At 34.5% G+C, this 57,671-nt stretch carries 59 protein-coding genes and 1 pseudogene; 11 read left to right on the plus strand and 49 right to left on the minus strand.

The annotated features are described in order from the left end of the window. The 5 genes from SLH48_RS17270 to SLH48_RS17290 all read right to left on the minus strand — a co-directional run. The coding region (locus SLH48_RS17270; RefSeq protein WP_320259168.1) for a copper ion binding protein at window positions 1–357 on the minus strand (357 nt) is incomplete at its 3' end. A gap of 68 nt (window positions 358–425) precedes the next feature. Beyond that, window positions 426–716: a glutaredoxin family protein gene (locus SLH48_RS17275; RefSeq protein WP_320259169.1), complete on the minus strand. Its 291-nt coding sequence runs from the start codon at window positions 714–716 to the stop codon at window positions 426–428. Between the two features lie 17 nt (window positions 717–733). Beyond that, on the minus strand, window positions 734–2,053 hold the full coding sequence (locus SLH48_RS17280; RefSeq protein WP_320259170.1) for an MFS transporter: 1,320 nt from the start codon (window positions 2,051–2,053) through the stop codon (window positions 734–736). Window positions 2,054–2,744: 691 nt separating this feature from the next. Further along, the gene (locus tag SLH48_RS17285) at window positions 2,745–4,505 is read right to left on the minus strand and encodes a HAMP domain-containing sensor histidine kinase (protein ID WP_320259171.1); all 1,761 of its coding nucleotides are present in this window, start codon (window positions 4,503–4,505) and stop codon (window positions 2,745–2,747) included. Beyond that, complete coding sequence (locus SLH48_RS17290) at window positions 4,502–5,215, minus strand: response regulator transcription factor (protein ID WP_320259259.1); 714 nt, start codon at window positions 5,213–5,215, stop codon at window positions 4,502–4,504. The genes SLH48_RS17285 and SLH48_RS17290 overlap by 4 nt, the downstream gene beginning before the upstream one ends. Before the next feature lie 155 nt (window positions 5,216–5,370). On the opposite strand from SLH48_RS17290, the gene SLH48_RS17295 reads away from it, so the two are divergent. Continuing rightward, on the plus strand, window positions 5,371–6,552 hold the full coding sequence (locus SLH48_RS17295) for a DUF418 domain-containing protein (protein ID WP_320259172.1): 1,182 nt from the start codon (window positions 5,371–5,373) through the stop codon (window positions 6,550–6,552). A 209-nt stretch (window positions 6,553–6,761) separates the two neighbouring features. On the opposite strand, the gene SLH48_RS17300 is transcribed toward SLH48_RS17295, so the two are convergent. Then, the gene (locus SLH48_RS17300) at window positions 6,762–7,976 is read right to left on the minus strand and encodes an MFS transporter (protein WP_320259173.1); all 1,215 of its coding nucleotides are present in this window, start codon (window positions 7,974–7,976) and stop codon (window positions 6,762–6,764) included. Between the two features lie 89 nt (window positions 7,977–8,065). Continuing rightward, window positions 8,066–9,292 carry an MFS transporter gene (locus SLH48_RS17305; protein WP_320259174.1) on the minus strand — a complete coding sequence of 409 codons (1,227 nt, stop codon included), beginning with the start codon at window positions 9,290–9,292 and terminating at the stop codon, window positions 8,066–8,068. Between the two features lie 345 nt (window positions 9,293–9,637). On the opposite strand from SLH48_RS17305, the gene SLH48_RS17310 reads away from it, so the two are divergent. After that, window positions 9,638–10,102 (plus strand): SAM-dependent methyltransferase, encoded by a 465-nt coding sequence (locus SLH48_RS17310; protein WP_320259175.1) that lies wholly within the window; start codon window positions 9,638–9,640, stop codon window positions 10,100–10,102. Window positions 10,103–10,210: 108 nt separating this feature from the next. On the opposite strand, the gene SLH48_RS17315 is transcribed toward SLH48_RS17310, so the two are convergent. The 3 genes from SLH48_RS17315 to SLH48_RS17325 all read right to left on the minus strand — a co-directional run bounded on the left by SLH48_RS17315 (window position 10,211) and on the right by SLH48_RS17325 (window position 12,763). Next, on the minus strand, window positions 10,211–10,540 hold the full coding sequence (locus SLH48_RS17315; protein WP_320259176.1) for a group-specific protein: 330 nt from the start codon (window positions 10,538–10,540) through the stop codon (window positions 10,211–10,213). A 187-nt stretch (window positions 10,541–10,727) separates the two neighbouring features. Then, complete coding sequence (locus tag SLH48_RS17320) at window positions 10,728–12,188, minus strand: aspartate aminotransferase family protein (protein WP_320259177.1); 1,461 nt, start codon at window positions 12,186–12,188, stop codon at window positions 10,728–10,730. Window positions 12,189–12,202: 14 nt separating this feature from the next. Further along, window positions 12,203–12,763 (minus strand): TetR/AcrR family transcriptional regulator, encoded by a 561-nt coding sequence (locus tag SLH48_RS17325; RefSeq protein ID WP_214484163.1) that lies wholly within the window; start codon window positions 12,761–12,763, stop codon window positions 12,203–12,205. Window positions 12,764–13,416: 653 nt separating this feature from the next. Between SLH48_RS17325 and SLH48_RS17330 the strand changes: the two genes are divergently transcribed. From SLH48_RS17330 to SLH48_RS17340, 3 genes are all read left to right on the plus strand, one after another. Then, entirely contained in the window at window positions 13,417–14,946 is a 1,530-nt protein-coding gene (locus SLH48_RS17330) for a xylulokinase (protein WP_214484164.1), read from the plus strand. Between the two features lie 108 nt (window positions 14,947–15,054). Then, window positions 15,055–16,287, plus strand: a complete 1,233-nt coding sequence (locus SLH48_RS17335; protein ID WP_320259178.1) for an MFS transporter — start codon at window positions 15,055–15,057, stop codon at window positions 16,285–16,287. Then, window positions 16,287–16,940: a class II aldolase/adducin family protein gene (locus tag SLH48_RS17340; RefSeq protein WP_320259179.1), complete on the plus strand. Its 654-nt coding sequence runs from the start codon at window positions 16,287–16,289 to the stop codon at window positions 16,938–16,940. The genes SLH48_RS17335 and SLH48_RS17340 overlap by 1 nt, the downstream gene beginning before the upstream one ends. Before the next feature lie 99 nt (window positions 16,941–17,039). Here the strand turns inward: SLH48_RS17340 and SLH48_RS17345 are convergent, their stop codons facing one another. Continuing rightward, the gene (locus SLH48_RS17345; protein WP_320259180.1) at window positions 17,040–18,092 is read right to left on the minus strand and encodes an acyltransferase family protein; all 1,053 of its coding nucleotides are present in this window, start codon (window positions 18,090–18,092) and stop codon (window positions 17,040–17,042) included. Between the two features lie 364 nt (window positions 18,093–18,456). Here SLH48_RS17345 and SLH48_RS17350 point away from each other — a divergent pair, with 364 nt between their 5' ends. Further along, window positions 18,457–19,512: a beta-propeller fold lactonase family protein gene (locus SLH48_RS17350; protein ID WP_320259181.1), complete on the plus strand. Its 1,056-nt coding sequence runs from the start codon at window positions 18,457–18,459 to the stop codon at window positions 19,510–19,512. 211 nt (window positions 19,513–19,723) lie between these two features. On the opposite strand, the gene SLH48_RS17355 is transcribed toward SLH48_RS17350, so the two are convergent. The 3 genes from SLH48_RS17355 to SLH48_RS17365 all read right to left on the minus strand — a co-directional run bounded on the left by SLH48_RS17355 (window position 19,724) and on the right by SLH48_RS17365 (window position 21,920). Further along, window positions 19,724–20,422, minus strand: coding sequence for an aspartate/glutamate racemase family protein (locus SLH48_RS17355; RefSeq protein WP_320259182.1), 699 nt, complete (start codon window positions 20,420–20,422; stop codon window positions 19,724–19,726). A 267-nt stretch (window positions 20,423–20,689) separates the two neighbouring features. Continuing rightward, window positions 20,690–21,124, minus strand: a complete 435-nt coding sequence (locus SLH48_RS17360) for a GNAT family N-acetyltransferase (RefSeq protein WP_320259183.1) — start codon at window positions 21,122–21,124, stop codon at window positions 20,690–20,692. A gap of 175 nt (window positions 21,125–21,299) precedes the next feature. Further along, complete coding sequence (locus tag SLH48_RS17365; RefSeq protein WP_320259184.1) at window positions 21,300–21,920, minus strand: DJ-1/PfpI family protein; 621 nt, start codon at window positions 21,918–21,920, stop codon at window positions 21,300–21,302. Window positions 21,921–22,233: 313 nt separating this feature from the next. On the opposite strand from SLH48_RS17365, the gene SLH48_RS17370 reads away from it, so the two are divergent. After that, window positions 22,234–22,383, plus strand: coding sequence for a hypothetical protein (locus SLH48_RS17370; protein ID WP_320259185.1), 150 nt, complete (start codon window positions 22,234–22,236; stop codon window positions 22,381–22,383). Window positions 22,384–22,737: 354 nt separating this feature from the next. Here SLH48_RS17370 and SLH48_RS17375 read toward each other — a convergent pair whose 3' ends face one another. From SLH48_RS17375 to iadA, 8 genes are all read right to left on the minus strand, one after another. Then, window positions 22,738–23,454 (minus strand): hypothetical protein, encoded by a 717-nt coding sequence (locus SLH48_RS17375; RefSeq protein WP_320259186.1) that lies wholly within the window; start codon window positions 23,452–23,454, stop codon window positions 22,738–22,740. A gap of 125 nt (window positions 23,455–23,579) precedes the next feature. Further along, window positions 23,580–24,389, minus strand: coding sequence for a membrane protein insertase YidC (gene yidC, locus SLH48_RS17380; RefSeq protein ID WP_320259187.1), 810 nt, complete (start codon window positions 24,387–24,389; stop codon window positions 23,580–23,582). Further along, window positions 24,338–24,703, minus strand: coding sequence for a hypothetical protein (locus tag SLH48_RS17385; RefSeq protein WP_214484174.1), 366 nt, complete (start codon window positions 24,701–24,703; stop codon window positions 24,338–24,340). The genes yidC and SLH48_RS17385 overlap by 52 nt, the downstream gene beginning before the upstream one ends. A gap of 216 nt (window positions 24,704–24,919) precedes the next feature. After that, entirely contained in the window at window positions 24,920–25,486 is a 567-nt protein-coding gene (locus tag SLH48_RS17390; RefSeq protein ID WP_320259188.1) for a hypothetical protein, read from the minus strand. Window positions 25,487–25,500: 14 nt separating this feature from the next. Next, complete coding sequence (locus SLH48_RS17395) at window positions 25,501–26,640, minus strand: FAD/NAD(P)-binding oxidoreductase (protein WP_320259189.1); 1,140 nt, start codon at window positions 26,638–26,640, stop codon at window positions 25,501–25,503. A gap of 38 nt (window positions 26,641–26,678) precedes the next feature. Beyond that, window positions 26,679–26,918, minus strand: a complete 240-nt coding sequence (locus tag SLH48_RS17400; protein WP_320259190.1) for a sulfurtransferase TusA family protein — start codon at window positions 26,916–26,918, stop codon at window positions 26,679–26,681. A 28-nt stretch (window positions 26,919–26,946) separates the two neighbouring features. After that, window positions 26,947–27,348 (minus strand): DsrE/DsrF/DrsH-like family protein, encoded by a 402-nt coding sequence (locus tag SLH48_RS17405; protein ID WP_214484177.1) that lies wholly within the window; start codon window positions 27,346–27,348, stop codon window positions 26,947–26,949. A 277-nt stretch (window positions 27,349–27,625) separates the two neighbouring features. Continuing rightward, window positions 27,626–28,795 (minus strand): beta-aspartyl-peptidase, encoded by a 1,170-nt coding sequence (gene iadA, locus SLH48_RS17410; protein WP_320259191.1) that lies wholly within the window; start codon window positions 28,793–28,795, stop codon window positions 27,626–27,628. A 192-nt stretch (window positions 28,796–28,987) separates the two neighbouring features. On the opposite strand from iadA, the gene SLH48_RS17415 reads away from it, so the two are divergent. Further along, on the plus strand, window positions 28,988–29,914 hold the full coding sequence (locus SLH48_RS17415) for a manganese-dependent inorganic pyrophosphatase (protein ID WP_320259192.1): 927 nt from the start codon (window positions 28,988–28,990) through the stop codon (window positions 29,912–29,914). Window positions 29,915–30,324: 410 nt separating this feature from the next. Here SLH48_RS17415 and SLH48_RS17420 read toward each other — a convergent pair whose 3' ends face one another. The 11 genes from SLH48_RS17420 to SLH48_RS17470 form a co-directional block, all read right to left on the minus strand. Next, entirely contained in the window at window positions 30,325–31,539 is a 1,215-nt protein-coding gene (locus SLH48_RS17420; RefSeq protein WP_320259193.1) for an FAD-dependent oxidoreductase, read from the minus strand. Between the two features lie 242 nt (window positions 31,540–31,781). Next, window positions 31,782–32,810: a spore photoproduct lyase gene (gene splB, locus SLH48_RS17425; protein ID WP_214484182.1), complete on the minus strand. Its 1,029-nt coding sequence runs from the start codon at window positions 32,808–32,810 to the stop codon at window positions 31,782–31,784. Window positions 32,811–32,921: 111 nt separating this feature from the next. Continuing rightward, complete coding sequence (locus tag SLH48_RS17430) at window positions 32,922–33,161, minus strand: transcriptional regulator SplA domain-containing protein (RefSeq protein WP_214484183.1); 240 nt, start codon at window positions 33,159–33,161, stop codon at window positions 32,922–32,924. Window positions 33,162–33,501: 340 nt separating this feature from the next. Then, entirely contained in the window at window positions 33,502–34,068 is a 567-nt protein-coding gene (locus SLH48_RS17435) for a DUF4825 domain-containing protein (RefSeq protein ID WP_320259194.1), read from the minus strand. 1 nt (window position 34,069) lies between these two features. Further along, window positions 34,070–34,741: a hypothetical protein gene (locus SLH48_RS17440; RefSeq protein WP_320259195.1), complete on the minus strand. Its 672-nt coding sequence runs from the start codon at window positions 34,739–34,741 to the stop codon at window positions 34,070–34,072. Window positions 34,742–34,755: 14 nt separating this feature from the next. Beyond that, window positions 34,756–35,088 (minus strand): PadR family transcriptional regulator, encoded by a 333-nt coding sequence (locus SLH48_RS17445; protein WP_320259196.1) that lies wholly within the window; start codon window positions 35,086–35,088, stop codon window positions 34,756–34,758. Window positions 35,089–35,371: 283 nt separating this feature from the next. Continuing rightward, on the minus strand, window positions 35,372–36,238 hold the full coding sequence (locus SLH48_RS17450) for a permease (RefSeq protein ID WP_214484187.1): 867 nt from the start codon (window positions 36,236–36,238) through the stop codon (window positions 35,372–35,374). Between the two features lie 93 nt (window positions 36,239–36,331). Further along, window positions 36,332–36,595 carry an ArsR/SmtB family transcription factor gene (locus SLH48_RS17455; RefSeq protein ID WP_250886799.1) on the minus strand — a complete coding sequence of 88 codons (264 nt, stop codon included), beginning with the start codon at window positions 36,593–36,595 and terminating at the stop codon, window positions 36,332–36,334. Between the two features lie 418 nt (window positions 36,596–37,013). Beyond that, complete coding sequence (locus SLH48_RS17460) at window positions 37,014–37,643, minus strand: NUDIX hydrolase (RefSeq protein ID WP_320259197.1); 630 nt, start codon at window positions 37,641–37,643, stop codon at window positions 37,014–37,016. 132 nt (window positions 37,644–37,775) lie between these two features. After that, window positions 37,776–38,294, minus strand: coding sequence for an NUDIX domain-containing protein (locus SLH48_RS17465; RefSeq protein WP_320259198.1), 519 nt, complete (start codon window positions 38,292–38,294; stop codon window positions 37,776–37,778). Between the two features lie 325 nt (window positions 38,295–38,619). Beyond that, window positions 38,620–39,027, minus strand: coding sequence for a VOC family protein (locus SLH48_RS17470; RefSeq protein WP_320259199.1), 408 nt, complete (start codon window positions 39,025–39,027; stop codon window positions 38,620–38,622). A 206-nt stretch (window positions 39,028–39,233) separates the two neighbouring features. Here SLH48_RS17470 and SLH48_RS17475 point away from each other — a divergent pair, with 206 nt between their 5' ends. Further along, complete coding sequence (locus SLH48_RS17475) at window positions 39,234–39,662, plus strand: VOC family protein (RefSeq protein ID WP_320259200.1); 429 nt, start codon at window positions 39,234–39,236, stop codon at window positions 39,660–39,662. A 35-nt stretch (window positions 39,663–39,697) separates the two neighbouring features. Here the strand turns inward: SLH48_RS17475 and SLH48_RS17480 are convergent, their stop codons facing one another. The 16 genes and pseudogenes from SLH48_RS17480 to SLH48_RS17555 all read right to left on the minus strand — a co-directional run bounded on the left by SLH48_RS17480 (window position 39,698) and on the right by SLH48_RS17555 (window position 55,207). Next, the gene (locus SLH48_RS17480) at window positions 39,698–40,414 is read right to left on the minus strand and encodes a YebC/PmpR family DNA-binding transcriptional regulator (RefSeq protein WP_214484193.1); all 717 of its coding nucleotides are present in this window, start codon (window positions 40,412–40,414) and stop codon (window positions 39,698–39,700) included. A gap of 295 nt (window positions 40,415–40,709) precedes the next feature. Continuing rightward, window positions 40,710–41,324 carry an HAD family hydrolase gene (locus SLH48_RS17485; protein ID WP_320259201.1) on the minus strand — a complete coding sequence of 205 codons (615 nt, stop codon included), beginning with the start codon at window positions 41,322–41,324 and terminating at the stop codon, window positions 40,710–40,712. 343 nt (window positions 41,325–41,667) lie between these two features. After that, window positions 41,668–41,844: a hypothetical protein gene (locus SLH48_RS17490; RefSeq protein WP_320259202.1), complete on the minus strand. Its 177-nt coding sequence runs from the start codon at window positions 41,842–41,844 to the stop codon at window positions 41,668–41,670. 424 nt (window positions 41,845–42,268) lie between these two features. After that, the gene (locus tag SLH48_RS17495) at window positions 42,269–42,733 is read right to left on the minus strand and encodes an NUDIX hydrolase (RefSeq protein WP_320259203.1); all 465 of its coding nucleotides are present in this window, start codon (window positions 42,731–42,733) and stop codon (window positions 42,269–42,271) included. Window positions 42,734–42,797: 64 nt separating this feature from the next. After that, window positions 42,798–43,265 (minus strand): NUDIX hydrolase, encoded by a 468-nt coding sequence (locus SLH48_RS17500; RefSeq protein ID WP_320259204.1) that lies wholly within the window; start codon window positions 43,263–43,265, stop codon window positions 42,798–42,800. A 281-nt stretch (window positions 43,266–43,546) separates the two neighbouring features. Further along, entirely contained in the window at window positions 43,547–44,437 is an 891-nt protein-coding gene (locus tag SLH48_RS17505) for a 5'-3' exonuclease (RefSeq protein WP_214484197.1), read from the minus strand. A 232-nt stretch (window positions 44,438–44,669) separates the two neighbouring features. After that, window positions 44,670–45,239, minus strand: coding sequence for a TetR/AcrR family transcriptional regulator (locus tag SLH48_RS17510; protein ID WP_320259205.1), 570 nt, complete (start codon window positions 45,237–45,239; stop codon window positions 44,670–44,672). A gap of 24 nt (window positions 45,240–45,263) precedes the next feature. After that, window positions 45,264–45,971 (minus strand): MBL fold metallo-hydrolase, encoded by a 708-nt coding sequence (locus SLH48_RS17515; protein WP_320259206.1) that lies wholly within the window; start codon window positions 45,969–45,971, stop codon window positions 45,264–45,266. Window positions 45,972–46,317: 346 nt separating this feature from the next. Then, window positions 46,318–46,983: an HAD family hydrolase gene (locus SLH48_RS17520; protein ID WP_320259207.1), complete on the minus strand. Its 666-nt coding sequence runs from the start codon at window positions 46,981–46,983 to the stop codon at window positions 46,318–46,320. A gap of 47 nt (window positions 46,984–47,030) precedes the next feature. After that, window positions 47,031–47,855 carry an MBL fold metallo-hydrolase gene (locus tag SLH48_RS17525; protein WP_320259208.1) on the minus strand — a complete coding sequence of 275 codons (825 nt, stop codon included), beginning with the start codon at window positions 47,853–47,855 and terminating at the stop codon, window positions 47,031–47,033. Between the two features lie 347 nt (window positions 47,856–48,202). Then, window positions 48,203–49,179, minus strand: a pseudogene (locus SLH48_RS17530) (quinone oxidoreductase family protein). 355 nt (window positions 49,180–49,534) lie between these two features. After that, window positions 49,535–50,500, minus strand: a complete 966-nt coding sequence (locus SLH48_RS17535; protein WP_320259209.1) for a Gfo/Idh/MocA family oxidoreductase — start codon at window positions 50,498–50,500, stop codon at window positions 49,535–49,537. A gap of 343 nt (window positions 50,501–50,843) precedes the next feature. Beyond that, on the minus strand, window positions 50,844–51,497 hold the full coding sequence (locus SLH48_RS17540) for a FusB/FusC family EF-G-binding protein (RefSeq protein WP_320259210.1): 654 nt from the start codon (window positions 51,495–51,497) through the stop codon (window positions 50,844–50,846). 899 nt (window positions 51,498–52,396) lie between these two features. Beyond that, window positions 52,397–52,909 carry a GNAT family N-acetyltransferase gene (locus SLH48_RS17545; protein ID WP_320259211.1) on the minus strand — a complete coding sequence of 171 codons (513 nt, stop codon included), beginning with the start codon at window positions 52,907–52,909 and terminating at the stop codon, window positions 52,397–52,399. Then, on the minus strand, window positions 52,899–53,396 hold the full coding sequence (locus tag SLH48_RS17550; protein WP_320259212.1) for a GNAT family N-acetyltransferase: 498 nt from the start codon (window positions 53,394–53,396) through the stop codon (window positions 52,899–52,901). The genes SLH48_RS17545 and SLH48_RS17550 overlap by 11 nt, the downstream gene beginning before the upstream one ends. A 50-nt stretch (window positions 53,397–53,446) precedes the next feature. After that, window positions 53,447–55,207 (minus strand): ABC transporter substrate-binding protein, encoded by a 1,761-nt coding sequence (locus SLH48_RS17555; protein ID WP_320259213.1) that lies wholly within the window; start codon window positions 55,205–55,207, stop codon window positions 53,447–53,449. Between the two features lie 166 nt (window positions 55,208–55,373). On the opposite strand from SLH48_RS17555, the gene SLH48_RS17560 reads away from it, so the two are divergent. Continuing rightward, complete coding sequence (locus SLH48_RS17560; RefSeq protein ID WP_320259214.1) at window positions 55,374–56,603, plus strand: MFS transporter; 1,230 nt, start codon at window positions 55,374–55,376, stop codon at window positions 56,601–56,603. Between the two features lie 207 nt (window positions 56,604–56,810). After that, complete coding sequence (locus SLH48_RS17565) at window positions 56,811–57,614, plus strand: EcsC family protein (protein WP_320259215.1); 804 nt, start codon at window positions 56,811–56,813, stop codon at window positions 57,612–57,614. Window positions 57,615–57,671 lie beyond the last annotated feature (57 nt).

A 57,671-nucleotide genomic window follows, 5' to 3' on the forward strand; every position in this document is an offset into this window, starting at 1 on the left:
TTCAGTTGTCAAATTAACCGTTGCAGCTTCAATACCGTCCATTTTATTTACCACTTTTTCAATTCGCGTGGAGCAGGCAGCACATGTCATGCCGTATATATCAAGATCTACCTTCTCAGTCTGTACACCGTAGCCAAGTTTGTTAATTTTTGACACTATATCTTCCGGCTTCACTGTATCAGCATTATACTTAATTGTTGCAGATTCCATTGCTAAATTAACATTCGCCTCTACACCGTCCATTTTGTTTAACATTTTTTCAATTCGTGTAGAACATGATGCACATGTCATCCCTGTTATTCCTAATTGTATTTGTTCTTGAGCAGGATTTGCTATTAATTCTGTTAATCCACTCATATTGATCATCTCCATTTAATGATTTATATATTACAAACTACGAAACTACACTAACACTATAAAATTTTTTATTGTACAACTGGTACATTTAACAGCTCCATAATCTCCTGTTTATTTGGTTCAAAACCAATAATATTTTTGTGAATTTTTTTCTTACCCCACATATTTTTATTATAAAAGACGAAGGAAGGAACAATTCTTGTACCAGAAATAGTCTTCAAATCATCTTCTAGTTTCAAATCTTTACTAACATCTTTATCAACATACGGGATCTGATGTAACGCTAGAAATTCCTTCGCTTGTTGGCAGTCTGAGCATGTAGGCCTTGTATAAAGTTCAAGTATTAATTTATCAGTCATAAATATCTACCTTTCTATTATTTTTTAAAAATTGCGAATATGATTAATGAAATGATGGAAACACTAGCTAAAAAGATACTAATATAAGCAAAACCATCTGCAGAAGAAGCAATCATTATTCCTGCTATTGTTGGACCGACAGTTGATCCAAGAGATCTGAATAAACTAAGAAATCCTACTGATGTACCAGCCTCAGATATAGGTGTCTCTTGTATAATCAAAATATTTAAAGGAGCACCGATAATAATTCCAATTCCAAAGCCAATAATCGCAGAAACTACTAAAACATAGCTATAATTTATAGGGTTTATTAACAGTAGTGTTCCAATGGTTGTCAGAAGAAAGCCAATAAACAATACTTTCTTTGCGCCAATTTTTGTAACCATTTGACCTCCAACTACTGAGGCAATCATTGATGTAATAGCTAATGGCGCAACACCTAAAGCTGCACTTGCTTTGGAAATCATCATCTCAGTTTCTATAAATATAGGTAATAAATTAATTGTAGAGGCCATAATTACCCCTGATACCGCTGAGTAAAATAAAATAATAAGAGTATTCTTTTGTTTAAAGAAATGTATTTTAATAATTGGATCTGGTGCAGTTTTTTCTACGAATATCATTATCGGTATTAATATGACACCTATAATTAGGACATATATATTTACTGTTGTAATCCCAAGCATGATTGACAGAATGATAGCTGTCAGAAGCATAATACCTTTATAATCAATTGGATTTTTTATTATTTGTTGTTGTATCTTCACAAAACTCATGAGTACTACCACTAGAATTGCAATTGGAACATTGATTAAAAATATCCACTGCCAATCAAAGTTTTGAATGATATATCCTCCTACCATTGGGCCGAGAATGCTTCCGAATCCAAAAATGAGCCCTATCATACCCATAGCCTTTGCACGAGTTTCTTCTGGATAACTTACCGCTATAAATGCTGCAGTTATTGGAAATATTCCACCTGTTCCAATAGCTTGAATACTTCGCCCTATTAAAAACAGAACAAAGTTAGGTGCTAATGCAGCAAACAATGATCCAATGCCAAATAGTCCAATACCAACAATAAAGATTAACTTTCTCCCGAATCGATCAGAGAATTTACCCATGAGGGGTATACTTACTGCAAATAGTAATGTATATATCGTAAAGCTCCAGACTCCCCACGAGGTATCAATATTATAAGTGAAGACAATTGAGCTTAGAGCAGGACCAACGATACCGTGGTCAAGTGCTCCCATGAATATCCCTATTAAAAACAGAGTCATTGCTATTTTTCTTTCATTCTTACTTACTATTGGCTTTTTTAAAGTGGCTTCCATGTTATTTACCTCCAAATGCGACCTCATTTTTATTCATATTATTAAGCTCTTTTCGTAAACTTTGTTGCTATTCTTAGAGATTGATCAACATTAGTGAAGGTAGAAAAGAGCCACGAATACTAGATGTATACCCGCTTATACTTAGAACAAAAAGCAACAATTCATGTGAAAACAGCCTTTTATTAACAGTGAAGATAAATATCCTTCCCCATCATCGCTTGACAATCATTATCCATTTCAATCACCTCTTTAACTATATACTATACCCCTGTATGGTATAAGTCAATACAAAGTTTTCAATTTTTCACATTTAAATTCCCAATTTCATCTTAATTTACTTTACATTAAGTTTTCTAGATTATTAACTTACTTGTCATCTTTAAAAGGCTACCTAGAATTGTTACGGTTGATTATATCTTTTTTCAGAATGTTTAAAAATGTAAAAAATCGATGCTACTTGGATCATTTCGACTACCCATATCGTAAATATAGATATTTAACACGATGTTTTTATATGCTTTCAACTAAAAGTTGTCCCTCAAAAGGTAAGTTTTCGTGGAAGACGGAGATATAACAGTAGCCTCTGGACCTTAATCCTGAGGCTAGAAGATATAATGACTATGGAGGTTTTAATTTACTGATCATAAGCTCATTCAGCGTATGTTATAAATCTTACTTGCAATTAGTACTTTTACTCATTAGGGTATATAGGGAAAATTAACGTAATTTTAGTTCCTACCTCAACTGTTGATTCAACCTTAATCTCACCGTGATGAGAGTTTACAATTTCTTTTGCAATACTCATTCCTAACCCAACTCCTTCTATCTGTTCGTCTGTATTCGTCCCTCTGTAATACCTTTCAAACAAGTTTTGCTTCGTTTCTTCATCCATACCTTGTCCATTATCAATAATTTGAACAAATGTTTCATTCAGTTTTTTTTCAACTTTCACTACAATTGAAATACCAGGTGGGTTGTGTTTGATCGCATTATATATTAAGTTATCTAGCATCCTTAGAAGCCATTTTCGATCACCTAAAATTTCTATATTGAGCTGACTGTACTCACCATTTATAATATTTTGACCAAGGGTCACATCTTTACTGAATTTTTTTAAAGTATGTTCAATAATTTCAACAATATTTATTGGTTCTAACGTTAACGGAAGTGTGTCATTTTTGAGCTGAAACACTAACGAAAAATCTTGGATGAGGTTTAACATATAGTCACCCTTTTCTCTTACCATGGCACCAACTTCTTGAAGCTCATTTGAACTCCATTCGTATTCTCCACTTTCAAGTATGTGACCGTACCCTTGAATCGTTGATAATGGGGTTCTTAAATCATGCGAAATACCTGTCATCCATTCCTCTCTTACTTTTTCAAGTCGTTTTCGTTCTCTCACAGATTCTGATAGCTTTTCAGTGACATCATAAAAGGCTTGAATCACTTCTTGGTATAATCTGTATCGGTAACGAACCTTTCCTTTTTTATTAAATATCTTTTGTCTTTCCTTATCTGTAAATACCTGATTGTATTCATCATGACCCATTCTTTCTAACCAGCTTATAAAAATGTGAAGTGGTTGACCATAGCGAAACGCATGCCATCCAGTTAAGGCTATAGCTAAAAATAGTAGCACACCACCCATAATGACTAGTGTCAAAATAGCCTTTTTTATGAAAATTAATTGAATGTCTTCATCATCCTTTTTATTCAAATGCAACATCCAAGTCGTATCCCACTTATTGTCATGGTAAATGACTGCATCAGTTTCGTAGTTTCCGGGCTGTAATTTTCTACCTAAGACGTCTAAAGGCTTGTATGATTGAGCATCTTCCTTCTGACCAATTGATTGTACAATTTCACCATCATTATTTAATATCTGGAGATAGCCATCAATTTCTGCTAACACTTTTTCTAGATGAAATTTTGCTTCTTTTGCTAGTGCTTCATTGGAAGAAAATTGATTCACCCATGACTCCAACAGCTCCAAGTTTTTATCTTCATATCCTAATAAAAACAAATACGGATCATCAAAGAAAGTAGCGTCGTATTTATAATAAACTTTATATGTTTCATATTGATTAGCCTCTACTATTTGGACAAGATCATTAATCGTATATTTATCATTTACATGTGACGGCGTATTAATTGCATACATGACTTCACCATCAAGATTAACAATTTGCAACCACATATTCTTCTTAGCTAACTCTCGATGCCAATCGGTTGAAAATTCTACTTTACCGTCAGCAATACTAGTTTCTGTATGTATCGAGTCAAGAACACCTATTGGATAATTACTACGAATTTCTGATAAGGCCATAAAACGATAAAATATTAAGAGGAAAATAACTAATACAACAAATATAAACAACACAAGCGTAATATATTGAAATGTGAATTGAAACGCAAATCTTCGTTTTATCGACTTTGATTTCAACTTCATTTCTTTTGCTCCTTCATAAGCTTATATCCTAATCCACGAACAGTTACTAGAAAGCGAGGATTACTAGGATCAGGCTCGATTCTCTCCCTTAGTCTCCTAATATGAACCATAACAGTATTATCATCAACCATCGTATCAAGACCCCACACCTTTTCAAATAACTCTTCTTTTGAAAACACACGATTAGGATTCTCACATAAGAATTGGAGTAAACGATAGATTTGTGGAGGACATGACACAACCTCTCCATTTACATTGAGCTCTTTTGTCATCTCATCTAACACAAAAAAACCAAAATCATATAAATTTTCACGCTCTGAACTACTTGTTGATAGTTGATTTCCACTCCTTCTATTGGCTGCTTTTATTCTAGCAACAATCTCTAACGGATTAAATGGTTTTGTAACGTAATCGTCACCACCAATCGCAAAGCCTGTTAATACATCTAAATCAGATGTCCTTGCAGTTAAAAATAATATATGTGCATTTGTCATTGTTTTTATTTTTGGCAATGCTTCAAACCCTGATTGATCTGGAAGCATTACGTCTAGCACAATATAATCTACTTGTTCTTGCTCTAAAATAACCATTGCTTCATTAATAGTATGAGCTTTAAAGATTAGATTAAATCCTTCCTTCATCAACACCATTTCTAGCATTTTTACGATAGATTTCTCATCATCAACAATTAACACCCTCGAATTTTCCACCATGATTATCCACCTCATCTTAATATTACCATGTTAACCTTACGAGAATCTTAACGAGATACCTAATAATTAAGATAAAAATAAGGTGCTGTTTCATATGCAGTAAGGAATATCATTTATGCTATATTTAGAAAACTGATCAAGGGGGAATTACAATGGCGGTAAACAATCGAGTAAATATGATCGATGGTATAAGGGGCTTTAGTCTATTTGGAATATTAATGGCGAACCTACTAATCTTTCAATATGGTTTATTTGGAAAAGATGAAATATCACTTCTTTCGTTATCAGCAACAGATTTATTTGCATATAAGTTGATAAAAATATTCATCGAGGGCAGTTTTATGCCCATTTTCACATTTTTATTTGGATATGGGATGATTAAAATGAAAGAAAGCTTAGAGCGAAAGGAACTCAAAGTGAAAAGACATTTCGTGCGTCGTTTTATATTCTTGGGAGCTATTGGCCTAGTGCACAGTACATTGTTATGGGAAGGTGACATTTTACTCTTATATGGAATGATGGGGTTTTTTCTCTTATTGTTTATGAATCGAAAGAGTAAGACTGTCCTAGTATGGGGAATAATTTTACTGTTACTTACCTCACTCTTCGGGTATGGAAATGAATCTGGAACTATTGAAGACAAAGCTATTTTAGAACAATACGTAAAAGATACATTTGAGATTTATGGTAGTGGTACTTATAATGAAATAACATATCATAGAAACAACGTTGACCCGCTTAATTTACCTGATTATATGTACCTTGTTTTATTATTATTAGCGCCTATTGCTTCGGCACCTTTATTCTTGCTCGGGATGTACGCCGCAAAGAAACAACGCTTCACAGATCCAGCAAAAGAACATGATTTATATATTAAATACGCACTATTTTTTGTACCAATCGGTCTATTACTAAAAAGCTTAGTTTACATTATTCCAAATCAATCTTGGGTCGGTATTGGTTCATTACTCGGGGCAAATATGTTATCACTAGGCTATATCTATTTAATGGCACTCGGATATAAGCAAGGTACTTTACTATTTAAGTCATTTGAAGCTGTTGGCAAGTTATCAATGACAAATTACTTACTACAAACTGTTATCTGTACAACTATCTTTTATGGTTATGGTTTAGGCTTATTTGGAAAACTAGGAATAGTTAATGCGTTTTTCCTCGGCATAATCATTTACTCCTTACAGGTTTCCCTTAGCTACCTATACTTAAAGAGATTCAGATCTGGACCTTTCGAAAAAATGATACGTATTTGGACATATTTCACTCTATCAGGTAAACCGAGAATTAAAGCAGCAATAGAAAATAAACGAATTGCATAAGAATATCCTGTGAAAATAAAAAGAAGGTCTTTACAAATTCGGAGTGGTTTATTCCAATATGTGTAATCGCAGGCATGATTTCAACTTTCATAATTAAGTATTTAATTTCAATCTTTTTTCATATGAATTTTTCAATAATAAAAAAAGCTGTTGCTATGGTGTACATGCCCATAGCAACAGCTTTAAACTTTCATGACAGATTAATATAATTAAGCTACCTTCTTCATCTCTAAGGAATTTTTATTTTTCAGCGCATATATTGCTGACATAACCAATAATATACCTGCTAAAATAAAAACAACCCTTATATTGTAATGCTCTGAAATATAACCAAAAAATAGTGTTGATAAACCAAATGTTATCGCAGTTAACGCACTTTGAGCTGCGTATACCTTTGGTAACATATCTGCTGAGGTACTTTGTTGTATGCCTGTTTGTAAGCTGATTCCCTTTATTTGTTCAAATAATCCAAACATAGCTGATATAATAAGAGCCATCCAAGCATTTGAATTAACCCCAAAAAGAAATGGCATGACACTTACTACAAATGATGTCATAATAATTGTCTTTGTCATATGTTTTTCGATCATAGTAGAGAATTTCATTCCAACTACACCACCAATGAAAAGACCGACAAAGAAACTTACATTAATATAGCCCCACCATTTTTCAGATTCTTGTAAGACTTCATAGACGAACACGTAAAGAATAGCAGCAATCCATACTACATGAGCAATTGATTCTATAAACAACATAACATGAATATTTCTAAGAGAAGGATTCCTCCAAATGATTGCCCATCCTTCTTTTAGCACATACCAAAAGGCTTTCTCTTTATCCTTACTTATTTCATGCTGAGTTTCATCAATAATACCAAACATCATCAATGTCGATACGAAATATAACAACAAAGTCAGCCATATCACATATGAGCCACTTATTGCTGCTACCAAAATGCCTCCGAAAGCCCAGCCACCTAACTGTATAATCTGATCTACACTTGCAAGAAAGCTATTTGCTCTAACCAGTTCTTTAGAACTTACAAGCCTCGGTAACATAGCATCCCGAGCCGGATTAGCCCATCCATCAAAGAAAGAAATGGTAAAAGCAAATGTGATAACAATAAATGGAGACATCGCTTCAATTTGCATATACACATAAAGCGACAATAATAATAACAACACTGTTTTAATTACTTGAGAGCTTACTAGTAATGATTTTAAATTTAAACGATTTATTAATATTGGTGCAAAAATTCCACTTATAAACCTGGCAAAAGTAATTGCAAAAGGTAAGAAGGCTAAATAGAATGGCGAGCCAGTGGAACTGTATAGTAAAGATATTAGCGCAACAATATAAAGGACATCGCCAATATCTGCAAATGATTGACCTATCCATAAATACTTAAATGATTTACTTTTCATTTTTACTACCCCTTTGTATTTCAAATTTTATTAGTTTAGGGTAGTCACCTACATTCATTTCACTCCGTTCCTTATTAATAAAATATGTATTATATCAATTCATTACTCGCTTCAAAGGCAGAAACGGGTTTGTTTAAGCTCCTCTGGTTATACGCTATGAGGCCATTCATAACTAAGATCATTGAACAGATTACAAGTCCTAAATTTGCGTTAACAAATTGCGCGACTCCACCAGCAAACAGATTAGCTACAATTGCTACTAAACTTGAAATAAATAATCCAGCGCTACTTACCCTTGCCAAATAAGCTGTTGGAGTAACTTTTTGTCTACCTGCACCATTAATAACGAATGCCATTGACAATGCACCATCGAAGATGAACATCCCAATAAATGCAGGAACAAAACTGGTTGATAATACAATTAATAAAACTCCTATTCCAGATGTAAGTATAAGGCTTCCATAAAGCATATTCCAATTAACTAATTTCACTTTGCGCATGAGAATAACACCAAATATATTCCCTAAACCAGCTGCTGAGAGCAACAGACCCGTTTGTACATCATTTAAGTGTAAAACCTGTGAAGCATATACAATGACCAATAAAACGACCGCATAGGATGAAAAGTTTAGGACAGTATGGTTAAGTGTTATAAACCTGTGAAGACGATTTCCAAATAAAAACCTAACACCTTGTAGCCCCTCATTGACCTTCTGTTTTCCACTCACGTTACGAGCGGCCTTTTCAACTGGCTCTTTTACAACGAGAAAAAATATTGCAATGAAAGATAGTAAAAATGAAAAAGCATCAATGCTTAGCGTCCATGCTCCACCAATGACTGTTAAAGCAATACCAGCCAGAGCAGGACCTACTAAAGTACTTACCGCATCTGCACCTTCCAAATAATTATGTGCATCAACTAAATTTTGACGTTGTACTACACGTGGTAGCATCGCATTAAATGAAATTCGAAAGAATACTCCTGCTAAACCAGTCATAAGCAGGATACCAGATACAAACCATAAATTAAACGTTCCGAAAAAGATGGTGGCAACTAACATAAACATCGTCAATGCTCGAATAAGCTCACTTACTAACGCAACTGTTTTCTTTGATCTTTGCTCAATCCAAACACCTGCTGGTATAGAAAATAATAGCGGTGCAATGTGAGTACTTACCGCAACAACTCCAGCCTTCAACGGTGAGTCTGTCACATGTAAAATAATTAATGGTATGACAAGCTCACTAAAACGATTTCCAAATATCGAAACGAGTTGACCTGACCATAACAGTAGAAAATTTCTATTTTTGAACATCCTAACACCTCTAACAAACTTCTATTCAATTTTTATATTAGAAATAAACTTCCTCTCACATTGAACTTAGCTCCTGTAATGTATTATTGTTAGGTCACAATCATATTTCATAATTATTAAAATTTTTATATAATTACTAATATAACACAATTATTCATTTATATGACATAACATCTTAGCACCATTGCCCAAACCATCATTTAAACAAACGTTTGATTAAACTCTTACTGTCGTACTAATAACTAAGCGAAAAGCATGAACTAAAACTACGCGTTGCAATTACATATATATCAATAACTATCTAAGAGTAATCCATTAAAACTATGAAGTAAGAAAGGAGAATATATGTATTCATTAAAGCCGATCGCTTACGTTAAAAATAATAGAGAAGAAATAGCAGATGACAATTGGGGAGATGTATTATCATTAATAGAACTAACAGAAGATTTTTCAGAAGAGAGCTTATTAGGAATTGAAGAATTTTCTCACGTTGACGTCATTTTTTTATTCGACAAGGTGGCTGATAGTGACACCCACTTCTCAGCAAGACATCCCCGCAATAATCAGAACTATCCAAAGGTCGGCATCTTTGCTCAGCGTGGTAAAAACCGCCCGAACAAACTCGGCTTAACTACTGTAAAGTTAGTAAAACGAGAAGGCAAGACACTGTTTGTAACAGGTCTAGATGCAATTCATAACACACCAGTCATAGACATCAAACCTGTTATGGAAGAGTTTTTACCTAAAGGAACAATTAAACAGCCGAGGTGGTCAATAGATTTAATGACTAATTATTGGAAAGAACAATAACTAGAGGAAATGAAGGCTTTTAATTATGTAGAGACATGGTCATTCGACAACAGCTCTAGGAAAAGGTGAGATCACTTACCCTTATGTGTAAATACGAAAAACAACAACCTACGCTGAAACCAACCTTATTAAATCATCTAAAGTACCTATACATTTCTCTATGCCATTTAAGTGATAAAAGGTAGTTGTAGTTTCAAAGTCATTTATATCTTCACTTTCTGAATAAAGATAAACCTTTTTCCCTCTGCCAAGTGCGATACCTAATTCAACATGACTACCTTTACCTGCTGGGAATAAAACTACTAAAAAATCAGCTTCACATACTGCATCTTTCTCTTTTTGACCAATATGCCTAAGCTGATCAATAGTCAATGTCCTGTTATTTTTAGTCCAATCATACGTTTGAGTATAGCCTTTAGCTATTAGTTTTTCACTCACATACTTCACAAAACCATGCGTGTTTGGCGATAACCTACTAAAACTACAGTAATATCTTCAATAAACATTACGATAACGCTAGTTATTCATAAGAGCAGATTATTAAGGGTGTACATACAAAAAAGGTGTCTCTTAACATTAATTATAAGACACCCCTCATCTTCATCTTATTTCATCCAATCAACAGTTAAACATGCGCACCTTCAATTTTTTGAAAAACTCGCTCAAAACGATTAAGTGCATCATCAATCACTTCATCAGTATCTGCCAAGCTAGTATATAGTCTACTTCCTGCCAGCGAAACGATTCCTTCCGCCATATAAGCAGCACCCATCTCCTCCATCATGTGCTTCCGTTTTTTAATTTCGCCGAGTGCACTTAAAATATTGATTCCTAATTTGACAAACATCGCTGCCGCAGTTTCTAGATGACATATAGATCCTTGGTTAAAGGCGACAAAAGGTAGATTATATTTATTAATAAGTTCATTAAGCCCCTTCGTTAAACGATCCCCTGCCCTTCCTGCAACTTCACATGCGTTTGTTTTTTCAATTTCTAGTATTGTATAGTAGCCAGCAAGGGCACTTAACGGATTTGCAGCTAATGTTCCGCCAACATATGCTCTTTTTTTACCACTTTCCAAACCTGCAGCTAGTCGTTCAATTAAATCCTTTCGACCTCCAACACCACCCGCAGCTGGATACCCACCAGCAATTACTTTTCCAAACACCGTCAAATCTGGTTTTACATCAAAATAGCCTTGAGCTCCTCCTAAACCTATGCGAAAACCAGTTACAACCTCATCGAATATGAGTAGAGCACCAAACTCATCACAAAGTTTGCGAACTTCATGATTGTAATCTTTGTATATCGGTCTCGTACCGCTCTCTGGACCAACTGGTTCAACTATTACACAAGCTGTACCACCCTTTAGCTTATTAAGCTGTAGCTGCCTTCTTAATGCACCTAAGTTATTTGGCTTTACTTCTTGCGTATGCCTAGTACTTGCTCGAGGTATACCGTGTGCTTCAAATCTACCTGTACCTGGTATCTTTAATCCATAAACCATTTGGTCACTCCAGCCATGATACGCACCGCCAATTTTGACAACCTTTTTCTTCCCAGTTGCAAGTCTAGCAATTCTGATTGAAGCCATCACGGCTTCTGTACCACTTCCTAGCATACGAAACATTTCTACTGCAGGCATGTGTTTATTAATTAACTTTGCAATCTTAAATTCATATTCGTGGAATAGTCCAGTAACAGGTCCACAATCATTTAATAATTCAATTACTTTTTCTCTAACTGGTTTATAATTACTCCCCAAAATAATGGGCCCACCTGATTGTAGAAAATCAATATATTTATTGCCATCAATATCCCACAAATAAGCTCCTTCTGCTTTGTTTACGACAATAGGGTATGGATAATTAAACGCTAAATTATGCTGCACACCACCAGGAATATATTTTTTTGCCTCTGTAATCATTTCTTTAGATTTACTACATTTAGTTTCATAGTAATCTAGATATTCTTTCATCGCTTCACGTTTAATCGGCCTTATCGGCTGTTGCATTAAATGATCAAGTTTGTTGTAAATTTCCGCTGTATCGTGCCATGTTGAGATTGCGTATCCTTTCTTTTCCATAGAAAGACACCCCTTTATTCTTCGGTAATTCCTTTAAAAATCATATCTAAAATGTGATCTAATTCCGAAGTTGCACCTACTTTAGAATCTTCTTCAAGCCACCTGAATAAGAGCCCATAATAACTACCCATAATTAACGTAACGATCTCACTTTGTGAAAAAGTTGCTTTGATCTCACCTTTTTCCTGACTTTCTCTAATTAAGTTTTCTAATATTCTTCTAATTTGCAAGTAAGGAGTTTCCTTATCACTTTTATTAATAATTGATGAGAAAACTACACGCCCTGTAAGCTGTAAATAGGGTAAAGAATCTTCTAGAAGTCTAAGCATAATGGTTCTAATCTTTTCAATTGTTTGCGAGGATTTATAAAGTGGGTCGTCCATTAAATCTAATAGATCAGCTACTTCTTCTTCTGCAATTCCAATCAACAAACTTTCTTTATTCGGAAAATGCTTAAAAAAAGTACTCTTTGCGATATCTGACATTTCTGTAATGTCTTCTATTGATGTTTTCTCATAGCCTTTATCTCGGAATAAATAACGTGCTGACTTGAGAATATTTGTTGTGGTTTTCATTTTCTTACGCTCTCGCCTGGATAGGTTATACGAACTATGATTGTTAATGTTTTTTCCTCCTAGTTACGCTTTTTCCTAGGCTCTTTTCGTATACATTGAAGCTATTACTAATTTCTTAAGTGTTCAATGGGTTTGTATAGGATAATCATTGTATTTAAGATGAGGATACGTGTTTATTCCTTCATACGAAAACAGCCTTTTCCTAATAACGGTATTATATATCAGTCTATTTTTATTGTAAAGTCTGAATATAAAATATATTCTAATTATATACTTGATTATTAAATCGTACTAAGGTATACTTTTCTCAGAAAAAACTATTTCCATATTTGGAATAGCATATATAATATAGTTAGAGGCTTTTCTATTATGTGTATTTTTCTGAATTTTCAGTACTGTTTATACCACCTTCATCTACCATGACTCCATATTAAAAGTAAAATATGCATCACCACTGCGCTTACAACTACAGGAATCTATTATTTTCCAAACTCTTTATCATGAACTTTGTAGCATTAATTACTTATTGTCATTACAAGACCGAAAAATTATCAGTAGAAGAAAAGATGCTGTAATTTAATTGGCTACGGTGTATTTCTTAGTAACACAAATCAATACGAATGTAGCCTTTAATCTATTAGTGGAGGTTTTGTATGGGGGGGAAATACTTAATTTCTCATGATGTAGGTACGAGTTCCAATAAAACAGTTCTTGTAAATACAAACGGAAAAATCATTGCTAGTGCTACTGCTTCCTATCCTTTACTCACACCACACCCAAATTGGGTAGAGCAACAACCTGAAGACTATTGGAACGCAATCATTAAAACGACAAAACAAGTGTTAGAATTAGCAAGCGTATCACCACAAGAAGTATTAGGAATCATTTTCACGACTCAAGCAATGGGTATAATACCCATTAATAGCGATGGTCAAGTATTACGACCTAATATATCGTGGGTAGATGGTCGAGCTGAACTGCAAGCAAAAAGAATTATGAGGAAATTTCTAGGGGAACAGCTTTTTAAAGCGGTTGTTGGCGTAAAATTAATGGGCAAAGATGTGATCCCAAAACTTCTATGGATCAAAGAAAAGGAACCTACGGTATATCATGAAACGAAGTATTTTTTAGACGTAAATGGCTTTCTTAAATTTAAATCAACCGGCAATCCAGTCATTGAATGGTCTGGTGCATCATCCTATGGGTTTGACTTAAAGAAAAAAGATTGGTTAAAGTTCTTCTTTCAACTTTGCGGTATTGATACGAATAAACTTCCACCTCTTGTGCGCTCAATAGATAATGTTGGTGGCCTTACTAAAGAGGCTGCTGATGCAATGGGATTGCTTCAAGGGACCCCTGTCTTCGGTGGTTGTGATGACGTGCAAAGTGCTGCAGTTGGTGCCAATGCAGTTGGTGAAGGGGAAGCCCATATTTACCTCGGGACTTCTGCATGGGTATGTGTTTCAACTTCAAAAAACTTAAAGCATAAAAATGGTGCTGCTGTTATTCAAAGTGCCGATCCCAACATGGCTCATGTTGTGGGTATTACTGAAGCTGCTGGATCTTGTATCCAATGGATTGCTGATCAATTCTACTCTCACGAACAGCAAGATCCGAATGTTGATAATATATTTGATCTTATGGATGAAGATGTAAAGAAAATCCCTCCTGGTTCTGACTATTTAGTTTGTACTCCTTGGATGCTAGGAGAAAGATGTCCAGTGAGTACTACTACCACTAGGGCCACATTATTTAATATAAGCCTAGAACATACAAGGGAACATATGATGAGAGCTGTCTATGAAGGTGTCTCTTACAACTTAAGTTGGATTTTAGAAAACTTCAAACGTGATTACGGGTTTGATGTTTCAACATTAAAGTTAATTGGAGGAGGCTCCCTTGACAACCAATGGATGCAAATATTATCAGATGTAACACAAAAGCCTGTCACCACAGTGTTACAACCACAAATGGCCGGTGCCGTTGGTGGAGCAATTTGTGCAGCGATTGGACTTGGTATCTATGATGATTTTAACTGTGTTAATGATTTAATAAAAACGGATAAACATTATGAACCCAATGTACAAAATGCTCAAATCTATAGTCAGTTATTATCCTCCTATAAATCAATCTACTACTCTTTAAAACAATCTTATGCCGATTTAAATTCGGCTCGATTCTAACAGAAGACTCTTTTCCGTTTACATCGTTTGCTATTTCCACAATACTACTCAAGTTATAGAAAAGATAACTAGAAAATCTACCTAATAAAAAATGATATGGAGGTTGGTATGGAAAAACCTAAAATCTACCGTTACAGATGGGTTATTCTTGTTTCAATGATTCCAATTCTTGCTACAACCAATTTATTTTGGTTAACTTTCGCTCCAATAACTCGTATCGCAGAAGATTATTACAACGTTTCTAGTCTTAGCATCGCATTTTTATCAATATGTTTTATGGTTGTGTATATCATAATGACCTTACCAGCTTCTTGGCTCGTTGATACGTATGGTTTTCGCATCGCTGTTGCAGTTGGCGCTATTATTACTGCCGTATTTGGCCTATCAAGAGGGTTTATGTCGTCAAGCTTTACTATAGTAGTTATTTCACAAATCGGTGTTGCTATCGGTCAGCCATTTCTAACGAATTCCATAACAAAGGCTGCTGCACGTTGGTTTCCTGTTGATGAAAGGGCTACCGCTACAGGAATTGCATCTATGGCTACTTATATCGGGATGATCATAGCCTTAGTGTTAACCCCAATTCTTACTGACCAGTACGGCTTAGAAAGTATGTTGAGCATATATGGTATTGTTGCGCTCATCTCTGCTTGCATATTTTTAATTTTATCCAAAGAGCATCCGCCGACATCTCCAAGTATCGATAAAGAGACTGAACAAACCTTTTCATTTAAAGGGTTACAGCAAATGTTATACAAAAGAGATTTTATCGTGTTAATGGCGTGTGTTTTTATCGTAATGGGTGTATTCAATGCAGTGATGACATGGATTGAAAATATCCTTAGTCCTAGAGGTGTCACCCCTTCTCAAGCAGGTATCGCTGGCGGTGTATTAGTTATATTAGGCCTCGTTGGAGCTGTTATCCTCCCAATTATTTCAGATCGTCTTCATCAACGCCGTTTACTTTTAATCATTCCATTAATCGCATCTATACCTGGTTTTATTGGGCTTACTTTTTTTCACCAATATAGCTTAATCCTTCTGTCTTGTGCATTTCTAGGATTTTTCATGATGGGAGTTGGTCCAATCGCTTTTCAATATGGCGCAGAGATCGCTAATCCAATCCCAGAAGGCACATCCTATGGCATGCTTATGCTAATGGGGCAAATTTCAGGTGTGATATTCACTTATAGTATGGATGCATTTAGAGTTAGTTCAACTGGATCACTAACGCCTGCCATGATCATACTTATAGGTTTAATGTTAATTGGGTTATTTCTGACGTCTAAATTAAATGAATCAACGATGATTTTATCAAGTGAACATAAGGAGGAAATGTAATGGAAGTTACTGAAGTGAAGAAGATGGTTTGTGACGCAGGAAAGAGACTACTTTCCAGCGGACTTGTAGAAGGAACTTGGGGAAATATTAGTGCAAGAGTTAATGAGAACACAATGGTTATCACACCAAGTGGTAAAAATTATGCAGATCAAACACCTGATGATATGGTCGTTGTCAATTTGGAGGATTTAACATATGAAGGTGAGCTAAAACCTTCCACAGAATGTGGCTTACATGCGGAAATATATAAGGAAAGAAAAAATGTAAATTCCGTTATTCATACTCATTCCCTTCACGGGTGTACAGTTGCCGCTGCTCGTAAAGAAATCCCTCCAATATTAGATGATATGGTACAAATTGTAGGGCCGAGTATTAGAGTGGCTGACTACGCAATATCAGGCACAAAAAAACTCACAAAAAACGTTATTAAAGCACTTAAAGGCAGAAATGGTGCTCTATTAGCTAATCACGGTACAATTTGTGTAGGCAGATCGATTGACGAAGCATTCGTTACGTGTCAAGTACTTGAAAAAGCATGTCGGATATTTATTGATGTACAAAGTATCGGTGGTGCGGCTCAAATAAATAAAGTAGAAGCCATTGCAATGCACCAATATTATTTAAAAAAATATTCTAAAAGACAGTCAATATAACACTTTAATAACAAAGAGGCTGATACATGTAAGTGATTGTATCAGCCCCTTTCATTGCTATAATAAGAACGTATATTTCCACACTTTCGTTCAGCATTTTTAAGCTGCTTTGTTAACGGAATCATATGGCTTCCTAACATTCATTGTTTCAAATTTGCATTCAATGGCCGATCTTGTCAAGAACAAGACTGGCCTAGAACTCAATCCAAATGTGATGATTATCGTTAACAACGGAATAATAATAATATGCCATACACTTCCAGTAGCGTACCAATCTAGTGTTTTAATGAATTTAATAAAAAAGAAATGCAAAATAAATACATACGAAGTTCTAAGACCTAAAGGCGTAAAAAACATCTGTTTTTTTGGAACCCAAGGTAAAAAAGAAATAATACCACAAAGCATAACTACATAAATCATCATGCGAAAGAATGACCCATACAAAGCAGAATGTCCAATTGTATCAAAAGAATATTTACCTAATAGGTACATTCTCATTGTAGATGGATCCAAAACTAGAAATATAGCCAAACAAAAAATAAATAATGTAATAGATACGATCTTTCCATAACTTTGTTTTACCCAATGGAAATATGCTGGTTTCATATAATAGCCAATAAGGAAAAACGGAAAGAACACAAAAGTTCTTGAAATACTAAAGTATGATTCTGCACTATCTACATAACCAATTCCAATTCCAAATAGAAAAGCAAATACGAGTGAATATGGAATTTTCGTAAATATAAACAACATTAAATTCCAACAAAACATACTCAACAAAAACCACATACCCATCGTTGGCATAAATAATGACAGTTGAAATGTATCGTAATCGTATAAAACATAATTGTAATAAGAATAAATGATTTCGAATAAAACATATGGAAATAGCGTCTTTTTAATAACCTTATTTATGAATCCCTTTTTATAAAAGCTTTTAGAAAAATATCCTGCAATCAATATTAGAGCAGGCATTCTAAAAGCAGCCAAGAAATTGAGCATTACATTTAGAAATTCATTTTGCGTCCTAAACATACTGCTTAAATGACCAAATACAACCAACAAAACTAGAATAAATTTTGCATTATCAAAAAAAGGGTCTCTACTCTTCTTTTGTGTAATATCTTTGCTGATAGCAAAACACCCCATCATTAATTATCAATAATCTAACTAACAAAATATTAGTTTCAATACATTTACTACTGTTAGACGTCCTTAAACCCTAAATCGTTACAATATATATGTTGTTATTTACTACCAATAAAACAACTAGGAAAAAATCAAGTATGGAATCATTCTATTTAATTGTTTTAACCGACATCTCGCCTTTAAAAAAGTTGACTCTCTACCATAACAGAGAATCAACTTTTTTTCATCTATTTAACAGGTTTCTGCAACAGCTACTTCCTTCTGAAGCGCTATGCTCGCCCCCTACAAAAAAATCTAGGAACTGGAAAAAACCAAGTTATAGCTTCATATGATTGTATTATCCATACTTTTGAAGAGGTGATTCATATTGACCATTGCTGTCATTGATGTGAAAACACATAGCTTGATAACCACAATCCCTGTAGGTACTGGTCTTTTTGATACTTATGGGATGGCTATTACTCCCGATGGAAAACTAGTTTATGTAACAACTTTACCTGACTCAATATCTGTTATTGATGTGAAAACTCATTCAATCATTGCTACGGTTGCAGTTGATGATTTGGCAGATGACTTCCCAGTTGATATTGCATTTACACCCGACGGTAAATTAGCTTACGTGACTAACCCTTTCAGCAAGAAAATTTCCATAATAGATGTAAAAACTCATTCAGTTATTTCTTCAATTCAAGTAAGTAGAAATCCTTTCATCGTAGATATTTCTCCAAATGGCAAACTTGCTTATGTCACAAATAAAGATATTCAAATTGTAGAGCCGAACACAATATCTGTTATTGACGTAAAAACTCATTCATTGATTAACACAATAGAATTTGCAGTTACTGATAACTTATTGGATATTGCATTCAACCCTGATGGTAGCATCGTTTATGTTGTTGGAAACTCACCTAACTCAACTGTTTTTGCGATTGATACAGACACACACTCAGTCATTGCTACAATTGTAGTTGGTGATTCTCCATTTAGCCTTAAATTTACCCCCGATGGCAAACTTGCTTATGTCGTTAACAGAGGAGGTGCATCAGTATCAGTTATCGATGTGAAAACTCATACAGTCATAGCAACTGTACCTGTGAATGCCTTATCAGGTAATATTGATTTTAGTCCTGATGGTAAATTGGCTTATGTAACCAGTGAGACCTCTGATAATTTTTTAACTGCCATCAATGTGAAAACCCATTCAGTTATTGCGAATATCATGATTCCCTTCGGACAATCCGATGTTACATTCACCCCTGACGGAAGACTAGCTTATGTGACTCATCAAAATGATGAGTTTGTCTCAGTGGTTGATGTTAAGACCCATACGGTGATTGCTACAGTTCAAATTAATTTTCGGCCTAGCACTGTTATATTCACACCAGATGGTAAGCTAGCTTATGTGACTCAAATTCTTATCTAATAGCATTATCGTAGATTCACAAGCCACTATGACCTTTAAGTAAATATGTGATAGCATGACAAGGTTTAACTTTCATCCAACTTCTTTTTTAACATTATAAAAAGACGTCCTTCTACACAATAAAGACGTCACGCTATACAATCATTTGTAATATTATATTACTCAAATATTCTTAGATGAATTTTTCTAAAACCCCTCCTACCTATTGCTCTTATTCCTCATTCATAGCATAATCAGCTGCTTTAATAGCATGGATCTTTGTCGTATCAAAGACAGGAACTGATATGTCTTGCTCCTTTATAAGCATCGTTATTTCTGTACAACCGAGTATAATACCTTCAGCTCCTTGCTCAATTAACTTATCGATGATCTCTACATATTGACGCTTGGATTCATCCCTTACTTTGCCTAAACAAAGCTCATTATAGATAACATCATGAATAATGTTGCGCTCTCGTTCATTAGGTACAATCACTTCTATATTATCATTCGATTGTAATCGCCCTTTATAAAATTCCTGCTCCATCGTAAACTTCGTTGCTAATAGTCCAATTTTTGTTATCCCACATTGCTTTATTGCTTCTCCCGTCATATCTGCAATATGAAGCACTGGCATTGTAATTGCTGTTTGGATATCCTCAGCCATTTTATGCATCGTATTTGTACAAATAAGTAAAAAATCTGCGCCACCTTTTTCTATACACTTTGCTGCATTGATAAGTTCGACGGTCGCTTCATCCCATTTCCCAGCAAATTGAAGGTCTTTGATATGTTGAAAATCTACAGAGTACATTAAACTTTTCGCTGAATGATGTTTTCCTAGTTTTTCTTTTACTCTTTCATTAATTAATTTGTAATATATAGAGGATGATTCCCAGCTCATTCCACCAAGCAGCCCGATTGTTTTCATTATATTTCTTCCCCCCTCATCAGCATAATCATTTGAACATTCAGATAATTAAAGTTTATTTTAACACCTTATGAGATAAATCATAGTGGATTAACTAATTACTTTCAAAATAATCTAATTGTAACAAAGGTTATATATTTTAGCTTCTATTTTTAAATCTATCGTTCCTAATATAGAGGATAAAAACGTCTTTTACTCAACAGTCATTGTTGTACAAAAGAAATATGCCTTAAACCTAGTTGTATACTTGTTACGAAAACAACCTTATTAAAAAACCTTATACATTAACTTATGAGGGCCAATTGGATAAATTTCAAATATATCACCTTGTGGTAAAAGGCCTAATTTTTCGTAGTAATCACATACAGATACACGCGCATTGCACCACCAAGAGTCCACATTTTTTTCATTCATCAATGCTTCTGCATAATTAATCAAACTACTACCTGCATTATTATTTCTATATTTCTTCAAAGTCGCCATCCCTCTTAGCCTATATTGTACATGACCGTCAATCAACGGGTGACACTCGTTATAGAACGAGGCTACACTTACTATGCTGTTATTTACAAAAGCTCCCAAATGAAATGATTGATGATGATCATGCTCGTACTTACATGCCTCTATTGTTTGATGAGGGCGCAATACTTCATTACGTATTTCATAAGTGTCTTCAGGGTTTATCTGTTTTACAGCTATCATGATTAAGCCCCTTTCTACATAAATTTACACTCAATTATTGTCGAGAAGAATGTAACTTGATAAGTAACATATACTACACAAGATTAATTCGTATTGGTTAGGTGTACTTCTAATTCCCTTCAAACTTATTAAAATACGGACAAAACAAAACTTATGCTAAAACAAAGATGATAGTCTAATTGCTATCAGTCGTACTCGTTCTCCACACCGTTCCTCTTCTCTCATACTCTAATCTTTTTTCCACTGCATAGGCTACATCCGATCCAACAAACCGTTCTATTAACCATAAAGCCAAATCAACACCTGACGTGACTCCTCTTGCAGTAAGTAACTTATTATCATCTACTATTCTTGCACCGATCACTTCACAACCTAGGGCGGCCATTTCTTTTGATGCTAGGTGATGCATTGTAGTTGTACGACCTTTTGTTATCCCACAAACCGCCATTAACATTCCACCTGTACATACACCACCAATAATCGTACCTTGTTCGTATAATTGTTTGATTATCTGAGGTAAAACACCCCGTTCCGCTTCTTTTCTAGCACCCTGCTCCCCTTTATGGTTCCATCCACCCCCCGGAACTATTAACATATCTGGACGTTTTTCAACGGAGATTGTAGCATCTACATTTACCTTCAAACCATAAAAGCCTTTTACTTCCTTTTGCTCATCTAACGTGACAAGACTTACTTGAAAATAATCTTTTATTTCATTTGAACGCTTTAAAACTTCATAAGGAGCAATTGCATCTAATTCATCAAAACCGTTAAATAGTATAATTTGTATAACCATTTATACACCTCAAATCACGATGAATGTTATTCTAGTTATATCTTACTCTCGATTTTAACATAAGAAAATTCTTAAATTTTTATATGTAAACATAAGAAAAACTTATCTTACCCACCTTTACAAACTACAAACTATATTCCTACTCTATACAAGTAGACCTATGCTCCAAGACACATACTTTTTTTGTAAATTATACATTTTGTCCAACCTCTTAAATGATCAGTTCATATACTAAAGTAGTTTTATATAAGGAGGTGTATGAAAACTGGCGTTTTGTGTCCGACTTAGAGAGCCTATAAATGCAGAAGTTGGGGTGCAAGAATTTATTCAAGTGTGTACCTTCTCTACTACTGATGCAGATATAGACACAAAAGTATTAATAGCACTAGGAGATCACGATCAAGCTAATGATATAGAATTTGTATTTAGTGATGGGACTCCAAAAGAGAGTTTAATGAAGTAGGTGTTCATATCTTTGACCCTGTTATACTAAACACATGTGCCAACATTATTGGTACGTTCAACAAACCTGGAGAATATCTATTTAATGTTGCATTACTAGAACAAACAACTAACGAACTCTTAGATTTTGAAGCGTCTACTGTCAAAATGTTTGATTAAATACTAGCACTCTTTCTATATTTATTACCGTAAAAAAACTACACCTCCTGTTATTACTAATGAGTAACATTGGAGGTGTAGTTTGATGTTCATAGGCTGTGATAGCAGCTATAATTAAATCCGAAATGAACAGCTAGCAATCGTTTCATCTGTCCTTATTTAGCCATTATATTAACAAAGCTTTCAAGAAGTGCCTTTATTTTTTAATGATAGATGAAGCGTCTCTTATCTTTCTTTCAAACAATATCTTTTTCGGTTTGACAAATCCATCTCGAAAATAATATTCTCTTTCATCACTATTTCCATCAAAGGCTGCTTTAATTTGTTGAGCTACATACTTTCGAAATGGAAAACTATTATATTTTTTAGGATTATAACTAAGCTTTAATTCAGGATAGTCATAGATTTTTCCTTCATAGACTAAATCTAGTTTGTTAGCGCTCCGGAAATCATTTGGTGAGACTAGTGAACTAGGCTTATTAAAAAGCTTTATACCACTACGTCTCAAAATCTCTGCAACAAACTGCGAACAAAAATAGGATGAAGGAACTTCAATTGGATGGTTAATAGGTACACCAAACAATCCTATAAAATTGTAATAGTACCATTTCCTATTTTTTTTAAAAGCTGCAATAAGTCGCAGCATTTTATTATAAATACGTTCATTTACTTCTAATTTATAAATAGCACACGTTGTTTCAGGGTACCAACTAAAAGTACCTTTCACAAAGTCCTCTTGTACAAATCCACCGTATAGAGGGTTAATTGGTTGCTTACGTCCAAAGCTAAACACTTCATTCAACTCTTTATCTAATGCTATTGAAGCATGATTATATGGGGCATGTGTGACAAGTTTAATTGTTCTATTAAGTGTTGTACCGGTATCCGTTAATAAAATATAAACTTCCTTCATAAATCTCCCCCCTCTATTCTCCTAATAAGATTACGATAATTATAAATGAGAATGTTAAGATTATAAACCCTGTATACAACAGTATTATTTGGCAAGAGAGGAGATAAAAATCTGACTATCATTAATTATTCTACAACATTGCCATTTGGCATTAGCCTCTTGTTAAAAAGAACGTGCGCAATGACAGTTTGAAAAATCATAAATACTCCACCGACTGTCCAGTACAGAGGTAAAACTGCTGGAGCGGTTAACGAAAATAAGCCAATTAAAATTGGTGACACATAACCTATAAACGCAAATTGTTGTTGCTGTTGTGAGTTCATGCCCATTTGCGATACTTTATACTGAATCAAATAAACGAATGCTGCTATGAGCGCCATAATTATATCCGGTTGCCCGAGGTTAAACCATAGAAATGAATGGGTAGCGATTTCAGGTGTGCGCTGAATCGCATAGTAGAAGCCAATTAAAATTGGGAATTGTATGATCATTGGTAGACAGCCAATCGATAAAGGATTAATCCCATGCTGTTGATAAAGTTCTAACATCTCTTGTTGCAGCTTTCTTTGTTCATCAGGCTTCATAGCTTTGTCTTTAAGCTTTTGTTGTATTTCCTTCATTTCAGGCTGGATCATATTCATCTTCTCTTTCATGTTCAATTGGTTACGGAATTGTTTAATCATCATAGGCATTAAAATTAGCCTAATGATGATTGTTATCACAATGATAGATAATCCATAACTACCTTTAAACAGGGCTGCAATATATTGAATTAAATAAGAAAATGTATACACAAAATAATGATTAAACCATCCAGATGTATTGGCATCTATTGGCTCTGCCGTTGCTTGGCAGCCACTTAACAAGACCAATCCAATGATAACTAATAAACTACTCTTTTTCTTAAGAATTGTGAATACAGACTGACGTACCACAGTTTTCCTCCTCGTCTCATTTGTAATTTTGTTCTTAATGAGACCGGAAAACAATCTGAATCGTCATCAGGAGCTTCTTTCCGTTTTACTTTTGAATTGATCCAATGTTGTATAAGCTTAACCTCTCCTGATTTTTGTTGATCAAGTAAAGGAGATAGCTGAATGGATTGTAAGTATTCTTTATTTGAAAATTGATGTTTATTTACATATTGCTTAGAAATATAAAGGACTGCTGACACTACAAGTGCAGTAGTAATAAGTAAACTAAGTGAAAATATATAAGGGAAGATATTATTTATCAATTCAACGAACATCTGTATTCACCTCCTGCTTGAATATATCTTTGTATACGGACTACAACCTAAAAGGTTTCATTTTATATTACGGCTGTTTATATTTACTTTGTTGTTAGGATCACTATAAAGGATTGCTTTCAAAAGATACCACGTAGATTAGTTATATATGTATTTATTTTTTTGTACTAATAAAATAAGCAACATACTGGATATGTTGCCTTAAGGATTTTGAGACTATTTCAGTTCTGTAGAAAGGGACTTCAAAAAAAACAACAGTAAACTCAAACCTTCTCTTGTCTCTCTATCAAACATTGATCTTGACAATTGCATTGCTGTTAATGGGTCTTTTCCTTTACGATCTAATTGTGCTTTGTTAAAAGCGTTAACTACACCTTCAGCCATATTAATTGAACCATTCTGTAACATCACATCAGCTACTTCGATCATTTTTATTGATTTTTCAAACATATCACTAACCATAGAACTAGTCATAGCTTGTTTCATACCATTTATCAGCTCAGCCAATTGAGCTAAAGTTGTTAATACGCCATTTTCTTCTAGCTGCTTAATTTCAACTAACGTCTGTTGTAAACTTTTACTTACTTCAACGAGAGTTGTCAATAATTCTATCGTTTCAGGCTGAATTATTTGATCAGCTACTTCAGTAATCTTTACCGTTTTATGAGCTAGCTCTGAAACCATTTCTCCAGTTGTTGCTTGACTAACAGCATCCAATAATTGCTTTATTTTATCACTCGTTTGATCAACCACTAAGTGTTCTCCTTGCTCACTATTACTCAATATGAACACCTTCTTTACAAAATTCCTCTTGCGTTTAGCCAATATAACTCACCATAGACTAGCTTGAACCAATGAAGAAAATCAGAAGTGGCAACTGGTTTAGGTGGTGTATGATAGTCGAATGTAATCATACTTGCGTCCTCCAAACTGTTTTCTAAAAAACACGCGACTTTACCATTATATCTATGAGTTTCAGGTAAACCTTTAACACGATTCACAATATTAGGTACTAACACTTCTGTCTGATAATGTGCTGTGGAGCCAGCTTTGCTAATTGGTAAGTTAGTGGCGTCTCCTATCACATAAATATTATCTGATCCTGCCATTTTTAATTTATAACGATCTGTCGGAATGAAGCCGATCTCATCACCTAGTCCTGAATTTACAATCACTGGTGCCCCTTCATGAGATGGAATAGAAATGAGTAGATCATAAGAATGCTCCTCACCATCCATCGTCATTACAACCTTGCGTTGTGGATCAACTGATTCTACGTTGAAAAATGACTCGAATTCTATTTTGCGTTTCTCAAATTCCGGTTCTGCCCAAGCTGACACTGGTTGCAAGGAATGAATTCTACCTATTGGATATGTGTATTTAATCGTAATATCGTCTTTTATACCCCTCTTGCTAAAATAATCTTCTAACATTAGGGCTAATTCTAGAGGAGCTGCAGGACATTTATGAGGAACGTCAATCGTAATAAGAATTTTACCTTTTTTCATATCTACTAGCTTATCTCGTAATTTAATAGCCCCTTCAAGTGTATAGAAATTATCTGCTCCCTTTTGTAAACCAGGGATACTATTAAAATTAGGGTGAGAGCCAGTAGCAATAACTAAAAAATCATAGGAATATTGAGTTGTCTTTGACTTTATCATATTTTTTTCAGGGATAATTTCTTCAATATCATCAAATTGTAAATGAACATTTCTATGGACGAGTGTGTCTTGCTGACGGATAAAATGTTCAGGGGCTTTTTCATTAAATACAACATATAAATAACCAGGCTGATAAATATGCTGTTCTGTATTAGAAATTAATTGAATCTCAACTTTATCTTCTGTTATTTCATCATTTAACTGCCGTGCTAATTTATTCGCTACCATCATGCCACCACTACCTGCACCGATGATAACAATCCTTTTTTTCATGGAGAAAAACACCTCTCCTTCCTTCAAATTACATAAAATTATCTCATTTTTCTGACCGCTATTTTGTAATTTTCTTCTATTCTTTTTAAATAAACTATTTCGTGACCCATTTTTTTGGCCCATTCGGGAATGTCAACAGCCGATCCTTTGTCGGATGAAAGAACTTCAATAATGTCACCTACCTTACTTGTTTTAATCGTTTTAATAAGCTCCATTAATGGACCTGGACAATATGAGCCACGAGCATCAATAGACCTTGTGATCATAACATCTGCCATAGGAATAACACCTCCAATAAATATTTTCTTACATAGTTATGACTTGTGAACCTTGTGTCATTGTTAAAAATTTGGTGACCCCTATAATATCATCGAAAACGTTAATCATATCATCTTGCTGCCAGCCCATAATATCCATTGCTAACGCACAGCCGTAAATATGCAAGTCCCCTACATCTTTTCCTTCTTTTAATAAATGATCAAATAAAGGAATATCTTTTAATAGCAGTTCTTTACCAACAACTCCTGTTTTGAATTCTTGCTTCTTGAATTGGTCAATACGAAACGACGTCAACGCATTCATTGTTACAAAAACATTTACCTTCATTCCTGACATCGATGCTACTGATCCGACTAATGCACCTGCATGTAATTTTTCAAGCTCGTCACTCATTAGAATAATGCCTATAGATGGTTGCTGCGCACTCACTTTTTATTCCTCCTTACTTAAAAATTTTATTTACAACTATATTATATAATACCTATACCCGTATAGGTGTTACAACTTCATGAACAGTATACTTCTTATCTTTTTTCTTCCAACAACTGTAACTAAAGTTGCTGGAAGTAAAAAACTTAAACGTCATTTATGTATAACTCGCCATTAACAGAGCTGTCTTCAACTCTTATTTCATTCACCTTTATACAAAAACAGCGAAAAAGGCACTAAACAATATTATGCTTAGTACCTTTTTACATAGATCTAATTATTCAAATGTTCCTTTCACAATTACTTGCCTATCCTTGACCATCTGTTGTCCCTTTGCAAATACATGTTCAATATTAAGAGTTTGTTCATTTAGAATAACAATGTCTGCATCACTACCTTCTTTTAACAAACCCTTCTGTGGATACGCACCAATTGCTTTAGCAACATTAGAGGTTACGATTTTTAAAGCATCAGCAAGGTCGATATTTTTCTTCGTAACTAAATGCTTAAAAACAGTGTATAGAGTATCCACTTTACCTACATCTAACCCAATGATGTTGCTGTTTTCATTATAAACAGGTAAGCTTCCATTTCCATCAGAGCTTATCGTAATGTTTTCTACCGGAACTTTATGATTAAAACATTCTACTACGGCATCACTCGGTGTGATTTCGTCATTGTTATAAACCTCTGCGTATGTTGATATATCAATACGACCACCAACTTGTGCAAACTGAATAGCTTGTTCTAGTAGCGCCTTCGTTCTTGAAACATGTGTAGGCATGAATTGAGTAATAGGAATGTCAGTTTCTTCTACAATTCGTAATAACTGATCAAGTCGAGCGCCTCCACTTCCTACATGGATATGCACCATACCACTTTTGCCACTTAACATACCTGCTACTCTTGCTTCAGAAGCTAAACGAATTATTTCTTGATCAGCCATTTGTGAAGACCGATGATCTGCAAGCGCAACCTTCACACCAATTACTTTATCAATAAACATAATATCCTTCTTCACACTACCTGTAATTGTGACACTCGGTATTGTATATGAACCTGTATGGATAAATGTCGTTATTCCTTCATGTTCTAAACCATGAGCCTTTGCGAGGAGGGATTCAATATGCCTTGTTTCACCATCTGTTCCGAGCAATCCAACGACGGTAGTGATTCCATTTTGCACAAGATCAGATAACACTACCTCAGGTGTTCTACTATAAAAACCAAGTTCGCCACCACCACCTATTAAGTGAACATGTTGATCAATAAACCCTGGAACGACGACCTTGCCCATTGCATCAATGACTTCAACATCAAATAGATCATGTTCTACAGAAATATCCTCAGCTATCTTCACGATTTTATCGTTAATCATTAATATGTCTGCTTTTCCGTGATAGTTAGGATTGTATATTTTACCATTTTTAATTAATATGTATGACATCTCTACTCTCCTATCTAATTTTCACCAATCATAACATAATTTACAAAACAGTCTACATCTCGTTATCGATATAAATCTTTATTGTAAGTATTCATATATGATAAAATATGTTGTTAGTATATATATCTCATATTTTAATAAAGGATTTCCACTGGAATTCTATTAATAATGAATAAGTGAAGGAGAATATGAATGGAAAAAACACTCATTTTCGGACACAAAAATCCAGATACAGATACAATCTGTTCTGCAATAGCTTATGCGGAATTAAAAACACAAATTGGAATGAACGTTGAGCCTGTACGCCTTGGTGAAGTAAATGGAGAAACACAATTTGCTTTAGACCATTTCCATATAGATGCCCCACGTTTAGTTGAAACAGTTTCAAATGAAGTAAACAGTGTCATTTTAGTTGACCACAACGAGCGTCAGCAAAGTGTGGATGATATCAATAGCGTTCGTGTACTCGAAGTTATTGACCATCACCGTATTGCTAATTTTGAAACGAGTGACCCTTTGTATTATCGTGCTGAACCAGTTGGTTGTACAGCTACGATCTTAAACAAGTTATATAAAGAGCACGGTGTTTCAATTAAAAAAGAAATTGCTGGATTAATGTTATCTGCAATCATTTCTGATTCATTATTATTCAAATCACCGACATGCACGGAAGAAGACGTAGCTGCTGCTCGTGAATTAGCAGAAATTGCAGAGGTGAATCTCGAAGAATACGGCTTAAACATGCTGAAGGCTGGTGCAGATTTGAGTGATAAATCTCCTAGTGAGATGATATCCCTTGATGCAAAAGAATTCCAAATGGGTACTGCTAAAGTTGAAATTGCACAAGTAAACACAGTAGATACAGCTGATGTTCTTACTCGTAAAAACAACTTAGAAACAGCGATGTCAAATGTTATTAATGATAAAGATTTAGACTTGTTTTTATTCGTTGTAACTGACATTTTAACGAATGATTCAACTGCTATTGCACTAGGTGAATCTGCTAATGCTGTAGAAAAAGCATTCAATGTATCATTACAAGACAATACTGCTATTCTCAAAGGTGTTGTTTCACGTAAAAAGCAAGTTGTTCCTCAATTAACTGAAGCATTATCTTAAGAAATACCTAAGTAACATGCTGAAGGAATCTCACTTACGAAAAATGTAAAGTGTAAGCACGGTCCAATACGTTTATACTTTTAAACCTATAAAAAGCTGTTTTTTGCACGTCACTTGTTGGCATGCTTAAAACAGCTTTTTTTCAATCTAACACTTACACAATATAGATTAAACTTCTACAACTTTTGCTCTTATGAGTAGTTTAGTTACTCTAATTAAATAAGTTTCCCTACGTAGTTCATCTTCTCAACGTCAACTGAATCAAATGATCCATCTAGTATCTTTCTAACATCACTTAACGTATCCTGAAGACTTACCGTCATTCCTTTCTGTCCACTATAAGACTCAGCAACATAGAATGGTTGAGTTAAATACGCCTAAAGAAAACTTATGCCCTCATTTACAACAGTCTACATAGATGAAGCTCGATGTTTTCCATACAGCTCCATCGCTGGATGTGAGCCCTTTGTTATGACATCTCTTAATATGTTTGCTAGCACTCCGCTATAAACCATTCCGTTATCACCATATGCATATATAAAATAACAGCTTGGGAATTCTTCATATTGTCCAATCATAGGTAGCCCATCATGGGTGCCACCATAAAAAGCACCTAAATAATAATCTGGATTAACTGCTATGTTTGGGAACAATTTATTGAATTCCTCTACTAATTTCTTCTTTTTATGAATAATTTTCGAATCACGATCATTAGCATAGTGGGTATTCTCGTCCAAGCCTCCAATAATTATTCGACCGTCAGGTGTTGTCCGCATATAAATGTAAGGGCGAGCAGTTTCCCAAATCAATGTTTTGTTATACCAGCCTGAAAAGTCATCTACAGGATTAGTTACGATAGCATAGGAACTAGTTAAGTACCCATTTTTTTCTTTTTTAAATTCTAATCCTTCATAGCCAGCAGCAATGATCACATGTTTAGCCTTAATAGCATGCTTATTTGCTGTAAAAAAAGTTGTTGAACCGTTCTCAAATTTATGACCGTTAATTCTAGTTCGCTCAAATATTTGAACTCCTCTCTGTTGAGATTCCATTAGCAGACCATGTGTATATTTATAAGGATTAATTTCCCCATCATCATAAATATGCAAAGCTAACTTCTTAGCAAAAGGATACCGCTCACTAATCTGTCTTTCAGTTAATAGATCTACATGAAAGTGATGTTTATGAAGAAAGTGATATTCTTTGTTTAACTTTTCTACTCCCTCTTCATCACTAGCATAATAAAGGCTATCTCTACGGTTGAATTCCGGGTCTATTTTCATTTGCATTGCAGCTTTTTCGATGTCATTCATTGCTTCTTCACATAATTTTGTATGTAAAATAGCCGATTGTTCACCAAAACTATTGACTAGTTCGAATAACATTTTATCTCCCAAATATTGTATTAAAGCAGTGTTTACAGCTGTACTGCCTTGTCCAATTTGTCTTCTATCGACAACAGCCACCTTTAAATCAGTTTCACTGAGTAAATAAGCACATTGTGCACCAGAACTCCCTCCACCTATAATAAGAACATCACAATTGATGTCTTCTTCTAACACAGGATATGATGGAGGATTGTTATAAGTTGTCGGCCAATAAAATTTACCACTTTGCAAGTCCATAAAATAGCTCCTCATATATATTTTCTTAGGCTCTTTTCGTAGGCTTCTTTACTACAATTGTCAGTTTTAAAAGAGAGAAGGTACCAGAAATGCTACGGAAAAAGCAAGACTTTATCAAACTTTTTAAGAAAAGGCCCAGGGCATAAAAGTAATATTGCAAGCTAGATCAACACCGAAGACTTATTGTAACTCTCATGTTTTATTGCTAGTTAAGGTTCTACATTTATCCATCAGAAAACAGCTTAAGTAAAATACTCAATTTTTGCTTCTGGAAAAAATTGATCTACATAACTTTCCAATGTATCTTTAAGTTCTGCCTCTTCATCTTTTTGATAGATATATTTTCCGATTCCATACCTCCCCCATTTATACCTTCTATCTTCTTCCTCCATTTTGAGCTTTGATTTTGGATAGTTTTTTTCGATCACACGTTTAGCTGGCTTCGTAAATCTATGTTGAATCATCTCAAAGGTAATATCATCTCTTTGTGTTTTTGGTAGCTGTTCATCTAGTTTGATGAATAAATTTCGATATCCCTCTTTCCACCCTTCATGCAAGTAAATAGGGGCTACAATAAAACCTAATGGATACCCTGCATCTACAACTTTTTTAGCTGCATCAATTCGATCTGATAATGGCGACGTACCTGGTTCAAAATTTTTTATGACATAATCTGCATTGATACTAAAGCGAAAGCGAGTTTTTCCGTTATGGTTAGCAGTTAACAAATGATCTACGTGGGAGAATTTTGTGACGAACCGTAATTTACCTAAATCACTTTGTCCAAAATACTCTATTGTTCGTTTTAAAGTATGTGTTAAGTGATCGATCCCTACAATATCTGAAGTACAAGAGGCTTCAAATCTTGTCTCCTCTGGTGAACGCTCAACCATATATTGATGAGCTTGATCAAGAATTTCTTCTACATTGACATACGTTCTAATATAAGGTTTGCTTCCCATTGTCGTTTGTAAATAACAATAATGACAATGTCCCATACATCCAGTCGCCAAAGGAAGTGCATATTCAGCCGAAGGCTTTGATGAATCAAATTTTAACGTTTTTCTAACACCTATCACTAACGTTGATTTAGCGTTACGATATTGTTGCAAATGACCTTCACCTGGTATATTCCTTACTTGATTATGAGAGGTCGTTTTTCTTATTTCGACGCCTAAGTCGTTAAATTTATCTAAAAGCTCTTCACCAAGCTTGTAAGTTATAGCATTAGGTTCATAGTAGACAAGCTGTGGCATAAAGGGCTTTACCATATATTTCACTTCCTTATCGTAATGTCCGAATTGTAACTTCATAAAATATAAGTCTCAGTCCCATGAATAATTAATGTTATAACCTACCGTAAATCCAATAGTCATGTTAGTTTAGTCTTGTTCGTAATCAAATATATTATTGAACGCTTTTTCTGCTTCTTCATACGTAGGATAAACTGCATCATCCTCGTCAATTAAATGAAAAGATTCATGAAGAAAAAGTGCAACATCATTGTTATTTTCTGGATGTGCTACTATTTCAGCTTGCTCAATATTTGCTACATTTGGGGTATGAGGGTTGCGATATATCACATACACCTGATCTCCTGCTTTAACTTGTTTGTTGTCCATACAGTTAACCTCCTTTTAAACAATATCGTTTCCTTCCATGCTGAATCTATGTATTATCCTTTAAACAAGGTGTTATCACTTGTTGTAGGCAATACCACCATCAGAAAGTTACAAAATTGCTTTGCTTATTGTCTTGCAATGAAAACTATGAAGCAGTTTGTATTCCATTCATATGAATCAATAATAATTATGAGAGAAAGATCATTATTACCAAATTATGAAGTAGTAATTAATGATAAAACAAAACAAGTCGATTCCTTCACTAATGGAATCGACTTGCTTTTTCTGTTAAAGCTTACTATTCGGCTTTAATCAACACTTCTCATGAGTATAAGAACAATCAATATGTTTCTCTTTCAAATACCGTTGTTATTCCTTCTTTAATATTATTATTATGAACTAACCTGTTTTGGATTTTTTCTTCCCATATACTTTTATGCGTTAAACTTCTCAAATCTACCCCATACCATCGCTCAAGACTTGTACGTGAAACTTTATACCTTTCATCATCAAGTGAAAAATATAAACCTTCTAAGTTATCAATGAGCGCAAAAGCAGCTGTCGCATTGTAAATAAAAGCTCTATCAACATTTTCTTTGTTACTATTTAATATTTTTTCCTGATAGATAATTTCAAAAGTAAGTAACTCTGGGTACGATTGATAAGTTCTTTGAATATCGTTTAATGGTAAGTGATCAAAAAGCATACCCAGATTCGCAGCATTTCCCATGTATTGATTTTTATAACTTAGAATACGGTCAAAGTCATGTGTTAGTGGGTCTTGTTGTTCTATGGCATATTGTTTTTCATTTGCATTTATTTTTGGCAATACGATCACATTAACAACTCCATACAGCCCTAACCCTGTTATTAATAACAATATAATTAATTTGCTTCTAAAATTCATTTCATCCACCTACTTCATATTTTTGAATAAGCTTTACGGCTTTACTGAAAAGTAAAGGGATAATAATTGAAACGACCGGTAATACAAGGCTGATAACTAAAATCATAAATTGGTATGGTCCATTAATATCAGTAGATCTCCCAAACCAAATATCACTTCCAAACTGCATGCCAATTGTACTTATTGAGCAAACAACTATAAATAATATCCATATATTCCAAACAATTTTTTTATATAAAAATGCTGATTTTAAATTGAATCTTGATACTTTATTAATGTAAGCCTCATCTTTCATACTACTGAATAGTAAAAACAATATCCCGATGATGAACAAGGAAATGAGCAAAAAAGTCGACAGTAGCTTACCCATTCCAACAATACTCATAGGTATCGTGACGATCCAAGAGATAATGACATACAACAAACCGTACTGGAGCATTTCAGTTTTATATTGATTTGTAAAAATATCCTTGTGATCTCCAATTAACATTTGGATACTGTCAATATTTTGTGTCGCAAGTTTAACTGCTTGATGATAAGCTATACCATCGTTAGTAAGATCTGTTACTTTCGCTTCTAGATTACTTAATATTTCATCCTTCAATTCTCTAATTTGTGCACTTTCCACATACCCTTTAAATAAGCGGTTTACATGCTTTTCTAAATCATTCACCTTGACGCCTCCTTTCACTCAATTAATTGATCAATTAGCGTTTTTGCAGTTTTCCAAGCGCTAAGGTTCTTTCGATAAGTTTCTGTTCCCAATGAGGTTATCTTATAATACTTCCTTCTCCCCCCGTGGCTTTCATTTCCCCAATAAGATTGAATTAGCTTCTGTGATTCCAGTCTTTTCAAACTTGTATATAATGAAGTTTCCTTCAATTCGTATGTTCCATTACTTTTCTTTGCAATTGCTTTTATTATTTCGTAACCATAATTATCGTGTTCCAACAGTACGCAAAGAATAATCGTATCAATATTTCCACGAATCAACTCTCGACTAATGCTTATCTCACTCATTGCACTCACCTCGCAATTACAACATATTACTATGTATGACGTAGTACTTTATTATAAGTAATAATAATACAATTTCTATAAATTGTAAATGGATTCCAATAAAAAAATACCACACGTTTATGTATGGTATGTCATATTACTTAGCTTGCTGTATTTTGTTGTCACTAGCTTCTTTAATCTTTACAGTACAGCAGTTTGATTCAGCTTTATCATTCTTTATCAATTTATTTATTAAACGTAACACCGACTTCACCTCCTTACTCGGATACTCCTACCTGAATTGTTAGATCATATAGAAAATAAAGCCTGAAATGGTTGACATAATGACTACAGATAGTACAAACGTTGTAACTAACTCTTTTTTAAAGATTGTTTTTAATAAAATGACTTCTGGTAAGCTGGCTCCTGCTGAACTGATCATCATTGCCATTACTGGACCTAACGCCATCCCTTTCATTATTAATATTTGTGAAATAGGAATCATGCTAGAAAGCCTTATATATAACGGTATTCCAACGATAGCTGCAATAGGAATTAACCACCAGTGTTCATTACCAAATGCACTAGAAATCCATTCTGTAGGTACAAGACCATGAATAACTGCACCAATTGCAGCACCAATAATAAGGTATGGGTATACATTTTTCATAAGATCAATTGTTTCCTTTATTGCTAGTTTAAAGTTAAATTTTTTCTGTCGTTCCTCATACCCAGACATCACAACATTTTTGACATACTTTTCAAAACCTAGTGCCTCAAGAATAAATCCAATAATAATCGAGATCATTGTTGTGACGATTGTATAAATAATCGTTACCTTCCAACCTAGAATAACTCCCATCACCGTTAAAATAGTCGGGTCAAGAACAGGTGAAGAAAATAAGAAGATCATTACGATCCCAAAAGGTAATTTTTTCTTTAACATATTAACTACAATTGGAATTGTCGAGCATGAACAAAACGGTGTTATAAATGCAAATATGACTGCTGAAAAAGCTGCGATTATTTTGTTTTTTCCTATTAACTTTTTCTCAATTTTTTCGTATGGAATAAAGCCTTGTAATAAACTAATGACAAACGAAATTACGACAAATAAAACTGTTAATTCTAATGCAATATACAAAAAGCTATGTAATGTATTAATCCACATTTTCTTCCTCCTTATAATTGGCCTATATATTTATATAAATCAAAAAAAGTTGATATATTAATCAAAAAAAGTTGATTAATAGTCTAAAAAAAATTAAGATTTTGGCCTAAATAAGCAACATAGTTCCTCAGAAAGCAAATGGTTGACTTCTTCCATATTTAGCTCATAGTAGCTCCATGTTCCTCTCGTTTCTCTTGTTAAAATGTTTGCATCATATAATATTTTCAGATGATAGGATAATTTAGATTGAGTCATATTTACTAATGGAGCTAAATCACATACACACATACCCCCTTTTTGCGTTAAAATATTCATAATTTGTAACCTTTTTTTGTCCGCAAGTGCTTTAAACTTCATTTCATAAGTCTCAAATGTCCGTTCTGCTGATATATCATTTAATGGAATAATGTTCTCCACATTACCACTCCCTTTTATATATTGTTCTAAATATTGCTTATTGTTTTTCATCAACTCTTATACTGCTAGCACCTTTTCTTCTATATGACGATGATAAGCGTTGTCTTTCTGTTCGTAAACTTTATTGCTTTTTTTCACTTGTATTTAAGTTTCTACTTAATATAATTGTTATAGTCTTTATAGAAGAAAAGATGCAACCGAAAATTAGTTTTATTTATGCTTAGCTCTTATTACGAAAAGCAACAATTAATCCGAAAACAGCCATCTATATACAAAAAAATATACTAAGGACTTATTAAAACAATTTTTTTTGATATAATCATCATATATGTGATGTTATTAAATGTCAATGATTAAATCAATTTTTTTTGATGTATTTATTTATTTTCGAAATAATACTTTCATAATACACCTGCTCATGTGGCACAAATTCGGCTTTACTCACAATTTGATCTATAGGCAATCTTCTCCCATTCTCATCAATTTCAAATCCAACTATGTTTAAATGTGTTCTACCTCCTAACCACAGTTCACTGAAGTGATTAAAATCGGCTTTCACAATTCCTGATACTTCTTCCTTTTGTAGTTTGAAGTTTTCCATATTACTTTTATAATCGAATAGGAAAACATTTGCTATTTCCTTATCGACTAATTGTTCATGAATCACACAATATTTGAAGATTCCTAATGAAACAAGTTCTTCCATCGTTACTTGAATACCAAGCTCTTCATGAACTTCTCTCACTCCATCGCTCATCGTTTCATTAGCTAATATATGTCCAGCAGCTGTAATGTCTAAAAGGTTAGGATAGTCCTTTTTAATTGCACTCCGTTTTTGAAAATAAATATAATCTTTTCCATTATCTTTACTAATAAACCAGCAATGAAATGTTTCGTGCCAATAACCAAATTTATGTACTTCATCTCTAGTAGCTACACCACATTCATTTTGGGACTCGTCAAAGACCTTAATTAATTCTTTTTCCATATTTACTCCCGCTTATGTATAAATTTTTTGAGTTGACTAAGTGAACTTCCTACTACTTTTTCGACTGCAAATTAACTTTCAGCCATTTAAATAGCTATAATTCTATGACTATCGTTCCCTACCTTTGATCTGTTAAGTTAACGAGGTTTTTTCCCAATCTTCTAACAACCCCCATGTGACTACAGGATCTCCATTTAATGATTTCATTGAACCTACATATACGTTCTTTGATAGTTTTGCAGTTTTTTCATAATGCTTAGCAATCTCTTTAGTTGTCGCTGAGACATTAATGTTAGAAATTTCATTATAATTTTTCCAACATAATGACCCTTCATCGCTATCGATTAACTTAGAGTCTTTAGACACATTGCCAAAAAAAACATATTGTATCCTTATTTCTTTAGTTTCACTCAATCGATGAACAATGTATCGCAAAGTTAAGTTATCTATGCAACTACTAGTTAGACCTGTTTCTTCTGCTATCTCCCTTATACAGGCCGATTTAGGATCACATATTTCTTCTCCTTCAATATGGCCACCAATTGGCACTAACAAGCCTGCTAGAAATGTGTCTTTTGGCTTTTTTTGAAGAAATAACACTTGTTGCTCCTCATTGATTAGAAAAGCCACTGCCATTTGCCGTAGTTTCAAAAGCTCACCCTTCTCTATTTAAAAGGTAATTCTCGTATTGACTGTTCGTACTAAAGTTAAATATGTATATAACTAATGTTTGCGACATCTTTTCTTCTTTAAAATCAGCCTCTATGGGATGAAATCTCCATTTTGCGTCAATATGTAAGGCTGTTTTCGCATTGATTGTTGTTTTTTATTAAGCATATACATCTAGCATTCGTGGCATCTTTGCTACTTTTACAATGGTTGAGCTCTTATAAAACTCATCATACAGTCCATTTTTAATTAAATTAGCAACAAAGTTTACGAAAAAAACCATTGAAATAAAAAATAACTACACAGCTTAATTCTTCATTTGTGGCGAATCAGGGTTCATTTGCATAAATTCAATTGCATTACCATCGGGATCCTTAACCCAACATTGAAAGTTCAAATCTAACCCTTGCAAAGGCTCTACATCTAATTTCAAGCCATTTTTCTTTAAATGATTTGCAATTTCATGGATGTCAGTAACTTCTAAACATAAATGAGCATAACCAATTGTACTTCCATCTACTTCATTCGTTTTTTTACCGCCATAAAATAACTCAATAAACTGCCCTTCCCTTATTTTCAAATAAACAATCCAAGGTTCGTCATCACTATTCTTTAATTCAAATAACTTTTGAAACCCCAAAATATCACAGTAAAAATGGAGCGATTTTTCCATATTCTTAACAGTATAAGCTGTGTGACCTATCCCTTTAATCAAATTAAAAGCCCCCTTATAATTATTTATATATTTAAATAGTACGATACCATACAATAGGTCTTCAACTATTTTATCGACTACTAATTTGAAGGATGTAAATATTGTTTAGGGAAGAAATAATCATTGAAGAGATGATACAACTTCTTGACCCTCACGTAACGTGATGGCGTATCTTTGAATTATCATCAGTCAAAGGAGGAAGTAACATGGAATATTATCCAATGCCATTATTCGTCAAACTTTCAGTAAAAAACATGGATGATTCACTGAAATGGTACAACGAGGTTATCAACTTTAACTCAATATTCGAGCTACCAGATAAGGAGGGTAACACAATTATGGCTCATATTCGTGGTGAAAAGTATCAAGATATTTTGTTGCTGAAGGATAATAGCCAAGATAAGTGCAGTAAACAGGGGATCGTTGTAAACCTATCAGTAGAGGATGTTCATCAATTTTTCGAAAGCGCTTTAGCAGCGAATACTAAAGTAATTGAAGGTCCCATTGACCAACCATGGAATGCACGTGAACTCATTTTAAAAGATCCAAATGACTACACGATCACACTTTCTATGCAAATAAACAATGACAAATCAATGGATGAAATAACGAGGGGTCTGTCCCCTCAACGTTAACACGTCAAAGCAAAAAAGGGGGCTGTCCCCCTTTGTTATTTAATGTCAACGTTGTGATAAACTTGTTGAACATCTTCTAAGTCTTCTAATACATCTATTAACTTCTCGAATTGCACCTGTGCATCTTGTGGAAGTTCTACCTCGTTTTGTGCAAGCATTGTAATTTCAGCTACTGAAAATTCAGTGATACCTGCATTTGTACAAGCTTCTTGTATTGTATGAAATTGATCAGGTTCTCCATAAATGATAACTGCGTTATCTTCTTCTAATATGTCACGAACATCTAAATCAGCTTCCATTAATAGTTCGAGTACCTCATCAGCTGTTTTACCTTCTAAACCAATAACAGCTGTTGCATCAAACATATATGCAACTGACCCACTGACACCCATATTACCACCATTTTTACCGAAGGCAGCTCGTACATCTGATGCAGTGCGGTTTACGTTATTCGTTAATGCATCTACAATGACCATAGATCCATTTGGTCCGAATCCTTCATAACGAAGTTCATCATAGTTTTCATCAGAACCACCTTTAGCTTTTTCAATGGCACGTTCAATAATGGCTTTCGGCACATTGTAAGTTTTTGCACGCTCTAGAACAAATTTTAAAGTTTGGTTTGCTTCAGGATCTGGTTCACCCTGCTTGGCAGCCACATAAATTTCTCGACCAAACTTAGCATAGATACGACTCGTATTCGCATCCTTTGATGCTTTTTTCTCTTTAATATTGTTCCACTTACGACCCATTTCTTTTCACTCTCTTTCATGTATGAATCTATACAATATAACTAATGAAGCTCTTTAAATGATAGAAGTCAATAATTTTACACAGACATCTTACCACTTAAATTAGTTTTAATTATTTGCAGTAACATCCAATTTAGCACTTATATTGATTATAGCATAATTAAGTAAGTGATTTTTGATTACATATTGAAGAATTATTGGCATTGCTCAATACTAAATTAGATTAAATTAGCTGTGAAAAAGCCTGCTGAATCAAAATTGATTTCAGCAGACTATATCATTAGTAAGAAACATTTCATAGTTCCTTTATTGCATCAAATGTATCGATACTATAATCGTATTGAGTAACTTCACCAAACCCATACTTAGCAAATACAAACGGTATTCCCGCAAACTTCGCTGCTGTTCGGTCACCTTCAGTATCACCTACATAAATCGGGTCTACTAATTGATTTCTGTTGATGACCAGCTTGATATTTTCACCTTTTGATAGCCCAGTTCTTCCAGGATTCTCATAATCAATAAAATACTTATCTAGCTTATGATATTTGTAAAATGCTTCGATATAGCCGTCTTGACAATTACTAACGATAAACAATTTGTAAGTTTGAGATAACTCACTGAGGACTTCTTCCACACGGTCATATAGTACCCCACCGTGATTTGCTAAGTGGTTACATTCAACTTGACAGCAATCTGCTAATATTCGTTGTTGCAAACTTGCCCCAAGATGAGGGAATAGCTTCTCCCCAATCTCCTTCGATTGCAAGCCCATCGTGCCAGTTAAATCGTCTACTGTTATACTGTAATTAACTTCATCATATCTGGCTAATACATCATTCCAACAAGTTAAAATCTCACGACTAGAATCCCAAAGTGTACCGTCCAAATCAAAAATAATGCTATCCATATAATGCCCTCCAATACAAAGGGACAAGAATTATAGAGGACTGCTCTCGTCCCCTTGCAAGTTAATATTTTTTGTCGATTACACACATACGATTGTCCAAAAAGTCACCTCTTTGTTTTCGTATATGATTACGGTTGTAGTCGAAGCAACCGGGAGGTATCCGCCGAAAAATCGATAAACCTCCTCCTCGTCAACTAGGGTTACCTTACCTAGTCCAGGCGCTTTTACACCAATCATTCTACCCTACCCTTCTATTAAAAAATCCAATTATTATTCTACAATACTTTCGTTTATTATTCAATGTATAAATAGAAATTTTATTAAATTTATGAAATAATTACCATTAAATATAATTAAAAGGAGCAGTTATGGCAACGATGGGAATTTCAATGTTTCCAGTAATTTCCTCTAACTCAGCAAAGTACGGGTTATGGTTAACATCTATATCAATTGGTATAATAGCTGGCACTACCTTATCTAGTATACAAAATAAATTTCCACTTAAACTGAGTCTTTCCAATCGTTTCTATATTTCCAGGTGCTCTCTGCTTATTATCTATAACCACAATTAAGAGACTTATCATTCCTTATGTTTTGTTTAGGTTTGCTTGGGCTATATCCAAACATGCATACGAATAAATCTACCCCAACACTTTATTGGAACTGGATTTTCCTTTCTGTCGTCACTGTTAGGCTCTTTATGCTCTTTATGCCCTTTAGGATATTTTGCAGGTAGTGTAATAGGAGGATTAACATCGGGACATTTATGTTATTTTTAACAGCTATCGGATATATTGGGTTTACTGTTTATTGTTTATTACACCCTAAACTAAATAAGCTGACAAATCGATTACATGACTGTTTAGAAGGATCATAATCACAAAAAACCCCATTCGTTAAACACAATGAGGCTAAGGCGTTTTCTATATTCAAAAGTATCATAATCAACTAATAACAGGTAACTGCTTTTTCTCCGCCCAATCGAGAATAAAAGCTTTTTGACGTGGATTTAAATTTTGGGGCAGCTCTTCTTTCAAAAAGAATCTATGCTCCCGACTTTCAATATCCATTTGCTTTAATTCTCCTTTATAACAGCTCGTTTTAAAGATGAGTTGCACGCTATAAACTTCATCACCATTAGGATATTTAACGAAACATGCTTCACCTGAATATATACCGAATAAATCTAATTTCTCTACTTGTAAGCCGGTTTCTTCAAACGTTTCTCTTTTAGCTGTTTGTTCAAACGACTCTCCTATTTCCATAACCCCACCAGGGATACACCAATTATCCTCATCAGTTCGATGCTGCAATAAAATTCTTTCTCCATCTTCGATAATTACTCCACAGCCAAGTGTAAAAAGAGTTTGGTGACCGATGAGCTTTCTCATATCCTTAATATAATTCATCTGCGATTACCTTTCCTTTGTGTTGTATGCATAATTGATGTTACTTCATAAAATTTTTAAAATGTTATTCTCCTTTATAAAGAGCTTCTTTTTGCAAATACTCCTTTATAATGGGATAATCAGGTGGATTTATTTTTTCCGGGAGTTCATTAAGATGAAAAAATTGTAGATCAGCTACTTCACTTACATCCTTCTTACACACTCCATCATATGAAGTACATATAAATACTGAAACTACATTATATACTTCGTCACCATTTGGATATTTATAATAAAATTCTTCACCTGAAAAAACATTAAATAGCTTAAGAGAATTTGCTGTTAACCCTGTTTCTTCAAACAGTTCACGCCTTGCCACTTCTTCTAACGTTTCTCCCATCTCTGAAGAGCCTCCTGGCAACCCCCAACGTCGATTATCTTTGCGCAATTGTAATAATACTCTATTACTTTTATCTAAAAGAATGACACATGCACCTACCATAATCAGAGGACAATTACCTACCAACTTTCTCAAATCCATGATATAGCCCATATTTTTTCTCCTCTAACATGGTATAATTTTCTAAATATTAGTAATTATATCATATTTTAATACTAGATTTAGTAACAAAGAGGTTGTTTTTCATACTAAGAAATAAAGACACATACCAAAAAGTACTCATGGTACCTTTAACTCTCTATGGCACATATCACCTCATTTTACTGTTCTACAACAAAGTTATCAAAAAGAGCCAAATAAAAATAAAAACACATGAAAATTTATTACATCTCATGTGCTTTCTTACAAGTATGCTATTGCAACAGTTTTTCTACTTATCTTTTAACCTTTGCTTTCAATCCATATTTTTCAAACTCTTCGTGAATTATTTCTTCTTCTAATTGAAGTAGAAGTTCAGAAATCTCAAATTCATTGATTTGTGGTATATCGACAATAATTTCAGCTAACTTCTTACTTAAAAAAGCCATTTCCTTGCCTGCAATTAATTTTTTCTTATATCGGTTGAAGGACTTGTCTAAGTCATCAATTTGTTCATATAGTTTATCTATGCCATCATACATTTTCACTAAAGGAAGTGCTGCTTTTTCACCAACACCAGTGACGCCGGGAATGTTATCACTTTTGTCCCCTAATAGTGCCTTCACATCAACCCATTGACTTGGAGATATTTCGTATTCATTATGAAAGTCTTGTAATCTGTAAATGGTATCACCTTTAGATTTAATTGCAATAACTTGCGAAATATTTTGATCTAATAATTGTAATAAGTCTCGATCATTACTGTATATATAGCACTGCTTTTGATGCTCGCGACTCCATTTTGTTGCTAAAGCCCCTATTACATCATCTGCTTCATAGCGATCTACAGAAATTTGAGAAATCCCAATTTTATCAAGTATTATTTTTGACGTTTCGAATTGCTGAATCAGAGGGTCCGGTAGTTCGCCTCTTGTCGCTTTATAATCTTCAAACATGTCACGCCTAATGACTTCATCACGCTTTACATCCCATACAATTGCTACATGTGTCGCTCGTAGATCTTCAATTAACGCAAAGATTTTATTAAACTTGACTCGTAACGCGTTAATGTATAACCCTTGGCTATTTTTTGCAAGCTGATCCTCATCCCTACCATAGGAAGTTGCAAAGTAACACCTGCTTAATATATTAAATCCATCTATTAAAAGTAAACTATGGTTTTCCATTTTATCGTCATACACCCTTTCAGAAACAGCACTTACTTCCTATCATTTTATCATAACGATGTTGCATATAACTTGCTAAGATGTTGGAAAATCCAGAGACTTTTTAACTCAACCATTACGTATCAAACGAAGAATTCATCTTGAATGGATAAAAAATCTTTCGGCATTGGTATGACAAAACATAGAGTCCCCCTCCATGCTCCATACAACCAAGCCTAATCATCTATCACTGTTATTTCTGCATTTTGTTAATACCATTAAGATATGTGCTTACGATATAATATAGGCTATCATCAAGGCTCAGATTCAAACCAAACCCAGCATGCTGCTCTAATGAAGAGAATCCATGTAAGATGCTCCTTAAGCCTCTAACGGTATGAAGAGCGGCTTCATCCTCTAATCGAAAAGTTTGCAGGACAGCTAACACAAGGTTAACGATGTTACGGCTTGCCTTTTGCGCTGCTTCATCAGATGCATCAGGCGCCATTAATGTTGCTTCATATAATCCACGGTTCGAACGAGCAAAGTTCACGTAGGCTTTCGCTAATGAATGTACAGCATCTTCCCCTGCGATCCCTATTACAGCACTTGTCAGTTCATTATGAAGTTTCTCAAGTCCAAAAATGGCTAGCTGTTTTCTTAATCCAGGTAACCCATCAATATGGTTATATAATGAAGGAGGACGAATGTTCAGCTTCTTTGCTAATATAGCTAATGTTACTGCTTCAAGCCCTTGTTCATTTGCAATCTCTGCTGCAGCTTGTAATATTGTTTGTAAATCTAAACCTGTTCTAGGTGACATGCTCTTTCTCCTTTGTCAATTGAATTAGCCAATCTTTCTTTCAGCTTCTTGAATAGCATGATTCATTGCTGAGGCGGGATTATTTAGTAGATTTCCGTGACCGACTGCTAGTAGTGCTGGCTTATACTTCATTAGCTTCTTTGCACTTTGAAGTGCTTGTTCTTTGTTCCATGTTGCCATTGCGGGGAAGGGGAACGAAACTCTTAATTGTCCAGCAACAGCTATTCCTCCCCTTATTTGAAATGTATCTCCAGCAATTAATGTGTTTGAACGCGTATCTAAGAAGGTTAGGGACCCTGGAGTATGCCCAGGAGTTGAAATTGTTAGTAATGAACCAATTACATCTCCTTCGTTAAGTAGCACATCTGGTTTTGTCTGAATACCTTTAGGAACTCCACCTCGAATAGGAGTGTTTGGTTCATCAGCGTGTAAAGATTTGTCTCCAGCTAATAGTTTAGCATCACGACTTGAGATATAAACCTTGGCATTTGGGAGTTTATTTTTCAAGTTATCTAAAGCACCAACATGGTCATCATGGGCATGGGTTAAACATATTTTTGTAATGGGTTTACCAATTGATTCAGCTGTACGCAAAATCTCCTTGGCACTGTATGGCAAAGCTGCATCAATTAATGTCAATTCACCATCTTCCTCGACAAGATAGCTATTCACAGGCATTAAACGGGGTAAAAACGTCAACTGATATAAATATTTTTCTTGCTTTTTCCTCATTTAATTCTCACCTCATATCCATAAACTAATAATATTAGTTTTATAATAACTAACGTTATTAGTTTTGTCAAACATTAATATTTAATATGGCTGTTTTATAAATAAACCATACTCAACTAGTTGGCACCTTCTCTTCTGTACATTGATGACTAACAATATAAAACCACTTTTTTGGTACTAAATTGATAACAATAGCAACAAATTTTCGAAAAGAACCTTTAATAAAATGAGCATATTAGCTCTATAATCTCCAGTCATTTAGAGCAATATTTCCGACATAAAGAAAATAATTTTAAAAAAGGTAGGACTCCATATATCCGATGAGTCTTACCTTTTTGAAAGAGTTTTATATAACTTTATTCGCTAAAAAAATCTCCCTAATCTTTTCAACATTATTTGCAATGTAAGTAGGTTTAACAATACTCAGTTCTTCAAATGAGCCGTAACCATATGTGACGCCTATGGAATCAATTCCGGTATTATTCGCGCCGATAATATCATGCTTACGGTCACCAATCATAATAAAATCATTCAGCTCATTTTCGTTGTACTCATCTAAAACGTGCTGAATAATTTCTGTTTTTGATGCCCTTGATCCATCAAGATTGCTACCAACTACTAGGTCAAAAAACTGTTCTATATGGAAGTAGTTGAGTATCTTTTCTGCAAATACTGTCGGCTTTGAGGTTGCTACAACTAACTTATAATTTTGTTCCTTAAGTTGACTTAACAGGCGAGGAACATTTGGATATAGGACATTCTCAAACATCCCCTTGTCCTTGAACCTCTCTCTATATAATTCAATTGCTCGTTCAATTTTCTCCTCATCAAAATGATAATAATCTGCAAAAGAAACTTGTAAAGGTGGACCAATAAAGCATTCAAGCTTATCAAGATCATTCTCAACAATATTCATGTTCTTCAATGCATATTGAACTGATTTGGTTATGCCTATTTTAGGATCTGAAAGTGTTCCATCTAAATCAAAAAGAATTACTTTGTAATTACCCATGTTCAAGTCCTTTCTTAGCACACTGTATTTGTTCTATTCTGTTAACGTTATGAGATTCCTAGCTCTCTACTTAATAATTGCTGGTTTTCCTTATGGAAATCTTTCATCATTCTTGGAAAGCGATATTTCTCTATCATTTTTTCAATTTGTTCCTTGTTGTTTTCCTGGAGCAATGCTCTAAGCTGTTTTATGTACGTCATTGATTCTAGTTTTCTTTGTTTGATAATGGACTTATCTTCAGTTACAGCCCCATGCCCTGGAATCATTAATTTGATATCGTGCTGCTCTAAAATTCCGTCTACTTTATTTAGCGTGAGTTCATACGCTTTACTGCTATGGTATATGAGAGGGAATTCGCAATCTGAAAGATAATCACCTGCTAGAAAAATGCCTAGAGGTTCAATAACTGTGAATAATCCACAATCAGTATGACCTTGCGCTTTATAAAAAGTAAGTGTTGTACCTTCTATAGTCAATTGCTCTCCATCCACTTGAATGACGTGGTTAACTTTCGGATAAGTAATTTCATACCCTCTCTCAATGTAGTTCCTATCATCGAAAGAATAGATTTGTTCAAGAATACGCACCTTTTCCTTATGGTCTTTGTTTACTAGCTCAAAACTAGCAATGATCGTTGCATCAGGAAAAGCCCCATATCCGATAATATGGTCCCAGTCCGAGTGAGTAAATAATAGATATAACTTTCGATCGCCTTTATTTCGATAAACATATTCTTTTATTTGTTCTACCTCAGCTGGTAACCATGTCGGGTCAACAACTAATACAAATTCTGGAAGTATAATAACTGTTGATGTCGTTTGAAATAATGCACTTTGAAACACTGTAATATATTGATTTTTATATATTATCATCTAACTCCCCTTCGTTAAGACTATCTTCCCATACGTTTATCTGATAGTCATTGTTTTAAACGAACACTCAAATTGATTTGTACATCGCTCTTAATACAATATAATTATGGCTCCTTTTGTAAACTTTGTTGTATTGAGACTAACTTAGGACAGCAGCAAATAAACTTTGACTATATGTTTAATGAGAACGACTTGATTTGTACGTACTTATTTCTTAGGACTAAAAGCAACAATCGATGCGAAAACAGTCTAAAATTAATGAGAAAATACTCTATTAATAAACCCCTATGCTTGTATGCTAGTACCAAAACAAATGCAACAATTGACAATCTCTTACTATTATAAGGTTATCCTCTGACGGTTAATAGTACCTTTCCTATATTCTCTCTTGATTCAATATATTCATGGGCTTTCCTTGCTTCTTGTAAAGGAAACTCTTTGCCCATTTTCATCGTTAATTGTTTGTTTGATAAATATCTTATGATTTGCTTAGCTGCTTGTTCTAACAACTGAGGCCTTTCCTTTCGTGTGGTACCTAAACTGAACCCTAGTACAGATCTACAACTTGAGTGAAGCTCACTTGTTTCAAAATGCCCTACTTCACCACTGGAATTTCCAAATTGGATCAGCCTGCCATACTTCGCTAAGCATGCTAAACTTTGTTCAGTAATCCGACCAGCGATAGAATCTAAAACAATATCTACACCTGTCCCATTCGTAAGCTCTTTTACTTTGTTTGAAAAAACCCATCATATAACATGACCTCAGCAGCCTCAGCTTCTCTCACAACTGAAAATTTAGCCTCATTGCTAACCGTACCAATCACTTTGCCTGCACCTAGTAACTTTGCCAATTAAATAGCAGTTGTCCCTACTCCTCCCGCGGCCGCATGTATAAGGACCGTCTCCTCTTTTCGAACCCTAGCAATATTATTAAGTAGCTTATACGCTAAGATTGAAACTGTTGGGCAAGCTGCAGCTGTTGAAAAATCAATATCTTCATGAAGAACAAAGGTTAATGATTCTTTAGCCACCACGTAATCAGCATAGGAGCCATTTGAAGGAAACGCGATCACTCTTTGGCCAACATATATCTTCTCAACTTCATCCCCAACAGCTTCCACCGTTTCCTGCTACATCCAAGCCGATCGATAATAGAAAGCTTCCATGACCTTTGTTCCCTTTTCTTTTTTTATATCTGCAAAATTAACACTCGTTTTCTCTACGCGAATTAATACTTTATGTGGACCTGCGACAGGAATTTCAACGTCTGTTAATTCAAGTACTTCAGGACCACCAAATTGATTAATAACAATACTCCTCATTTCTATCCACCTCTATAATCAATTACCATATAATACCACATCAATTATTTTATCTTACACTATAAAAAATCTATAATAGCAATATGTTATTACAGCGGATAAGAATTAATTATTATACGTTCTTTTATGAAAAAAAAGAGACAGGGTATATATTATGGGAGTCTGAACCGGTTTTCAGGGTGGTTTCCTCGTTCTTTGCTATCTTCATTAGGTGTGTATTCAAGCGATAATGAATTCTTCACTAACTAATGTAGGAGATGCTCCATAGTGGTTTGTCGATATGCACCCAATGATGGACTTTCACCATGTAGATATGCTATATCTGGCATAAAAAAAAAGAGACACAATAGTGCCTCTACTTCGCCAATAAAATTTCATCTAACACCTTTTGAACTGCATAACCTTCCTTAAAAGATACGAGCTTAGCTGAATCGCCTTTGATCGCCTTCACCAGTTCGTCCACTACGTTTTCTTTGTCAACACTATCAACGGGAATGATACTTCCATTGTCATCAGCTCTAGTTTCTGAAAGGATTCCCCAATTTTCAATTTCCAATGTTCCTTGGTCTCCGAAAACTTTTAGAGAAAGATGCTCCTGTTGACCAATACCTGCTAACCCGTTAAATAGAACGGGAATTCCACCTGAAAGCTTCATAGAGCTGATAAAGCTTGTTTCACACAAGTCTTCATTTTCAGGATATTCAACACTTGATCGTACAATGCTCATTTCCCCGAAAACGTCGTGTATGATTTGAATAAAATGAGGAGCAACTTCTCGAATAAATCCCCCTTGTTCCCTGCTAGAAATCCATTCGTTTTGCTGCCATTTTCGAGGCCACTCCGTAAAGTGCAAGTTAAGCTCAATTTTTTTTACTGACCCGAGCTCACCATTCATGATCTTATTTTTGAATACTTGGAATGCCTGACTATATACCATTGGAAAATTCATGGCATGCACAATATTAGCTTTTTCAGCCTCTTCTACCATTTCCAATGCTTCTTCAGTAGAATTTGCAAGCGGCTTTTCGCATAGCAGGTGTCGGCCGTTTCTTATTACATCTATTGCTATTTTATGATGGAATTTAGGAGGAACCCCCACATAAATTAACTGAATACTTTCATCCTTAAGCATATCTAAATGATCCAAGTATAGAGATACATTTGGCAATTCATCCTTAAATTTGTTTAAACTATCTGCGTTTCGATCACAAAGCGCCGCAATATCAATTTCATTATGCTGTTGAAATTGTCGTAACACTCTTTCACCGATCGCTCCCATGCCAATTAAACCTACTTTTATTTTTTCACTCAAAACCGTCACCTTCTGTCTCGTTGTTTTATTAGGGCTTTTTCGTTAACTTTGTTGCTATTTAGTAAGGCTTTCGTTTCGGAAGCTTTGTTGCAATTGTTCCTAAATTTGAAGGTAAAGATGTTGGTTAACGGAACAGTTATCGTTTTTAAAAAATAAAAGATGCCACGAAAGCTAGTTGTATTCATGTTTAATTTTTGTACGAAAAACAACATCTTATGCGAAGACAGCCTTTAGCTAAAAGATACGAAAGGGCAGAAGATTTCTGCCCCTTGATGCTCACTTTCCACAGCACGGGCGGTGAGCATCCATAACACCTTCCTCACTTTTCCCGTGGTTTCAAATACATTGGAGGTTAACCTCTTACATTTCGAATAAAGCTTTCTAAATTTGATACATCTGTTATGTTCTGATTACACTCTTCACTGTTCATACACATATAATTTCCATAAGATTTATAATAATCAGGTGAAGCATTTTTAGGTTTTGTTTTAGATATTGCTGAAACGAACACAACCTTACTGAATCCTTTACATAACGAGCATATATCCTTTTTGTTCGTTATAGTAAAGTTACCTTCTATACCCATTAGTTCATTGTCTAGTTCATAAACGATAAACAGTTTATTTTTTGATATATCAAGCCAACCTAGATAGGTCAAGAATTGAAAATCTATACTTGCTAAATCAGGTAGCTTAAGTTTTTTATTTTTTGAGAATAGTTTTGTTAATTGTTTTTTAGTCACTTGTGGAAATTCTAACAGCAATGGCTCTAATGCATTTATATACTGTTGAAACTCCTCCGCTGTTTCTAAATCAGTCATTTTCCTTAACATTTGATCTTGTGAATCCGTCGTATGAGAAATAGCATCTAGAACTTTAGATAGCGCACTATATTTCGCTACTTCCATTACATTTAGATCAGCTGTAGTCTTTAAAGCATATTGAATAATGCTTGCTTGTCTCTTAATTAGATTATATTGATGGTTCCTAATAAATGGTTTACTCATAATATCTTCCGCTCCTTATTTTAAAAATAAAATGAAGGTGCAAAACCACATTTAGGAACGAGCTTATACGGGCGACGTAAAGAGGTTGCTTAAGCTTTGAACACTCTAGTTACCTCAATGTCCACCCATGCAAAGAATCGCCCCCAGCCGCAGGCTTTGCATGGGATATCTTTAACTTTGGCAAGCATAATTCGTTTGCCATTTTTCATCCACCCCCTTAATTGTTCATTATATATAAAATTCAGTCTTCATACATCATTCTTAAAAACTTTTACTCGATCATACAAATCTCTCTGCTATTTGGTATTATATCAAAGGAATAAAGATTTGACTGCGTTAAAACTCCAGTGGGTTAAGATACTATTCCATGAACCTAAACCATGACCACCAATCTGTAATATAGTAATTAAAGTTGAATGTTAAATGCTCCACTTTTGTAGAAAACAAACTTATACCTCCAACGGACAGAAATCCTCTTTCTACCATGATAATGAGTATACGATGGTCCTCCATGCATAATGCCTACACGGTCTGCAAGCGCTTCTACATCTTTGAGATAATAACTATAAAAACTATCCATCATCCTGTAAATGGAATTTCGATAATCGGTCGTTTTTGCATAATAACTGGTCATAATCGCATTATTAAATTAAACAGCCCAAATGCCTTCGGGTAAATTTGCGAAGTGACCTCAAAGAGATAGACGCTGAAGCTAGACATAGAGTTCTCATACAGTGAAAGAACAAAAAATTATTTCTATATTTTCTTACCTTTTAAAAGCACAGCCACCTTTGACTGTACTTTTTAGGATTGATAATATAATAAATGACTTCTAAATCTCGTTCATATCAGACACATCACGCTCAGCTGATTGAAGCGCGCCTAACTCGACATAAAATCTATGAGAGAATATAACTTATGTCACTCCAACCATAAACGACTTCATTCAGTTTCTTCCCGGCTATTACAATTTCCAACGAGTCCATTTTTTTACCACCAAGAGCTTCATAGAATTGACACGCGCTATTATCTTCCAAGACGAACACAACCATACTATGTATCTTTAATTGTTTTAGATGTTCGATAATTGGCATTATAAGTTGTTTCCCTATGCCACATCCTTGATATTCTTGTAACAGATAGATGGCATATAACTCTCCCTCGTAGCCATCATACTGTCTTGACCTTTCCCTTCCACCATTTGCAAAGCCAACAATTTGACCTTTATTATTTTCCGCAACATATACATTTCCACTTGGGACAATCTCTTCCCATAGTTGTTCCCGACTTTTGTAGGATAACTTGTTTAAATACTCGTCTGGGACAATATGCTTGTATGTAGTCTTCCAACTATCTACATGTACTTTTGCAATAGACTTTACATCTTTTAAAACTGCTTTTCTAATTTTCACCTTTTCTCTCCCCCTCACTATTCAGTATGAGCTCCCAACGTTCCTCAACCATAGCAATGTTAGATAAAACAACTTCTTGTGTTTCTACTATTTCAAATCCAAACTTTTTATATAGATTTCTTGCAGCTATTAAGTCACTATTTGTCCACAAAATTATTTTCTTATACTTTTTTTCTGTAGAGAATTTGATGGCTGTCTTTATTAGTTGACTACCTATACCTAAACCTCTTGAAAGGGGGTCTATAAGAAATAAACCTAGCTGAGCAATTTCGCTATCAAACTGATTAATACAAACTGAACCTTTCAGATCTCCCTCTTTTTCTACCACCCATATATTTTCTCTAACATGGGCTCTATTGACGATATCCCAAACTTTTTTCTGAATAAATTCTTTAAATGATTCATCATAATGGTATTCCTTATGATAAATCTCGTAATGAGTACTAATAATATAATTGATATCTTCAAGCTTATAACTTCGAATCAATGTTATTCCCCTTTGAATAAAATATAACTTAAATTATGTAGTACCATGACCTATGTTGGATTCCCAAGTTGACCAGTTCTCTTCCATACCTTCCGATAATCTACTCTTCCGTTACTATCGAGTTCTAAATTTACATATCGGCTGTTTTTAGACTTGTACACAGTATGATAACGATGATATAAAAAATAGATAGCGTAGTTTCCTTTCAAATAATCTTCTGTTTGAAAGTACGTTTTCCATCGGGCAGTTTCATCTGTTAATTGTTTTATGTAGGAAACCTGTCGGTCAACGTATTGTCTCATTGGTTCATTTAGAAAGTGATAAATATTTATCACTTGTGATTGAAGTGCAGTAATTACTGATAATAGCTGGTCATCTGCAAGTGCAATCCCTCCGACAAATAGATCAAAATCTTGAAACTCTTCATATCCGCTAAAACGATGAAAATCTACTAGTTCAATATGTGAAGTGATATTTACTTTAAGTAATTGCTTTTGTAGGGTTTTGGCTTCCTCCTCAAAGTTTACTCCATCTCGAATTTGCTGCACTCCAATCTTCAGTATTATTTCTGTATCACTTATCATGCTACAATTCTTAACACCAGTAACACTGTTTTCAATAGACCGATCAGTTACAAAACTACACGCAGCTCGTCTACTTTCTTTTTCGACTAAATAATCCTGCTGATTTAACGAGCTACTGATTACCTCACGAAAATCTTGATCTCTCAATGGCCCATTTTTCTTACAGTTAAATGCAATAAAGGTTGCTCCTTTCTCTAGCATTTTTACTTGCTCCCATGATTCGTCTAAAGAATGTAATAGTAACGGAAGTCCCTCTTCCCCTTTAAATGGAGTTGGTGTTTTAATAATCTCTATTCTATCTAACCACGGCCTAACTCCAAAATATTTAGCAAATAACTCTAACCGAATGTTATTTTCATTGTGTTGCGTAATTTTATAAGGTCCACTTCCGATCGGAAATCGACGGAAATTCTCATGATCATTTTTAACCACTTCTAGAGGTACAATGGAGAATCTCATTCCCGATAAATGACGCGGAAATAAATAATCAACATTCTTTAATTGAAACTGGATAACATCCTTGTCAATTATTTCTATCCATTCCATGTTAGTCATAAGGATATCCTCTTTCGGGTACCTACTAAAAGTTAATTTTACATCCTCACTTGTTAACGCTCTACCATGATGAAACTTTATCCCTTTGTGTAAATAAAAGGTCCATAGCTTTCCATCAACACTTTCCCAGCTATGGGCAATACTTGGCATTAGTTGACATGTATTTGGATCATATTCTACCAGCCTATCAAAAATTTGTTGTACCATATGGGAATCGTGACGGGATTGAATATGTAGTGGATCCATCGATAAATCCGTTTCATAAAAAGGGTATGTCAGAATATCTAGATTTTCACCAGCTTTATTTCTTTGTTGTAGTCGTGAAAAGCCTACATGCTTTATAAACCACTCTTGGATATCAGTTCGTGAAGAATCACCTAAACTTTCCACAATACGAAAGGCTTGTTGATATTGACCTTGTTGAATTTTTTGTTTTGCGTAATTAAGACAAAGCTGCTCCTTAGAATAAATAATCGTAATTGTTGGCTTCTTTCCTCTACCTCTCTGGACTTTCCATTTAATGTAACCTTCATCATTTAAATACTGAACAATCGTTTTCACATGACGCTCTGAACAAGTTAAAAGCTCAGATATGTCAAAGATGGTTGTTTCATTCCCAACTCCAGGTTTAAAGTGTTCAGTAAGTTTTATTAAATAATCAAAGTATTTCATCTTTTCCCCCAATAAAAGGTGAACAGTTTAATTTAAACATCTCACTTTTTATTCACCTTTTTATATTTTACACTACTAATGCGTGTTTAAAAAAGAGGACAACAACACTGCGTAAGAAAGGGGTCGAACCCCTCAACTACTACATTAAACGATAAGGGGGATATGAATGGCTGTTCAAACCGCACAACAGCGGAGCGCACCATTAACATTATGGAGAAATAAAAATTTTCTACTTATTTGGTTTGGTTCAATGATTTCAAATTTCGGCATGCAAATGTATATTATTACAATCCCATTGCTCATTTATGATATAAGTCAATCAGCACTAGCGATGAGTACTATGCGTGCGATAGAGTTTTTCCCAAATATTTTTATTGGGATGATTGTGGGCGTGTTTGTAGATCGATTTAATCGCAAAAAAATGATGGCCTGGACGAGTTTTATCCAAGTTGCAACAATCACTGGAATTATCTTACTACTCATGACCGATCAGTTAGCCATCTGGCATTTATACATACTAGGATTTATTCTTTCTTCGGCAGGATATACATTTGGAAATGCTAACCATTCAGTTTTACCACAAATTGTTACAAAGGAACAATTAACTTCTGCAAATGCACAAATGACTTTCGTTAATACTTTTATCCAAATGATCGGTCCTGGATTAGCAGGTGCTGCTCTACTAGTATTTTCTTACACCTCAACTTTGATGGTATACATGGTATGTTTATTCATACTATACATTTGTGTACAGCTCATCCGTTTGCCTGCAAATAACCACACGACAAAACAGCATAATTCAATGTTACGTGATATAAAAGAAGGTATTGATGAACTGTTCTTTAATAAGACGTTATTAACACCAACGATCACCATACTATTTGTAAATTTCGCAGCGAGTCTTATAACAGGGGTACTTATCTTTTATGTAAAAGATCAACTAGGAGCTACATCTGCTCAAGTCGGGTTAATGTTTAGCATTTCTGCTATTGGAGGGTTACTAGGTGCTGCGATTATTAACCACATTCGTAAACAATTTGGAAGAGGAAACATTTTTACATTTTGTTTACTCATTGATGCATGTGCAATGGGGGTACTTATAGTTGCTCCAACATGGTGGGCAATTGGAATTTCACTAGCCATCCGTACGTTTGCAATTACAATGAGTAATATTGTATATTTTACAATCCGACAAGAATTTACACCTAATCACCTATTAGGTCGTGTTTCAGGAACGTCATCAATGCTTATGAAACTTACACTACCTCTTGGTTTATTCATTGCAGGTTTGTGGGCAGAATGGTTTTCAGTAAGAATTTTATTTATTTTCTCAACACTGATTATCCTAATTATGTTTATAAGGCTTTATTTTCATTCTTTTCGAAAGCTAGTCTAAACAGCAGTGTATTGCACATAGACTTTGTATTTACAACTAGTTCTATCAGGTGGAATTTATATCTTCCACCTATTCCTCATATAGTCGCTCCAAAAGTGGAAATGTTTATGTTATCACTATATTCACAAAGATATTATTAATATTTGTGAAACCTTTATTATTTTAATACGTATTTCTACTACCACATTCTATGAAAGGGCGCTAATAATGAACGAAACGATAGAGCATTTAAAAAATGAGTTAAAGAATTGTCAGGATTGGGAAAAAGACCAGAGCGACTTATGGTTTTGGGATAAGCTCGGACGGCTTCCTTTCAAACTGATTGACAGATTCACTCCAAAGTTTATACAAAACAAAGTTGGCGTAATCCTTGATGAACTAGGCACATACATCCAGTCAGGAGGCAGATATTTGAGCTCCATTTCTGCCGTGAAAAATTACTATCCAAATCAACAAATCAACACTTTAAAAGATGTAGATAATCTGCCAATTGCTAGCATGGATGAAGCTGCTGCCAAGCTATCTTTAAATCGCAAAAAAGTGGCCACCTTCCAAGGGGCAAGCACTGGAGTTGGAGGTATTTTCACTCTTACTATTGATATACCCATTTTACTCGGCATCCAACTGAAAACTCTTCAAGACATAGCTATTTGTTATGGATTTGACCCAACAGATAAAAATGAAAGAATTTTCATCGTGAAAGTATTACAATTCATTTCCTCTGATATTGTTGGTAAAAAGGCAATATTACAGCAGCTTACCATGTTCGAGTCCGATCAAAATGAGTCAAAAAGAGAGGTTGCAGCAGAGATTCAAGGGTGGAGAGAGGTCGTATTTTCCTATCGGGATCAAATTGGCTGGAAAAAACTTTTTCAAATAATACCAATTGCTGGACTGTTAATTGGTGCATTTATTAACCGCTCTGCAGTAAATGATATAGCTGAGGCAGGAGTAATGATGTATAGAAAAAGGGCAATCCTTAAACGTTTACAATTAATTGAATCAGAATAACAGCCGGAGAGCGTAAAATAGCTCACCGGCTTCCTTCTATTTTAATAGTAGTTTCGT

Origin of the sequence: Cytobacillus sp. IB215316 (genome assembly GCF_033963865.1) — a bacterium.
Taxonomy (GTDB): domain Bacteria; phylum Bacillota; class Bacilli; order Bacillales; family SM2101; genus Nanhaiella; species Nanhaiella sioensis.

Coding starts and splice junctions, on each gene's coding strand:
- SLH48_RS17275 (WP_320259169.1), bottom strand. CDS start 716: ATGACTGATAAATTAATACTTGAACTTTATACAAGGCCTACATGCTCA.
- SLH48_RS17280 (WP_320259170.1), bottom strand. CDS start 2,053: ATGGAAGCCACTTTAAAAAAGCCAATAGTAAGTAAGAATGAAAGAAAA.
- SLH48_RS17285 (WP_320259171.1), bottom strand. CDS start 4,505: ATGAAGTTGAAATCAAAGTCGATAAAACGAAGATTTGCGTTTCAATTC.
- SLH48_RS17295 (WP_320259172.1), top strand. CDS start 5,371: ATGGCGGTAAACAATCGAGTAAATATGATCGATGGTATAAGGGGCTTT.
- SLH48_RS17300 (WP_320259173.1), bottom strand. CDS start 7,976: ATGAAAAGTAAATCATTTAAGTATTTATGGATAGGTCAATCATTTGCA.
- SLH48_RS17305 (WP_320259174.1), bottom strand. CDS start 9,292: ATGTTCAAAAATAGAAATTTTCTACTGTTATGGTCAGGTCAACTCGTT.
- SLH48_RS17310 (WP_320259175.1), top strand. CDS start 9,638: ATGTATTCATTAAAGCCGATCGCTTACGTTAAAAATAATAGAGAAGAA.
- SLH48_RS17320 (WP_320259177.1), bottom strand. CDS start 12,188: ATGGAAAAGAAAGGATACGCAATCTCAACATGGCACGATACAGCGGAA.
- SLH48_RS17325 (WP_214484163.1), bottom strand. CDS start 12,763: ATGAAAACCACAACAAATATTCTCAAGTCAGCACGTTATTTATTCCGA.
- SLH48_RS17330 (WP_214484164.1), top strand. CDS start 13,417: ATGGGGGGGAAATACTTAATTTCTCATGATGTAGGTACGAGTTCCAAT.
- SLH48_RS17335 (WP_320259178.1), top strand. CDS start 15,055: ATGGAAAAACCTAAAATCTACCGTTACAGATGGGTTATTCTTGTTTCA.
- SLH48_RS17340 (WP_320259179.1), top strand. CDS start 16,287: ATGGAAGTTACTGAAGTGAAGAAGATGGTTTGTGACGCAGGAAAGAGA.
- SLH48_RS17345 (WP_320259180.1), bottom strand. CDS start 18,092: ATGATGGGGTGTTTTGCTATCAGCAAAGATATTACACAAAAGAAGAGT.
- SLH48_RS17355 (WP_320259182.1), bottom strand. CDS start 20,422: ATGAAAACAATCGGGCTGCTTGGTGGAATGAGCTGGGAATCATCCTCT.
- SLH48_RS17360 (WP_320259183.1), bottom strand. CDS start 21,124: ATGATAGCTGTAAAACAGATAAACCCTGAAGACACTTATGAAATACGT.
- SLH48_RS17365 (WP_320259184.1), bottom strand. CDS start 21,920: ATGGTTATACAAATTATACTATTTAACGGTTTTGATGAATTAGATGCA.
- SLH48_RS17375 (WP_320259186.1), bottom strand. CDS start 23,454: ATGAAGGAAGTTTATATTTTATTAACGGATACCGGTACAACACTTAAT.
- SLH48_RS17385 (WP_214484174.1), bottom strand. CDS start 24,703: ATGTTCGTTGAATTGATAAATAATATCTTCCCTTATATATTTTCACTT.
- SLH48_RS17395 (WP_320259189.1), bottom strand. CDS start 26,640: ATGAAAAAAAGGATTGTTATCATCGGTGCAGGTAGTGGTGGCATGATG.
- SLH48_RS17400 (WP_320259190.1), bottom strand. CDS start 26,918: ATGGCAGATGTTATGATCACAAGGTCTATTGATGCTCGTGGCTCATAT.
- iadA (WP_320259191.1), bottom strand. CDS start 28,795: ATGTCATACATATTAATTAAAAATGGTAAAATATACAATCCTAACTAT.
- SLH48_RS17415 (WP_320259192.1), top strand. CDS start 28,988: ATGGAAAAAACACTCATTTTCGGACACAAAAATCCAGATACAGATACA.
- SLH48_RS17420 (WP_320259193.1), bottom strand. CDS start 31,539: ATGGACTTGCAAAGTGGTAAATTTTATTGGCCGACAACTTATAACAAT.
- splB (WP_214484182.1), bottom strand. CDS start 32,810: ATGGTAAAGCCCTTTATGCCACAGCTTGTCTACTATGAACCTAATGCT.
- SLH48_RS17430 (WP_214484183.1), bottom strand. CDS start 33,161: ATGGACAACAAACAAGTTAAAGCAGGAGATCAGGTGTATGTGATATAT.
- SLH48_RS17435 (WP_320259194.1), bottom strand. CDS start 34,068: ATGAATTTTAGAAGCAAATTAATTATATTGTTATTAATAACAGGGTTA.
- SLH48_RS17445 (WP_320259196.1), bottom strand. CDS start 35,088: ATGAGTGAGATAAGCATTAGTCGAGAGTTGATTCGTGGAAATATTGAT.
- SLH48_RS17450 (WP_214484187.1), bottom strand. CDS start 36,238: ATGTGGATTAATACATTACATAGCTTTTTGTATATTGCATTAGAATTA.
- SLH48_RS17455 (WP_250886799.1), bottom strand. CDS start 36,595: ATGAAGTTTAAAGCACTTGCGGACAAAAAAAGGTTACAAATTATGAAT.
- SLH48_RS17460 (WP_320259197.1), bottom strand. CDS start 37,643: ATGGAAAAAGAATTAATTAAGGTCTTTGACGAGTCCCAAAATGAATGT.
- SLH48_RS17475 (WP_320259200.1), top strand. CDS start 39,234: ATGGAATATTATCCAATGCCATTATTCGTCAAACTTTCAGTAAAAAAC.
- SLH48_RS17480 (WP_214484193.1), bottom strand. CDS start 40,414: ATGGGTCGTAAGTGGAACAATATTAAAGAGAAAAAAGCATCAAAGGAT.
- SLH48_RS17485 (WP_320259201.1), bottom strand. CDS start 41,324: ATGGATAGCATTATTTTTGATTTGGACGGTACACTTTGGGATTCTAGT.
- SLH48_RS17495 (WP_320259203.1), bottom strand. CDS start 42,733: ATGAATTATATTAAGGATATGAGAAAGCTCATCGGTCACCAAACTCTT.
- SLH48_RS17500 (WP_320259204.1), bottom strand. CDS start 43,265: ATGGGCTATATCATGGATTTGAGAAAGTTGGTAGGTAATTGTCCTCTG.
- SLH48_RS17505 (WP_214484197.1), bottom strand. CDS start 44,437: ATGGAAAACCATAGTTTACTTTTAATAGATGGATTTAATATATTAAGC.
- SLH48_RS17510 (WP_320259205.1), bottom strand. CDS start 45,239: ATGTCACCTAGAACAGGTTTAGATTTACAAACAATATTACAAGCTGCA.
- SLH48_RS17515 (WP_320259206.1), bottom strand. CDS start 45,971: ATGAGGAAAAAGCAAGAAAAATATTTATATCAGTTGACGTTTTTACCC.
- SLH48_RS17520 (WP_320259207.1), bottom strand. CDS start 46,983: ATGGGTAATTACAAAGTAATTCTTTTTGATTTAGATGGAACACTTTCA.
- SLH48_RS17525 (WP_320259208.1), bottom strand. CDS start 47,855: ATGATAATATATAAAAATCAATATATTACAGTGTTTCAAAGTGCATTA.
- SLH48_RS17540 (WP_320259210.1), bottom strand. CDS start 51,497: ATGAGTAAACCATTTATTAGGAACCATCAATATAATCTAATTAAGAGA.
- SLH48_RS17555 (WP_320259213.1), bottom strand. CDS start 55,207: ATGAAATACTTTGATTATTTAATAAAACTTACTGAACACTTTAAACCT.
- SLH48_RS17560 (WP_320259214.1), top strand. CDS start 55,374: ATGGCTGTTCAAACCGCACAACAGCGGAGCGCACCATTAACATTATGG.
- SLH48_RS17565 (WP_320259215.1), top strand. CDS start 56,811: ATGAACGAAACGATAGAGCATTTAAAAAATGAGTTAAAGAATTGTCAG.